The 54,921-nt window shown below is 65.9% G+C and carries 62 protein-coding genes and 5 pseudogenes (1 of these 67 running past the window's edge); 34 read left to right on the top strand and 33 right to left on the bottom strand.

The genetic code is table 11. From position 1 onward, the window contains the following. Positions 1–717 carry the 3' portion of a glucosidase family protein gene (locus KO481_RS03025; protein ID WP_215915354.1) on the top strand. 357 nt of this gene lie to the left of the window's left edge, so the window shows 717 of its 1,074 coding nt (coding positions 358–1,074); the start codon falls outside the window, past its left edge; its stop codon occupies positions 715–717. A gap of 59 nt (positions 718–776) precedes the next feature. On the opposite strand, the gene KO481_RS43830 is transcribed toward KO481_RS03025, so the two are convergent. Both KO481_RS43830 and KO481_RS03015 read right to left on the bottom strand, forming a co-directional pair. Next, complete coding sequence (locus KO481_RS43830) at positions 777–1,856, bottom strand: hypothetical protein (protein WP_215915353.1); 1,080 nt, start codon at positions 1,854–1,856, stop codon at positions 777–779. Positions 1,857–2,993: 1,137 nt separating this feature from the next. Further along, positions 2,994–4,076 (bottom strand): alpha/beta fold hydrolase, encoded by a 1,083-nt coding sequence (locus KO481_RS03015; RefSeq protein WP_215915352.1) that lies wholly within the window; start codon positions 4,074–4,076, stop codon positions 2,994–2,996. A 105-nt stretch (positions 4,077–4,181) separates the two neighbouring features. Here KO481_RS03015 and KO481_RS03010 point away from each other — a divergent pair, with 105 nt between their 5' ends. Continuing rightward, complete coding sequence (locus KO481_RS03010; protein WP_215915351.1) at positions 4,182–4,931, top strand: TetR/AcrR family transcriptional regulator; 750 nt, start codon at positions 4,182–4,184, stop codon at positions 4,929–4,931. 256 nt (positions 4,932–5,187) lie between these two features. On the opposite strand, the gene KO481_RS03005 is transcribed toward KO481_RS03010, so the two are convergent. Both KO481_RS03005 and KO481_RS03000 read right to left on the bottom strand, forming a co-directional pair. Then, entirely contained in the window at positions 5,188–6,603 is a 1,416-nt protein-coding gene (locus KO481_RS03005) for an MFS transporter (RefSeq protein WP_215915350.1), read from the bottom strand. Next, positions 6,600–7,172: a TetR/AcrR family transcriptional regulator gene (locus KO481_RS03000; RefSeq protein WP_215915349.1), complete on the bottom strand. Its 573-nt coding sequence runs from the start codon at positions 7,170–7,172 to the stop codon at positions 6,600–6,602. The genes KO481_RS03005 and KO481_RS03000 overlap by 4 nt, the downstream gene beginning before the upstream one ends. 333 nt (positions 7,173–7,505) lie before the next feature. Here KO481_RS03000 and KO481_RS02995 point away from each other — a divergent pair. Further along, positions 7,506–7,691 (top strand): annotated as a pseudogene (locus tag KO481_RS02995) (transposase); the annotation flags it as partial. A 303-nt stretch (positions 7,692–7,994) separates the two neighbouring features. Here KO481_RS02995 and KO481_RS02990 read toward each other — a convergent pair. Both KO481_RS02990 and cyp51 read right to left on the bottom strand, forming a co-directional pair. Further along, positions 7,995–8,582: an HD domain-containing protein gene (locus KO481_RS02990; RefSeq protein ID WP_215915348.1), complete on the bottom strand. Its 588-nt coding sequence runs from the start codon at positions 8,580–8,582 to the stop codon at positions 7,995–7,997. Positions 8,583–8,715: 133 nt separating this feature from the next. Beyond that, positions 8,716–10,068: a lanosterol 14-alpha demethylase gene (cyp51, locus tag KO481_RS02985; protein ID WP_215915347.1), complete on the bottom strand. Its 1,353-nt coding sequence runs from the start codon at positions 10,066–10,068 to the stop codon at positions 8,716–8,718. A gap of 231 nt (positions 10,069–10,299) precedes the next feature. Between cyp51 and KO481_RS02980 the strand changes: the two genes are divergently transcribed. Further along, positions 10,300–10,785 carry a DUF6194 family protein gene (locus KO481_RS02980; protein ID WP_215915346.1) on the top strand — a complete coding sequence of 162 codons (486 nt, stop codon included), beginning with the start codon at positions 10,300–10,302 and terminating at the stop codon, positions 10,783–10,785. 131 nt (positions 10,786–10,916) lie between these two features. Here KO481_RS02980 and KO481_RS02975 read toward each other — a convergent pair whose 3' ends face one another. Then, on the bottom strand, positions 10,917–11,081 hold the full coding sequence (locus tag KO481_RS02975; RefSeq protein WP_215915345.1) for an LLM class flavin-dependent oxidoreductase: 165 nt from the start codon (positions 11,079–11,081) through the stop codon (positions 10,917–10,919). Between the two features lie 5 nt (positions 11,082–11,086). Then, positions 11,087–11,437 (bottom strand): VOC family protein, encoded by a 351-nt coding sequence (locus KO481_RS02970; protein WP_215915344.1) that lies wholly within the window; start codon positions 11,435–11,437, stop codon positions 11,087–11,089. A 58-nt stretch (positions 11,438–11,495) separates the two neighbouring features. On the opposite strand from KO481_RS02970, the gene KO481_RS02965 reads away from it, so the two are divergent. Both KO481_RS02965 and KO481_RS02960 read left to right on the top strand, forming a co-directional pair. After that, entirely contained in the window at positions 11,496–12,095 is a 600-nt protein-coding gene (locus tag KO481_RS02965; protein ID WP_215915343.1) for a TetR/AcrR family transcriptional regulator, read from the top strand. A gap of 86 nt (positions 12,096–12,181) precedes the next feature. Next, entirely contained in the window at positions 12,182–12,589 is a 408-nt protein-coding gene (locus tag KO481_RS02960; RefSeq protein ID WP_215915342.1) for a hypothetical protein, read from the top strand. On the opposite strand, the gene KO481_RS02955 is transcribed toward KO481_RS02960, so the two are convergent. Then, positions 12,544–13,113 carry a TetR/AcrR family transcriptional regulator gene (locus KO481_RS02955; RefSeq protein WP_215915341.1) on the bottom strand — a complete coding sequence of 190 codons (570 nt, stop codon included), beginning with the start codon at positions 13,111–13,113 and terminating at the stop codon, positions 12,544–12,546. The two genes, KO481_RS02960 and KO481_RS02955, sit on opposite strands and share 46 nt — an antisense overlap. A gap of 49 nt (positions 13,114–13,162) precedes the next feature. Between KO481_RS02955 and KO481_RS02950 the strand changes: the two genes are divergently transcribed. Beyond that, entirely contained in the window at positions 13,163–13,684 is a 522-nt protein-coding gene (locus tag KO481_RS02950; RefSeq protein ID WP_215915340.1) for an SRPBCC family protein, read from the top strand. Positions 13,685–13,794: 110 nt separating this feature from the next. Continuing rightward, entirely contained in the window at positions 13,795–14,661 is an 867-nt protein-coding gene (locus tag KO481_RS02945; protein WP_215915339.1) for an alpha/beta fold hydrolase, read from the top strand. Between the two features lie 7 nt (positions 14,662–14,668). Here KO481_RS02945 and KO481_RS02940 read toward each other — a convergent pair whose 3' ends face one another. The 7 genes from KO481_RS02940 to KO481_RS02910 all read right to left on the bottom strand — a co-directional run bounded on the left by KO481_RS02940 (position 14,669) and on the right by KO481_RS02910 (position 22,534). Further along, entirely contained in the window at positions 14,669–14,914 is a 246-nt protein-coding gene (locus KO481_RS02940; protein ID WP_245400241.1) for a hypothetical protein, read from the bottom strand. A 95-nt stretch (positions 14,915–15,009) separates the two neighbouring features. After that, positions 15,010–15,843 (bottom strand): DUF6537 domain-containing protein, encoded by an 834-nt coding sequence (locus KO481_RS02935; protein ID WP_215915338.1) that lies wholly within the window; start codon positions 15,841–15,843, stop codon positions 15,010–15,012. 92 nt (positions 15,844–15,935) lie between these two features. Further along, complete coding sequence (locus KO481_RS02930) at positions 15,936–16,634, bottom strand: DUF8020 domain-containing protein (protein WP_245400239.1); 699 nt, start codon at positions 16,632–16,634, stop codon at positions 15,936–15,938. A 104-nt stretch (positions 16,635–16,738) separates the two neighbouring features. After that, on the bottom strand, positions 16,739–17,320 hold the full coding sequence (locus KO481_RS02925; RefSeq protein ID WP_245400238.1) for a cysteine hydrolase family protein: 582 nt from the start codon (positions 17,318–17,320) through the stop codon (positions 16,739–16,741). Then, positions 17,317–18,666, bottom strand: a complete 1,350-nt coding sequence (locus KO481_RS02920; RefSeq protein WP_215915337.1) for an MFS transporter — start codon at positions 18,664–18,666, stop codon at positions 17,317–17,319. Before KO481_RS02920 ends, KO481_RS02925 begins: the two co-directional genes overlap by 4 nt. Further along, a complete protein-coding gene (locus KO481_RS02915) occupies positions 18,663–20,426 on the bottom strand; it encodes a hydantoinase B/oxoprolinase family protein (RefSeq protein WP_215915336.1) in 1,764 nt (587 codons plus the stop codon). The genes KO481_RS02920 and KO481_RS02915 overlap by 4 nt, the downstream gene beginning before the upstream one ends. Further along, the gene (locus tag KO481_RS02910) at positions 20,423–22,534 is read right to left on the bottom strand and encodes a hydantoinase/oxoprolinase family protein (RefSeq protein WP_215915335.1); all 2,112 of its coding nucleotides are present in this window, start codon (positions 22,532–22,534) and stop codon (positions 20,423–20,425) included. Before KO481_RS02910 ends, KO481_RS02915 begins: the two co-directional genes overlap by 4 nt. A gap of 220 nt (positions 22,535–22,754) precedes the next feature. Here KO481_RS02910 and KO481_RS02905 point away from each other — a divergent pair, with 220 nt between their 5' ends. Further along, positions 22,755–23,492 carry a GntR family transcriptional regulator gene (locus KO481_RS02905; protein WP_215915334.1) on the top strand — a complete coding sequence of 246 codons (738 nt, stop codon included), beginning with the start codon at positions 22,755–22,757 and terminating at the stop codon, positions 23,490–23,492. A gap of 2 nt (positions 23,493–23,494) precedes the next feature. Here KO481_RS02905 and KO481_RS02900 read toward each other — a convergent pair whose 3' ends face one another. Together KO481_RS02900 and KO481_RS02895 are read right to left on the bottom strand one after the other, a co-directional pair. Continuing rightward, positions 23,495–24,697, bottom strand: coding sequence for a pyridoxal phosphate-dependent aminotransferase (locus KO481_RS02900; RefSeq protein ID WP_308166268.1), 1,203 nt, complete (start codon positions 24,695–24,697; stop codon positions 23,495–23,497). An 82-nt stretch (positions 24,698–24,779) separates the two neighbouring features. Beyond that, positions 24,780–24,923, bottom strand: coding sequence for a hypothetical protein (locus KO481_RS02895; protein WP_215915333.1), 144 nt, complete (start codon positions 24,921–24,923; stop codon positions 24,780–24,782). Positions 24,924–25,025: 102 nt separating this feature from the next. On the opposite strand from KO481_RS02895, the gene KO481_RS02890 reads away from it, so the two are divergent. The 4 genes and pseudogenes from KO481_RS02890 to KO481_RS02875 form a co-directional block, all read left to right on the top strand. After that, positions 25,026–25,499 (top strand): YbhB/YbcL family Raf kinase inhibitor-like protein, encoded by a 474-nt coding sequence (locus KO481_RS02890; protein ID WP_215915332.1) that lies wholly within the window; start codon positions 25,026–25,028, stop codon positions 25,497–25,499. Positions 25,500–25,549: 50 nt separating this feature from the next. Next, complete coding sequence (locus KO481_RS02885; RefSeq protein WP_215915331.1) at positions 25,550–25,999, top strand: ester cyclase; 450 nt, start codon at positions 25,550–25,552, stop codon at positions 25,997–25,999. A gap of 211 nt (positions 26,000–26,210) precedes the next feature. After that, on the top strand, positions 26,211–26,660 hold the full coding sequence (locus KO481_RS02880; RefSeq protein WP_215915330.1) for a cupin domain-containing protein: 450 nt from the start codon (positions 26,211–26,213) through the stop codon (positions 26,658–26,660). A gap of 37 nt (positions 26,661–26,697) precedes the next feature. Beyond that, positions 26,698–26,850 (top strand): annotated as a pseudogene (locus KO481_RS02875) (ArsR family transcriptional regulator); the annotation flags it as partial. 18 nt (positions 26,851–26,868) lie between these two features. Here the strand turns inward: KO481_RS02875 and KO481_RS02870 are convergent. Beyond that, complete coding sequence (locus KO481_RS02870; protein ID WP_215915900.1) at positions 26,869–27,432, bottom strand: TetR/AcrR family transcriptional regulator; 564 nt, start codon at positions 27,430–27,432, stop codon at positions 26,869–26,871. 125 nt (positions 27,433–27,557) lie between these two features. On the opposite strand from KO481_RS02870, the gene KO481_RS02865 reads away from it, so the two are divergent. Then, the gene (locus KO481_RS02865) at positions 27,558–28,226 is read left to right on the top strand and encodes a class I SAM-dependent methyltransferase (RefSeq protein WP_215915329.1); all 669 of its coding nucleotides are present in this window, start codon (positions 27,558–27,560) and stop codon (positions 28,224–28,226) included. 174 nt (positions 28,227–28,400) lie between these two features. On the opposite strand, the gene KO481_RS02860 is transcribed toward KO481_RS02865, so the two are convergent. Both KO481_RS02860 and KO481_RS02855 read right to left on the bottom strand, forming a co-directional pair. Next, the gene (locus KO481_RS02860; protein WP_215915328.1) at positions 28,401–28,601 is read right to left on the bottom strand and encodes a hypothetical protein; all 201 of its coding nucleotides are present in this window, start codon (positions 28,599–28,601) and stop codon (positions 28,401–28,403) included. Further along, entirely contained in the window at positions 28,598–29,881 is a 1,284-nt protein-coding gene (locus tag KO481_RS02855; protein ID WP_245400237.1) for an NHL repeat-containing protein, read from the bottom strand. Before KO481_RS02855 ends, KO481_RS02860 begins: the two co-directional genes overlap by 4 nt. Positions 29,882–30,170: 289 nt before the next feature. On the opposite strand from KO481_RS02855, the gene KO481_RS02850 reads away from it, so the two are divergent. Beyond that, the gene (locus tag KO481_RS02850; RefSeq protein WP_215915327.1) at positions 30,171–30,611 is read left to right on the top strand and encodes a TetR/AcrR family transcriptional regulator; all 441 of its coding nucleotides are present in this window, start codon (positions 30,171–30,173) and stop codon (positions 30,609–30,611) included. A gap of 33 nt (positions 30,612–30,644) precedes the next feature. Beyond that, the gene (locus KO481_RS02845; RefSeq protein WP_215915326.1) at positions 30,645–30,998 is read left to right on the top strand and encodes a hypothetical protein; all 354 of its coding nucleotides are present in this window, start codon (positions 30,645–30,647) and stop codon (positions 30,996–30,998) included. A gap of 221 nt (positions 30,999–31,219) precedes the next feature. On the opposite strand, the gene KO481_RS02840 is transcribed toward KO481_RS02845, so the two are convergent. From KO481_RS02840 to KO481_RS02830, 3 genes are read right to left on the bottom strand one after another with little or no spacing between them, the layout of a single operon-like run. Beyond that, positions 31,220–31,840, bottom strand: coding sequence for a dihydrofolate reductase family protein (locus KO481_RS02840; protein WP_215915325.1), 621 nt, complete (start codon positions 31,838–31,840; stop codon positions 31,220–31,222). Beyond that, entirely contained in the window at positions 31,840–32,346 is a 507-nt protein-coding gene (locus KO481_RS02835) for an SRPBCC family protein (RefSeq protein ID WP_245400236.1), read from the bottom strand. The genes KO481_RS02840 and KO481_RS02835 overlap by 1 nt, the downstream gene beginning before the upstream one ends. Then, positions 32,347–32,688 (bottom strand): ArsR/SmtB family transcription factor, encoded by a 342-nt coding sequence (locus KO481_RS02830; RefSeq protein WP_215915324.1) that lies wholly within the window; start codon positions 32,686–32,688, stop codon positions 32,347–32,349. A 137-nt stretch (positions 32,689–32,825) separates the two neighbouring features. Between KO481_RS02830 and KO481_RS42725 the strand changes: the two are divergent. Further along, a pseudogene (locus KO481_RS42725) lies at positions 32,826–32,951 on the top strand (class I SAM-dependent methyltransferase); the annotation flags it as partial. A 316-nt stretch (positions 32,952–33,267) separates the two neighbouring features. On the opposite strand, the gene KO481_RS02825 reads toward KO481_RS42725, so the two are convergent. Both KO481_RS02825 and KO481_RS02820 read right to left on the bottom strand, forming a co-directional pair. Further along, positions 33,268–33,666: an SRPBCC family protein gene (locus KO481_RS02825; RefSeq protein ID WP_308166349.1), complete on the bottom strand. Its 399-nt coding sequence runs from the start codon at positions 33,664–33,666 to the stop codon at positions 33,268–33,270. Positions 33,667–33,775: 109 nt separating this feature from the next. Beyond that, entirely contained in the window at positions 33,776–34,657 is an 882-nt protein-coding gene (locus KO481_RS02820) for an aldo/keto reductase family oxidoreductase (RefSeq protein WP_215915323.1), read from the bottom strand. A gap of 130 nt (positions 34,658–34,787) precedes the next feature. Here KO481_RS02820 and KO481_RS02815 point away from each other — a divergent pair, with 130 nt between their 5' ends. Further along, entirely contained in the window at positions 34,788–35,225 is a 438-nt protein-coding gene (locus KO481_RS02815; RefSeq protein WP_215915322.1) for a winged helix-turn-helix transcriptional regulator, read from the top strand. 83 nt (positions 35,226–35,308) lie between these two features. Here the strand turns inward: KO481_RS02815 and KO481_RS02810 are convergent, their stop codons facing one another. Then, positions 35,309–35,842 carry a glutathione peroxidase gene (locus tag KO481_RS02810; protein WP_215915321.1) on the bottom strand — a complete coding sequence of 178 codons (534 nt, stop codon included), beginning with the start codon at positions 35,840–35,842 and terminating at the stop codon, positions 35,309–35,311. A 455-nt stretch (positions 35,843–36,297) separates the two neighbouring features. Between KO481_RS02810 and KO481_RS42720 the strand changes: the two are divergent. From KO481_RS42720 to KO481_RS02800, 4 genes and pseudogenes are all read left to right on the top strand, one after another. Continuing rightward, positions 36,298–36,417: pseudogene (locus KO481_RS42720) on the top strand (oxidoreductase); the annotation flags it as partial. Continuing rightward, positions 36,365–36,496, top strand: a pseudogene (locus KO481_RS44645) (hypothetical protein); the annotation flags it as partial. The pseudogenes KO481_RS42720 and KO481_RS44645, both read left to right, overlap by 53 nt. 9 nt (positions 36,497–36,505) lie before the next feature. Beyond that, positions 36,506–36,718, top strand: coding sequence for a TetR family transcriptional regulator (locus tag KO481_RS42715; protein WP_245400235.1), 213 nt, complete (start codon positions 36,506–36,508; stop codon positions 36,716–36,718). A gap of 419 nt (positions 36,719–37,137) precedes the next feature. Further along, the gene (locus tag KO481_RS02800; protein ID WP_215915319.1) at positions 37,138–37,467 is read left to right on the top strand and encodes a hypothetical protein; all 330 of its coding nucleotides are present in this window, start codon (positions 37,138–37,140) and stop codon (positions 37,465–37,467) included. Between the two features lie 259 nt (positions 37,468–37,726). On the opposite strand, the gene KO481_RS02795 is transcribed toward KO481_RS02800, so the two are convergent. Then, complete coding sequence (locus tag KO481_RS02795; RefSeq protein ID WP_215915318.1) at positions 37,727–38,173, bottom strand: MarR family winged helix-turn-helix transcriptional regulator; 447 nt, start codon at positions 38,171–38,173, stop codon at positions 37,727–37,729. A gap of 83 nt (positions 38,174–38,256) precedes the next feature. Here KO481_RS02795 and KO481_RS02790 point away from each other — a divergent pair, with 83 nt between their 5' ends. Both KO481_RS02790 and KO481_RS02785 read left to right on the top strand, forming a co-directional pair. Next, positions 38,257–38,631, top strand: coding sequence for a cupin domain-containing protein (locus KO481_RS02790; RefSeq protein ID WP_215915317.1), 375 nt, complete (start codon positions 38,257–38,259; stop codon positions 38,629–38,631). A 30-nt stretch (positions 38,632–38,661) separates the two neighbouring features. Next, on the top strand, positions 38,662–39,036 hold the full coding sequence (locus KO481_RS02785) for a cupin domain-containing protein (RefSeq protein ID WP_215915316.1): 375 nt from the start codon (positions 38,662–38,664) through the stop codon (positions 39,034–39,036). A gap of 56 nt (positions 39,037–39,092) precedes the next feature. On the opposite strand, the gene KO481_RS02780 is transcribed toward KO481_RS02785, so the two are convergent. Then, positions 39,093–40,319, bottom strand: a complete 1,227-nt coding sequence (locus tag KO481_RS02780; protein ID WP_215915315.1) for a cytochrome P450 — start codon at positions 40,317–40,319, stop codon at positions 39,093–39,095. A 256-nt stretch (positions 40,320–40,575) separates the two neighbouring features. Here KO481_RS02780 and KO481_RS02775 point away from each other — a divergent pair, with 256 nt between their 5' ends. The 5 genes from KO481_RS02775 to KO481_RS02755 all read left to right on the top strand — a co-directional run bounded on the left by KO481_RS02775 (position 40,576) and on the right by KO481_RS02755 (position 46,439). Continuing rightward, on the top strand, positions 40,576–42,216 hold the full coding sequence (locus tag KO481_RS02775) for a GMC family oxidoreductase (protein ID WP_215915314.1): 1,641 nt from the start codon (positions 40,576–40,578) through the stop codon (positions 42,214–42,216). Positions 42,217–42,346: 130 nt separating this feature from the next. Next, a complete protein-coding gene (locus KO481_RS02770; protein ID WP_215915313.1) occupies positions 42,347–42,925 on the top strand; it encodes a TetR/AcrR family transcriptional regulator in 579 nt (192 codons plus the stop codon). 12 nt (positions 42,926–42,937) lie between these two features. Next, positions 42,938–43,756: an MBL fold metallo-hydrolase gene (locus tag KO481_RS02765; RefSeq protein ID WP_215915312.1), complete on the top strand. Its 819-nt coding sequence runs from the start codon at positions 42,938–42,940 to the stop codon at positions 43,754–43,756. A gap of 567 nt (positions 43,757–44,323) precedes the next feature. Beyond that, positions 44,324–45,484, top strand: a complete 1,161-nt coding sequence (locus tag KO481_RS02760; RefSeq protein ID WP_215915311.1) for a transcription termination factor Rho, short form — start codon at positions 44,324–44,326, stop codon at positions 45,482–45,484. Positions 45,485–45,779: 295 nt separating this feature from the next. Continuing rightward, a complete protein-coding gene (locus KO481_RS02755; RefSeq protein WP_215915310.1) occupies positions 45,780–46,439 on the top strand; it encodes an LUD domain-containing protein in 660 nt (219 codons plus the stop codon). 360 nt (positions 46,440–46,799) lie between these two features. Here KO481_RS02755 and KO481_RS02750 read toward each other — a convergent pair whose 3' ends face one another. Then, positions 46,800–47,540: an SDR family oxidoreductase gene (locus KO481_RS02750; RefSeq protein WP_215915309.1), complete on the bottom strand. Its 741-nt coding sequence runs from the start codon at positions 47,538–47,540 to the stop codon at positions 46,800–46,802. Positions 47,541–47,667: 127 nt separating this feature from the next. On the opposite strand from KO481_RS02750, the gene KO481_RS02745 reads away from it, so the two are divergent. Next, positions 47,668–48,264 carry a TetR/AcrR family transcriptional regulator gene (locus KO481_RS02745; protein ID WP_215915308.1) on the top strand — a complete coding sequence of 199 codons (597 nt, stop codon included), beginning with the start codon at positions 47,668–47,670 and terminating at the stop codon, positions 48,262–48,264. Between the two features lie 161 nt (positions 48,265–48,425). On the opposite strand, the gene KO481_RS02740 is transcribed toward KO481_RS02745, so the two are convergent. Both KO481_RS02740 and KO481_RS02735 read right to left on the bottom strand, forming a co-directional pair. After that, entirely contained in the window at positions 48,426–49,190 is a 765-nt protein-coding gene (locus KO481_RS02740) for an SDR family NAD(P)-dependent oxidoreductase (RefSeq protein WP_215915307.1), read from the bottom strand. Positions 49,191–49,245: 55 nt separating this feature from the next. Beyond that, complete coding sequence (locus tag KO481_RS02735; protein ID WP_215915306.1) at positions 49,246–49,896, bottom strand: DUF4386 domain-containing protein; 651 nt, start codon at positions 49,894–49,896, stop codon at positions 49,246–49,248. Between the two features lie 109 nt (positions 49,897–50,005). On the opposite strand from KO481_RS02735, the gene KO481_RS02730 reads away from it, so the two are divergent. The 4 genes from KO481_RS02730 (at position 50,006) to KO481_RS02715 (ending at position 52,961) form a co-directional block, all read left to right on the top strand. Beyond that, the gene (locus tag KO481_RS02730; RefSeq protein ID WP_215915305.1) at positions 50,006–50,536 is read left to right on the top strand and encodes a MarR family winged helix-turn-helix transcriptional regulator; all 531 of its coding nucleotides are present in this window, start codon (positions 50,006–50,008) and stop codon (positions 50,534–50,536) included. A gap of 409 nt (positions 50,537–50,945) precedes the next feature. Next, a complete protein-coding gene (locus KO481_RS02725; protein WP_215915304.1) occupies positions 50,946–51,509 on the top strand; it encodes a hypothetical protein in 564 nt (187 codons plus the stop codon). Positions 51,510–51,763: 254 nt separating this feature from the next. Continuing rightward, on the top strand, positions 51,764–52,171 hold the full coding sequence (locus KO481_RS02720; protein WP_215915303.1) for a copper resistance CopC family protein: 408 nt from the start codon (positions 51,764–51,766) through the stop codon (positions 52,169–52,171). A gap of 82 nt (positions 52,172–52,253) precedes the next feature. Further along, on the top strand, positions 52,254–52,961 hold the full coding sequence (locus KO481_RS02715; protein ID WP_215915302.1) for a DUF8020 domain-containing protein: 708 nt from the start codon (positions 52,254–52,256) through the stop codon (positions 52,959–52,961). 88 nt (positions 52,962–53,049) lie between these two features. Here KO481_RS02715 and KO481_RS02710 read toward each other — a convergent pair whose 3' ends face one another. Continuing rightward, positions 53,050–54,504: a catalase gene (locus KO481_RS02710; RefSeq protein WP_215915301.1), complete on the bottom strand. Its 1,455-nt coding sequence runs from the start codon at positions 54,502–54,504 to the stop codon at positions 53,050–53,052. Positions 54,505–54,921 lie beyond the last annotated feature (417 nt).

Below are 54,921 nucleotides of genomic sequence, written 5' to 3'. Positions count from 1 at the left end.
GGTGCGCGGCTGTGGCCGACCGTGCGCGCCGCGATCGACTATGTCGTGTCGATGCAGCGCGGCCGCAACGGCGAGATCTTCTGGCTGCGCGACGGAAGTGGCGTGGTCCCCGAGGCCCTGCTGACCGGTTGCGCCAGCATGTTCCACAGCATCCGCTGCGCCCTGGCCCTGGCCGGGCTGCTGGGCATCGCCCAGCCCGAATGGGAGGTCGCCACGCTGCGCCTGGGCCACGCGATCCGGCATCACCCGGAGGCGTTCGCCGAGAAGAACCGCTACTCGATGGACTGGTACTACCCGGTCCTGTGCGGCGCCTACAAGGGCCCCGACGCGATGGTCCGAATCGATTCACGCTGGGACGATTTCGTCGTCGGCGATCTGGGCATCCGCTGCGTCGGCGACCGCCCCTGGGTGACCGGCGCCGAAACCTGCGAACTGGTCCTTGCCCTGGATGCTGCGGGTGACCGGTCCCGCGCCCACCGCCTGCTCGCATCCATGCAGCACCTGCGCGAAGAGGACGGATCCTATTGGACCGGCCTGGTTTTCGCCGACGGCAAGCGCTGGCCCGAGGAGCGCACCACCTGGACGGGCGCGGCGATGATCCTGGCCGCGGACGCCCTCTCCCGCACCACCCCCGGTAACGGCATCTTCCGGGATCTGGCCACCCCGATCGACATCACCACCGGATTCGCCTGCGACTGCGTGGTTTCCCAGAGCTGAGCGCGCTCCTGCGGCTGATCTACGCCCGCCGGCGTGCACACCGGTGTCACCTCTCTGGATTAACTCGGTTGGCCGTAGGCCGGAGTGAGCGTCGGCTTCACTGCACCCACCCAATGCCGGGTCGAGCGGAGGTTGGCGAATACAAGCAGCGCCAATGCCACGATGCTCTGCGGCAGCGCAGCATCGTTTCCCATCCTGGTTGTCCACAGGACCGCACCGAGAATGCTCGGCTCCCAGTCGAATACAGCCGAGGGGAGGAATAATTCCAGAAACTGCTCCAATCCCACAATTAGTCCGACCGCCGCCAACACATTGAGCAACACCCGGCCCGCAGCCTTATGGTTCAACAGCAGAAATCCGCCGAAGAGCAGCAACAGCGCAAGAAATACCTCGAAACCGCCGCCGAGACGAGCACCGTACTCGATAGTGTGAGGCCCCCGGAGATGCGGGTCGCTGAAGTAGCTTGCATAGGTGAAGGATTGGATGGCAATAAACCCGATGGTTCCTGCCAGAGCGAACGCCAAAGCGCCCGTCGTGATCGCGATCCCTCTTCTGGGTGGCGCCTGATAGCCCGGCGGTGGAACCGAAGGTTGTGCATAACCGAACTGCTGGCCACCAGGCGGTAAGTAGCCCGCTGATGGATAGCCTGATGGGGCATCGCCAACCTGAGGATAACTCGTTTGGGGATTCCCTCGTTGCCGCGGCTGCGCCTGGGGACCCTCGGTCTGTGGATAGCCGAACTGTGAACCCGACGGCTGGAGATAGCCGGGCTGCGGAGCATCGTGTTGGGGATACATGGACGGCGGAACGCTCTGCGGCGGATAACCAGGCTGCGGGGCGCCCGGTTGTGGATACTGTTGCTGGTGGCCACCTTGCTGTGGCGCACCGGGATTCGGATAACCAGGCCGCGCTGCTCCGGGGGACGCCGCGTCCGGATGTGCATAGCCGGGCTCTGAATGATCAGCCAACGGCATTGCGGCTCGAGGATCGCCGAAGTATGGAACGTCCGGCTGTGAATGGCCCTGTTGGGGATAACCCTGCTGTGGCGCATCGTGATTCACATGACCAGGCTGCGATGCACCGAACGGCGCCGCCTCGGGATGTGCATACCCGGACGGTGGACTATCAAGCTGCGGCATGACCGGCTGGGGATATCCCGGTTGTGAACCGCTCGGTTGTGGAAACCCCGGCTGCGGCATTCCGGGCTGTGGGCCAACCTGTTGTGGATAGCCTGGCTGTGGATAACCGGGCTGCGGCGCCACTGGATTCGAATACCCGGGCTGCGGGTGGTTGGCACCTTGCATTCCCGGTTGTTCTGGCACTCCGGGCTGATTCGGATAACCCACTACTCCCCCTCCACACACGAACGATCGGCGCCGTTCAGCCGAACGGAACCGCCGCACATGCTACCGCCGGCTGATACAGGCGGCGACCTGTCGGCCGTCGTTGTCCCCGCCCACCACGCCCATATCGCTCGTCGACCACAGACTCGCTCAGCACCTACCGCGCCTTCGAGCACGAACATTCGCCCAACCTCGTCGCGGTCGATGGAGTCGCGCTCGCCGACTACCAGCAGAGGGTTGCCGACCAGGCCGAAGCCTCCGGCTGAACCGAGGCCCGAGTAATGCGGTGGGCCGCCCGCCCAGGCCCGCTGTGGACTTTGCTCCCTGACCGCGCCGGGCACTACCGCCTCCCCATACGGGCGGTAACACTCATCGGCGACAGCGACTACATCGGCTCCGGCACAACCCATCAGGCCGAGGCAGCAGATTCCGACGCCGGCTCGACGCTATGCCGGGATCGAGATGGTGTCCGGAAATGCCTGTACGACAAGGTAGTTCGGTCACAGCGCCGGGGTGCCCCGTGATAGCGGGGGTACCCCGGCGTTCTGTCCGGGGATAGATTGCGGTGTCCGGGGATAGATTGCGGGAGTGGTTGCGGAGTTCGGACATAGTTTTCGGGTTTCGAGGACGTTGGAGGGGCCTGGCGGACGGACTCCGCGGCCGTGTCGAGCCTGAGCGTGGTGGCTGGCGGCGTGTCGTCGCCGCCGGAGGGCGGCGACGATCGGCGGCCACGTCGGTTACGAGTCGTGGCTGGAGCGGGATCGGTTGCAGCTGCTGGATTTCGACCTGGATGTGGTCGGGAGTGCGGCCGACCGCGGTGTTGTTCCGGCCGTCTGATTCGCGGCGGCGTAGCCACAACAGTGCGGAACCCCTGAAGCTGTTGTGGGCTCAGGGGTTCCGCACGGGGTGGGTGTGGTTGTGGGATGTCGGTCGTCAGCGTTGGGTCAGTTGGCCGGTGATGGTGGGGCGGACCTTGGTGAGCATCAGGTCGAGAAACCGGTCGGGGTGGCGGAAGGAGGCGAAGTGGCTGGCGTTCTCGATCAGTGCGAAGTCCTTGACCGGCGCAGTGACGTCGTCGAAGAGCCGCTGGGCCGGTTCGGGTGGGGTGAGCGCGTCGTGGTCGCCTTGGAAGATGAACAGTGGGATACGGAATGCGGTGCCCTCGGTCCATTCGTCGATCGTCACGGCCTCGGGTGCAAAGCGCTCGGAGAAGGTCATGCCTTTGAGGTAGGTGCGCAGTTCGCCGAGCGTGTGCAGCGGTGAGAACCACAGCGAGCGGATCACCACGGTCTTCATGGTGTCGTAGGTGAGCGGATCAGTGGTGACAACGAGCTTGTTGTACTCCGCCAACTGCTCGGCGGACCACGCCGACTTGTCGGCACCCATGGCGGTGACCGTGGCCAGCTCTTTACGTTTTCCGGCCTGCTGCAGCCGGCTCACCAATGCGTTGTATGCCGCATGGTTGCGCCCGCCGGCGTTGATGTTCTGGTCGGTGCCGACGTAACCGCTGTACAGCTCGGGGTGGTTGCGGGCCAGGCGCAGCCCGAGAATTGTGCCGAAGGAGTTGGCGACCAGCAGGACCTTCTCGACGCCGAGCCGGGCCCGTACATGCTCGGTGACCTCGAGGGCGTCGCGGTACCACCGCTCCAGGCTCATCTCGCCCTGCCCGTCCGGGGCGGTGCGGCCGAAAGTCTTGCCGGCGCCGCGCATATCCCACCGCACGATGGTGAAGTGTTTCTCCCAGCCACGGGTGCGTGGGGCGAAGACGAGGTTGGAAGCGCCGGGGCCACCGTGGATTTCGACGATCACCGGATTGCGCAGGTCGTCGCCGCGGATCGAGATCCACTGGTCGATACCGCCGATGCGGATGAAGCCGGACTCGTCGATGCCGTTCGCCGTGGTGATGCGCAGCCGCTTGGCGTTGGCCGCACGCCTGAGCTGCCGGTAGCCGAGCAGCCCGGCAATGGGCGCAGCAGCGGCAGCGACGATGGCGGCGAGGATGATGGTGACGAACACTGTTATCTCCCTAAACTGTTTATGGCCTAAGCAACTGCGTTTAAGGTATATACAATTAGAGGTGGGTGTCAACCCCTCCAGCAGTAACCACCAGAAAGGACTGTCATGGCCAGGACAGCCGCAGCCCGTGAAGGTAAGGAAAAAGCGCGTGACCTGCGGGCGAGCGTGGCGTTGCTGTGGGGGGAGCAGGAGCGGCCCACCCGCGGGCCCAAGCCCAAGCTCTCGCCCCGCGGCATCGCGGGGGCGGCGGTGGCACTCGCCGATGCCGAGGGCCTGGACGCCGTGTCGATGAATAAGGTCGCCGCCGAGTTCGGCGTCTCGGCGATGGCGCTCTACCGCTATGTGCCCGGTAAAACCGAACTCGTTGAGCTGATGGTCGAAGCCGTACTGACCGATTGTCCCGATCTGTCGCTCGCCGGCAGCGGATGGCGGCTCCGGCTCGCGCAGTGGGCCCGCCGGTCATCGGAGGTGTACCAGAACCATCCCTGGTTACTCGCCGCGACCGCGATGCGTCGTCAGGTCATGGGGCCGGCCCAACTCGCTTGGCTGGACGCCGCACTGGCGGTTCTGGAGCCGACCGGCCTGACCGCCGCCCAGCGGCATCAGGTCTTCCTCCTGATCGTCGGTCTGGTGCGCAACCACGCCCAGCAGATGGCCGACTTCGATGAGAGCCACGACCAGGAATGGAACCGCCTGACCGGCGAACTACTCGACCGCCACGCCGACCGGTTCCCCGCCCTGACCAAGGCCATCGCCGAGGGTGCGTTCGCGCCGGCAGCTGCCGACCCGCTCGAATTCGGCCTCGAGCGCATACTCGACAGCGTCCAGATACTCATCGACCACAGCGGAAAGTGACATCGCACCCCCGGGGGCATCCCCGCGTCACCGCGTCAGGACCTCACACCAGCGGAAACCCGATCGTTCCCGTCGTCCATCCACCCCCGCCGTGCGTTCCGGCCGGGCTGAGGTCCCCAATCCGCAAGGTAGGTCCGAACACTCCGGCAGACCGAACCTTCCAGACAAGCTTTCGGGCCGCAGGCCAGCTAGTTGCCCCGTCCGCAAGGTTCAACCGGAACGGACACCCTGCGCTGTGCGGTCCGTTTGTTGCGGATCAGGACGTTGTCGACCCTCGACGTTCAGATCGGCTGGTAGCGATGATGAGTGCGCTGAGGACGAGTGGCGGTAGCGCCCACAATGCGGCGGTGATGTAGCCGTCCCGGGCCGGGAGCATCGCCCCGCTCGGGGTGGTGGCGGCGAGCAGGAACCCGGCGAGTGCACTGCCGACGGCCATCCCGATGCTGCGAGCGATCTGGTTGATGGAGAGCACACTGGCTGTTTCCTGTTGGGGCACACCGACGAGGACGAGCTTGGGCATCACCGCGAAGACCCCGCCGACGGCGAAGCCCAGGAGGGCAATCGCCGCGAGTACCGCCAGAAGCGACCGGTTGTCGGCCGCGAACAGCAGTGCGCTGCCGACGGCGATCGTGATCGAGAGCCCGAATGTCCACCGTTCCGTGATGCGCGCGACGAGTCGCGGCATCGATTTTCCCGCGACGAACCCCAGCAGCGAGAAGGGGATCAGCGCCGCACCCGCGGCGACACCAGGAAGTGCGAATCCGTAGCGGGCGCCGGCGGGGGTCTGCACGTAGCGGGTGAACAGGCTGAACAGCAGGTACAGGCCTGTTCCGGCGACGAGTATCGCCAGGTTGGCGCGCAGGACGGGCGCTTGACCGAGAAGTCGAAGGTCCACCAATGGCGCCGTGGCGCGCAGTTCGATGAATGCCCAGGCGGCCAGCACCGCGGCGGACCCGGCGAGGAGGCCACCGGCCAGCCACGGGGTCGCCCATATCGAGGGTTCGGCGACGACCAGCAGGATCCCGAGGGTGCCGACAGCGAGCAGCAGCGCGCCCGTGACGTCGATCCGGGGCAGGTCACCGGGCGTCTCGAAAGGCAGTGTGCGCCAGGCGATGACGAGCGCCGCGGCGGACACCAGGACTCCCAGTCCGTACGCGGCGCGCAGACCCGCGAGTTGGTCGAGCAGGCTGATCGCCGGGTAGCCGACTCCGATTCCCACCGTCGTCGCGACGGACAGCGCGGCGATCGTCGATGCCGAACGCTCGGATGGCAGGTGTGTGCGGGCGACGCTCATCAGCAGCGCCCCGACCGCAACGGCGAGCCCCTGCAAACCGCGTCCGATCAGCAACGCCGCGAACGGCAGCGGGAGCACCGTGAGAAGCCCACCCGCCGCGACCAGGGCGAGCGTGACCAGGATCGTGACACGGCGGTACGGACCGCTGCCGAGCCGGCCCAGCACCGGTCCCGCGATAGCACCGGTGAACAGGGTCACCGTCAAGGTCCACTGTGCGGCGGCCAGGGACACGTGCATGCCCGTGGCGACCGCGGTGATGAGAGGCGCTCCGACACTGCCGATCACCGCTCCCGCCAACGCCGTGCACACCAGCGCGAGGCTCAGCCGTCCGTCCCGCTGCGCGGAGACGTCGCCGCGGGGATCAATGCGGATGTTCATCGGTTCACCTCGGCGGTGATGTGCGCGAAGAGACCGGACTGGATCCGGGTGCGAACACCCTCGGCCCATGCCTCCTCGACCTGCTCGACGTCCATCGCGGCGCCGGCGTTCAGCAGCATTCCGAAGGCCAGGAACGTCTTCACCGTCACCGGTTCGAGTCCGGTGCCGTCCTCGACCGTCTCCCACATTCGTCCGAAGCACGACCGCACCGTGTCCCGCACGTCCGGGTCTCCACAGGCGGCGAAGCCTTGCAGCTGCAACAACAACCCGGTGCGATCGGCCAGCAGGTCGAAGTACTGGGCTCCCATTGCCGAGAGCGCGTCCAGGTTGGCCTTCCCCGCACCCGCGTCTCGCATGCCGTCGCCGACACGCTCGAATGCCGCCCGGACCAACTCCAGGAACAGGGCCTTCTTCGTCCCGAACATCCGGAAGACGTACGCCTGCGTGATCCCCGCCTCTCGCGCGATCGCCTCCGTCGAGGCCCCATGCAACCCGTGTTCCGCGAACTCCTTCGCCGCGATCGCCAGTACCTGGGCGCGTCGTTCGGTTCCGCTCATCCGTTCAGCCATGGTCGATAAGTTACTAGTTACTAACTACTAAACCAATGTGATCTGGATCCACCCCCAATGCCACCGTTGTCCGACGAGCGGGGTCCCGGTAACAGTCGCCGAAAATCCAACGAAGTTTGGGATGTGCTCTGGTAGAGGGTGATTCGCCGGTTCGGGGTGCGGGGTGAGGTGGTTGGTGCTCGGCTTGGCTGCCGATAGCGTTGGTCGGCGTGCCGGAGGGCTGGATTCGTGGCGAGGCGGGTATTCGGGGACGAGGAGTTGCAGCGTCTGCGGGAGTTCCCGGAGATCAGCCGCGGGTTGCGTCCAATAGCGTGGTGTAGCAGCAGCGATCGCGACGTCGTCGGCATCTTCCCCGACCGCGGCGCGATCATCCGCCTCGTCGGCGCGGTCCTGGCCGAGCAACACGACGACTGGATCGACGGGCGCCGCTACCTGGGCCTGGACGTCCTGGCCCGCTCCCGCGGGCTCACCCCCACCGACGAACAGGAGGACACCGCACCCGCAGAACTCACCGCCTGACCACATTTCGGATCATGCGGTGACCACCCGAGTTACACCACGCCCCGGGATTTGACCGTGCCAACACCGACTACTTGTGTCGGGTATGGCCAGGCTGATTGAACGGCGCCGGGTCACCGCGAGTGGATGGAATCGGCAACGGTGTTGGGCTGCTGGTGGTCTCATGTACGTCGTCGTCCGACACGGGTGTGGACACCCGTACGCCGCCCATACACGCCCACACCTGTGGAATGGCCGCCGTCGTCTCGGGCGTCAACAAGCGAGCCGAGACCGCCGTTCGTGTTTCGAACTGATTACCTCCCGTTAGGCGGCGTCCAGCGGGTTCGAGGCGATGCGGGCCGCCGCGCCGCCCGCGACAAGGGCCGCCGCCGCGCAGTCCGGCTTGCGCACCGCTTGGTCCTCGAACAGAGTGAGGAAGGCCGGTCCGAAGCCCAGCCGGGGGTATTCGGCCACCAGCGCGGTGCGGAATGCAGGGTCGAATTCGGCCACCCGCAGGCCGGAGACGTCCGCGCTGGTGCCGACCTGGAGGAGGTGACTCTCGACGTCCGCAGCCGCGCTGACATCGTCGCGCATGTGCAGAACGATCACCTCCTCGGCACGGGCCCGCCGGGCCGCTGGCCATCCCAGACCCGCGGTCAGCACGCGGGCGACATGACCACCTGCCTCCTCGAACGGGAGGGTGTGGCTGTCGAACGGAGCGGTCAGGCCCAGGTCATGCAACAGCGAGCTGACGTAGAGGAGCTCCTCATCGTATGAGAGCCCGTGCGCGGCGGCATACGCGGCGGCGAAGGCGTAGGAGCGCACGGAGTGGTTGAGCAAGGTCGTGTCCGCGTACTCGGAGGCGATCTCGAAGGCGGCTCGCGCCGATGGTGTGTCAAGTATCCAGCTCATGGACCCTCACCCTAGGCTCGCAACGCCGCGTCGCTGAAGTCCATCTCCGAAGACCTTCCTGGCCAGTTCAGCCGGACCGGCGCGGCGGGCGGTGCCGCGCGCCGTATTGGGGCGTCACCGCCAGAGCCGATGCCTAGCGCCTACGGCGGCGGTAGCGCACGGCGCAGGGCTGCTGCAGCTGCACCACCATCTTGGAGTGGTCGTTGCGGTAGCTGTCCGAGGGCTGCGCCATCTCGAACTCCCAGTCCCGCAACAAGATCGAGAAGATCGCCTGCAGCTGCATCGTCGCGAAGGCCGCGCCGACGCAGCGGTGCCGGCCCGCGCCGAAGGGGATCCAGGTCCAGCGGTTGAGTAGATCCTGCTGGTTCGGATCGATGTAGCGCCCCGGATCGAAGTGGTCCGGATCGGGGAAATCCGTCGCGATGCGGTTCGAGATCGCGGGCGTGGTCGCCACGAGATCGCCTGGCGCGATGCGGTTTCCGCACACCTCGAATTCGTCGCGGGCCACCCGCATCAGGATGATCAGCGGCGGATGCAGCCGCAGCGTCTCCTTCAGCGTCGCCTCGAGACGCGGAATCTGGCGCAGCGCATGAAAACTCACGCTCTGACCGTCGGAATAGAGCTCGTCGAGCTCGGCGACCACGTCCGCCATCTGCTCGGGGTGGCGCAGCAGTTCGATCACCGTCCAGGCCGCGGTGCCCGAGGTGGTGTGGTGCCCCGCGAACATCATCGAGATGAAGATGCCGGTGATCTCGCTGGCCGAGAAGCGTAGCCGCCCGGCCTCGTCGCGGATCGAGACCAGCACGTCGAGCATGTCCCGATCCTGTTTGCCCTCGGGCGGATTCGCGATGCGGCCGTCCATGATCTCCTGCACCAGCTCGACCAGCTGGGTGCGCGCGGCGTCGCGGCGGCGGAAGCTCTCGATGGGCGCGTACGGGTCGACGTAACACAGTGCGTCCGTGCCCTGTTCGAGCTCGTGGTACAGGTGCGCGAAGCGGCCGTCGAGCTCGTCGCGGAACTTCTTGCCGATCAGGCAGGCCGAGGAGGTGTAGATGGTCAGCTCGGCGAAGAATTCCAGCAGGTCGATCTCGCCCTCCTCGCCCCAGCGGGAGAGCATCGAATCAACCTCGCGTGCAATGGTTTCCGCGTGCCCACGCATGTGCTCGCCGCGCAGCGCCTGGTTGTGCAGCATCTCCTTGCGGCGCTCGGGGCTGGCGTCGAACACCACGCCGTCACCGAAGATCGGCTTCATGAACGGATAGGCCGCGGCCTGATCCAGATCGGAATCGCCTGCGCGGAAGAAGAATTCGTTCGCCTCGGCCCCGGTGAGCAGGATGACGTCCTTGTCCGCCAGCCGGAACGAGCCGACATCCCCGCATTCCTCGCGCACCCGCCGCATCAGGGCGATCGGATCGGTGCGGAACTCCTCCAGATGCCCGTGCTCGTGCCCGCCCCCGGACACCTGCCGCGGCTTGACCAGCGTCATCGCACAACCCTTCCGCACTACGGCATCCACCCGTATGGACACCTGTCTGGACGGTACTACGGAGGGAGGATCGTGGCAAGGGCACTCCGACCGGTCACCGCCGGCACCGAAGGGCGGCCGGGTTGGGTGGCGCTGACCAGTCGATCCCAACCAAGGATTGAGGGTTTCATCTCGGGTAGGCGAGAGATGAGCTGCAAGCCTCACTGGGTGACTCAATGACAGTCTGGAACCATGACCATGGATAACATCATCGAATTCGTCGCCGGCCTCGGCGACGTCCTCGTCATGCGCCCACAGCCGGGCGACGGCTCCCCGGAGATCGCCTGGGGCGACATCTTCTTCTACTACACGGCCGACGGCGCCACCCCGAGCTCCGCCCAGCCCTTCGCCACGATCGTGACCAAGAACTACCCCGACGACACCGCCTCGCGCCTGGACCGCCCCGGCGCTTTCCGCGTGAACATCGCCGCGGGCACAACGGAATTCGCCCGCCGCACCGGACGCACTCCGCGGGAGGCAGCCCACGCCGACATCGATCACGCCCGGGACGACACCGTCCTCCCCCATCCGACCTACGCCTCAGCCGGATGGCTCGCGGTGGTCAACCCGGGCGTCGAAACCGAAGCGGCAACCCGCGACCTGCTCCGCATCGCCCACGACCGCGCCCGCCACCGAGCCGCCCGCGGATCCGCAAGCGGTAACTCTCAGTCCGTCTGACGTGTAGCTCCCCCAGAAGCGGAACAGGCAACAACACAGGCCAGGCTGTCGTTTGCCACCGTCATGCCACCGCATCGCCAGTCGTTGGACTACCGGCGAGAGTATGGAAGTAGAACGGGCTATCACACTGTTCAGCCGCCCCGGCAGCAGTCCCCGTATCGTGCCAACGCGATCCACGGATCCGTGTGCAGCGCAGGGGATTCGGACACCCAGACCCGGCGATAGCCGAGTTGCTCGGCCTGCCGGGCATGCTCGGCGATGGCTGCCGAGGGCGGCAACGCACACGACAAGCGCATCGCGTCTACAGCTTCGCCGCCTGCCATAGCGCCAGCGTCGCGCCACCGGGCTCGTCGATGACGACTACCGACCCCGGCGGCAGGTCGGTGCGAGGCTTGACGATTCGCGCCCCCAGCGTGACCGCCTGCTCGGCCGCGGCATCCACGTCGGGCACCGGAACATACGGAATCCATTGCGGGCGGCGCTCATCGCCCGCGGCCAGCGGTGTGAACCCACCCCAGGCAGCGCCGTCGCCACCGAACAGTAGGCCACCGGGGGATTCGGTGATCGGCCACCCGAACATCTCGGTATAGAACCGACGCGAGGCGTCGAGGTCGGTAGTGCGAACATCGTGAAAGACGAAAACTTGGGACATGTGTCCCAACATTAGGTCGGTTGTCCCAACTTGGCAATAGTGCCGGTAGATTGAGGCTGTGAGCAGACCCGTGATCGAAACCAACCGGCGCGGCAAGCGCGAGCAAATCATCGACGCCGCCAAGCGGGTCCTGGCGCGCGAGGGGCTGGCCGCATGCACGGCACGCGCCGTCGCCGAGGCGAGCCCGCTGAGCAAGAGCGCGGTGCACTACTACTTCGACGACATCCACCAGATCGTGGACCTCGCGATGCGTGAGCATGTGACGGCAACAGTCACCGCGCTGCACCGGGCCGCCGCGGCCGAGTCCGATCCGGCCGACAAGGTGTGGGCGGTGGTAAGCGCCTACCTGACGACGTTCACCGAGCAACCCAACGCCGCATACCTCTGGTTCGAGTACTGGATCGATGCCGGCCGCCGACGATCGTCGGATACCGTCGCCATGACCCTGAACGACGTGCACACGCTGCTGTGCGACCTCACCGCCGAACTTCACGTCGACGACCCCGCCTCGACGGCTCACGCCATCCTGTCCTGGCTGCTGGGCACCATCGTGCAGCAGCAGCTGCAACCCAGCACAACGAACGCCCTACGGCAGCAACTGAACTCGATTCTCGGCTGCGGCACCGAGCCGGGTGACCGTCCCCCTCGACCGGCCTGACTTCCGGCCGGGCGTCGCACGACGTAGGGTTCCACGTTCGGGGGTCGAGGCGAGGCCGACACCGCTATCGTGACGGAATGCTCCGCATGCTTCGCCCGGCCGGACAGGCATTGGCCTGGCTGGCCGCTCTCTCGGCACTGGCCGCCGCTCTCTCCTGCGCCGCCGATCTGCACCACGCCGGAAATGACACACTGGTGGTTCAGGCGTGGCGTATGTACGGCCTGTTCCTGTGTGCCGGGCTGTTCGCGGTGCTGGCGCGCCGGCCTGACGGCAACGGCGCGATTTGGGCGCTGACGATCGCGAACAAGCTCGCGCTGACGGTGACCGCGATCTACTTTCTCGGCAAGGGCGGTGTCGCGGAAGCGGGCAAAACCGTTGCGTGGGACGGCGGATTGACCCTCACACTGATTGCCGCGTTCCTCTTGTGCGCTCTCGGCGCCCGCGCGCGTCAGGAGCCGGCCGCGGCCAATACCCGCCACGTCTCGTCGACATAGGAATCCCAGGCGCCGGAGTCCGCGGGCAGGGCGCCGCGCGCTGTCCGCCACAGCTGTCCCATGCCCAGATACGCCGAATAGGCCAGCGTCGCGCGGTTCCGGGCCGCCTCGTCGCCGAAGCCCAGCCGGGTGAACAGCTCGGCCAGGTAGTCGATGCGACGGTTGGTGACTCGGGTCAAGACCGGCTCGACGAGCGGGTCGTTGCAACCCGCCAACACGACCGCAAGGTTCGCCTCTGGATGCGACAGCGCGGTTCCCAGCAGGGTCCGCAGGCCGACGGCCGGGTCCAGCTCGGCTGATACCAGTGCGATCACGACGTCGGTCTCGTCGTGTTCCCAGCGTTCCAGGGCCGCCCGCAGTAACTCGTCCCGATTCGCGAAATGCCAGTAGGCGCTGCCTTTCGTCGCTCCGAGCCGGGCGGCGAGCGGTTCGATGGCGACCGCGCCCACGCCGCCTTCGGCCAATGCGGCCAGCGCGGCCGCGATCCAATCCTCTCGGCCGAGTCGTCGCGTCTTCTCCGTCACGGCTCCATACGGTACCGTATGGATTGCACAATACGGCACCGTATGGAATGTGGGTGAGTCGATGATCTGGAATATCCACCAGCGCGAACTGCCAGTCCCCGCACAAGAGGTGGGAGCCCTGCTCGACACCGTCGCCGAGCCCGGCAATCCACTGTGGCCCGCCGATCACTGGCCCGCCCTGGTGCTGGATCGGCCTCTGCAGGTCGGCGCCGACGGCGGCCACGGCACCAACCGCTACACCTGCACCGCCTACGAACCCGGACGCGCAGTCGAATTCACCTTCGGGCCGAGCATGCCGTTCACCGGCACGCACACCTTCGAGATCATCGATCGCGGCGAACGTGGTTGCGTTGTCAGGCATCTCGTCGTCGCGCGGGCCAGCGAGATACGCGGGTGGATACTGTGGACCTTCGCCATCCGCTGGCTGCACGACGCCGTGCTCGAGGAACTGCTCGACCGCGCGGCAACCACGGTGGGGCATCCGCCGACCGAACCCGCCCGGTGGTCACCCTGGGTGCGCATGCTGCGAACGTCGCTCGACCGAGTCCGCCCGGCAGTTCCGGTCGGCTGATCGGCCGATCGAGGGCGAACAACTCGGCAGAGCGCGGCTTCGGCGCCCGCGGTGGCGCCCGCGCTGTTCGGGACCGATGAGTTTGGGCGGCACACCTCGTCTGCAGAGGTATGACGACTCGAACTCTCGATCACGCAGGCGCTCACATCGTGTACGACGTGCACGGTCCACTTCCCCCGGCCGACGGCCGTCCGCCGCTGATGATGATCGGGCAGCCCATGTGTGCCGACGGATTCGCGGCGTTGGTCGCGCAGTTTCCCGATCGGACCGTAATCACTTACGACCCAAGAGGTTTGGGGCGCAGCACGCGCACCGACGGCCGGGACGACAATGTGCCCGAGGTGCAGGCGGACGATATTCACGCGGTGATCCAGGTGCTGGAGGCCGGGCCGGTCGAGATATTCGCCAGCAGCGGCGGGGCGGTGACGTCGCTTGCCCTCATCGCGGCCCACCCCGAGGACGTGTCCACGCTGGTCGCGCACGAGCCGCCGGCCGCCACCACGCTCCCCGACGCCGCGGCCGCCGAGCGAGCCCTGGCGGACATGCGCGCCGCGTACCAGGCCAAGGGCATGGGCGCGGGCATGGCGGCGTTCATGGCCCTGACGATGTGGCAGGGCGAATTCACCGATGCCTTCTTCGCCCAGCCCCCGGCCGATCCCGCCCAGTTCGGCATGCCGACGGACGATGACGGCTCCCGCAACGATCCGCTGCTGAGTGAGCGTTCGGTCGCCGTCACCGCGTACCGGCCCGATGTCGCCGCCCTGACCGCGGCCCCGACCCGGATCGTGATCGCCGTCGGCGAAGAGTCTGCGGGCACGTTCACCGCACGCACGACCGCGGCCGTCGCGGCGCTACTCGGGCAGGAGCCGACCGTATTCCCGAGCCACCATGGCGGTTTCGTCGGACCGGAGATGGGATATCCGGGGCAGCCCGAGGCGTTCGGCAAGCGGCTCCGCGAGGTGCTGGGGGCCAGCTAGTGCCGCGTCAAGCAACGTTCGGTAGGTAATCCGGGTATCGGATCTTGGAGCCGACAGCGAAGTCGCGGACCGGTCCGGCGTGCTGGTTACGCCAGCGGATGTAGTCACCGATCGCCGCGTCCTGCTCAGCGTGACTGCGATGGTCGGTGCCGAATGGGGCAGCTACACACCGCGATTCGGCCTCTACACCGTGGACGTGCTCATTGAGCGCGAAGTACCGCAACGCGGCGAACTCGCACTCGATGCGGTTCAACCACGACGAATACGTCGGCGTGCCAGGTTGAATCGCCCGAGGTGGCAACTGCGCCGGTGCGGGAGCAGCTTTTTCGGGCTGTGCGGGCACGATATTCACAGCGGGAGGGACGGGGCTTGGTAGCCGAGTTCGTTCAGTCGCCGGCGGTAGCGCTCGATGCTGGCCAGTTTTACAGATTCGTAGCCTCGAATGAGGTCGCTCGTTTGTGCCAACGCTGTGGCGGTGTCGTAGGTGTCGTCCGTGAGCGAGCGTGTCGCGTTGCGGACCATCGTTCGGTAGTGGTCGGCCAAGGCCCGTTCCGTGCGGCGCATCGCGGTATACCCGAATGGGTCGAAGATGGTGCCGCGCAATGGCTTTGCTTTTGCGAGCAGCCTGAGCGCAAAGTGGGAGCGAGGCCCGAAGCCGATTTTTTTCTTGCGTCCGAGTGACCGGAGGACGGGCGGGTGCAGGCGGTAGGTCAGTGTGGTTGCACCGGCGAATTCTGTTGCGACAGCGGCGGTGAACGCCGGATCGGTCAACAGTCGAGCAACTTCGTACTCATCCTTGTACGCGGTGAGCTTGAACATCCCCTCAGCGACTGCGGAGCTGAATTCGGTTCGATCTCCCAGGAGCCGTTCGGCCTTCCATACCTCCTGCACGACGGCCGCGTAGGCTACCGCGGTCTTGCTGTTCTGATATGCGACGAGTTCGGCCGCGCGCCGCTCGATCAGTTCGCGGACCGGTCCGCTGACCTCGAGATCTCTCAACAGCCCGGACGGAACAGCAAGCACGGTGCGGGAGGGCGGAGCCGTGACCGCAGCGACAGCAGCAGCGAAGGTTTCCGGCGTCGTGCATTCGAGCACCACTCTCGCATTGACGACACCGCTGCCATATCGTGTACAACCATTGTTGGACAAGCTGACCCGAACACGGGGTTGGGGACGTTCCACACCACCTCCGCGTGCTCATTAGTGTAGTGGCGAGGCCATGTGTCAGCCGGGATCCGACTCGACCGGATCCCGGCTGGCTGTAGACCTCTGGCCTATTTGGCCGGGGCCGGCATCGGCTCGTTGATCGTGGTGAAGTACTGCACGGCCGCCAAGATGGCGGTGGGTGCGGTGACCAGCAGCTGGCCCGCGAGGGTGCCCAACGCGCTGACGGCGATCATGCCGCCGAGGCAGCCGATCGCGGCGGCGGGCACGAACGCTCCGAACAGTCCGACGATCGTTGCGGCGGCGACGGTCGCACCGGCGATTCCGCCGAGGACACATCCGACGGCGCCTCCGCCGAGCCCGCCCACGAGCGTGCCGATGACGGCACCCACGCTGATCGTGTCCCGCATCCGGCCCCAGGCGGCCTGTTCGCGGTCGTAGGGCGTCTTGAACGGGGACGTGTCCTGAAACGGCAGGGCAACCGGACGGTATGCGGCGTCCGCGAGGGTGAACCGAGGTGTCAGTGTCGCAACCCGGTCGTGGATTTGCGCCACGATCGGGAATTCGAAATCATCGACGCGGAATGACAATTCGGTTCCCGCAACCGGTGTCCCGTCCGCCGCTTTGATTTTGAACACGCCGTTCTCGACCGCCATCGAACCTGAATCGGTGCTGATCGTCGTCGAAGTGTTCGTGGTTCGTGCTGTGTAATTGACGGCCGGCGCTGTAGGCGGAGTGGCAGCGGCGGTTGCGATCGGCGCGGCTAATCCGGTGACCACTAAAGCAGCCGTGAATGCGGTTTTCCTCATTGTAATTTCCTTCTTCTCATCGGGATTCACATCGTTGTGACGCGACGAAGTAACCGGGGCATGAAGCAGTACCCGGGCGGTGAATGGTCTTCTGGGAGTAGGTGTTAGAGGGTGAGCGCGGTGAGCCAGCGGTGGGTGGTCGTCACTTCGACGCCTCGGGCTGGAAACAGCCGGGTGGTGAGGAGTTCGTGTAGCTCGGGGTCCTGGTCTGCGCAGGCATCGGCAAGGACTGTGACCGAGTAGTCCAGATCACTGGCGGCGTAGACGGTCGCCGTGACCACCGCCGAGGTGGCGACCCCGCAGATCACGGTGCGCTCGATGTGGTTGCTGCGCAACACCAGATCCAGGTCGGTGGCCGCGAATGCATTGGTGCGGCGTTTGAGAACAACGACGTCCGAGGGGTCGATGTCGAGGTCTCCATCGATGTGGGTGTCACTGTTGTTCTCGTGAAAGGTCGTGCCCAGTGCATGAAACTGCTGGAACAGCAGGTTGTTTGGGTGCACATCGGCTGCGTTGGACCGCAGACCGGCACGGACGTAGACGATCTTGACCCCGGCTCGGCGCGCTGCCGGGACGGCGGTGGCAAGAACCGGGACGACCGGCCGGGCGAAGGGGAAGTCCCGGGTGATTCCGGTCTGCACATCGCAGACCAGAAGTGCTGTCGTGCAGTGTCGTTCAGTCATCATGCGCCGACCTCGTGCGTTGCCGTCGTCCGGGCAGCGGTCTCGGCCCTGCGACCGACGGTCAACAGGATGGCCAGGCCGCAGGCCATGACGGCCGCAATCATCAGTAGTGCGTAGGTGTAGCTCCCGGTGGCAGTTTTGATTGCGCCGGTGACATAGGGGCCGATGAATCCGCTGAGATTGCTGACCGAGTTGATCAGGCCGATGCCGGCAGCGGCTGCCGCTCCGGTGAGTGTGACCGGTGGGATGCGCCAGAACTGCGCCATCGCAACGTAGATTCCGGAAACGCTGGCGCACACGGCCAGGATGAACAGTGGACCGCTGTGGGTCATGGTGGCGGCAAGTAGTCCGAGTGCGCCGATCGCCATCGGTACCGCGGTGGAGAACACGGCAGTTCGGTGACGCGCGACGGGCGACCAGGCGAGCATGACGACGATCGCGACCGCGGAGGGGATCGCGGCAAGGAGCACGCTGGAGATGCCCGAACCAACGGCCTGCGTGAAGCTGCTGATCATTGCGGGCAGGAAGAACGCCAAGGGATAGAGACCGAAGACGACAGCGAAGAAGGCCATGGCCAGCGCCCACACCCGCCGGCTGGTCAATGCCTCGGTCATCCCGCTCAATGCTCCACGGTCCTGGTGGTTTTCAGCTTCCTCGGCGAGGATCGCGCTGATGTGGTCCCGTTCGAACTCGGTCAGCCACGTGGCGTCCTGTGGGCGATTCGGCAGCAGCAGCAGAACAATGATGCCGATCCCGACGGTCACCAGACCTTCGACCAAAAACAGTGAGCGCCACCCGGCGATTCCCAATACAGCTCGGCCCCATTGAAGCAGGACGGCTGCGATGGGCGCGCCGATGACACCTGAGAGTGGGATTGTCAGAAAGAACGCTGACATCGCCCAGGAGCGTTGCTTGTTCGGGAACCACTGGGTCAGGTAGAGCAGGATACCGGCGGCCAGACCTGCTTCGGCGAATCCGAGGGCGATTCGCGCCAAGTACAACTGTCCGGGTGAATGAACCGCGCCCGTGAGAGCGGTGACCATGCCCCACGTGATGACGATCCTGCTGATCCATAACCGGGCCCCGAATTTGCGCAGCATCATGTTGCTCGGTACTTCCACCAGGACGTATCCGATGAAGAACAGGCCTGCGGCTAGTCCGAGCTGTGCGGAGGACAGGCCGAGGTCGGACGACATCGGTTTGGCGATGTAGCCCAGATTCGCCCGATCGATGTAGCTGATGATGTATGCGACACCGACGAGCGGAAGGATACGAAGTGCTACCTTGCGCCACAAGCGCTTTCGTGCTCTGTCGTCGAGAACCGAGCCCCCCGGGATATCGGTGTTCACGATAATGCTTCTTTCGGGTGGGTTATTGCTCGGACGTGCTGCTCACGGGCGACGCGGGTTTCGGCGCTATTGATCGCGGTGCTCGACGAATCGAGGGCTACTCCGTAATCGCGGAGAGCTCCCGCAACGGTGACTTTGCCGTCGAGGACGTCGTCGAGGACACGTTGTGGATCGCGCTCGAATGGATCGCCATAACCGCCGCCGCCCGCGGTTACCTGTCGGTGGCGTGATCCCGCGGTTACGGTGAGATGCGGTTTTGCGGGCAGCAACTGTTCGGTAGCGGCACCGGGGTCGAGGATGTTCGCAGACGGGGCGCCCTCTTTGCCACCGCCCAGACCGTAGGCACGCGAGGTTCGACGATCTGAACGGATCTGCACTGTGGCTCCGTCGTGCAGGACGGTCATGTCCCGGAAGGTGGACAACCCCCCTCGGTAGGTGCCGGGGCCGCCGGTGTCGGGCAGGTAGCCGTATCCGTCGATTCGCACATGTCCCGACTGTTCGAGCTCCTCGACGGGAGTATTGGCGAGATTGGCTCCCAGTGGGCTGATTCCGTCGTTGCCGTCCCCGGTGGGGGTCGCGCCCCACGATCCGCACAGGATGTCCCACAGCACGGCGGATGTTCCCTGGGATTCGGTCACGCCGACGGCGACGGAGTTCGGGCCGCCATCGCCGGCCGCCGGAACTCGATCGGGGAACGCGGGAGCCAATGCCCCCAGCACCGTGTCGATGATGCGGTATGCGACAAGGCCACGAGCGCCGCGGGCAGCTGGTCGTCGGCCGCTGAGGATCGAACCAGCGGGGATCTCGAAGCTGAACGGCCGATAGAAGCCACTGTTAGCGGGGATGTCCGTGCCGAGTACACCTTGCACGGAGGCGTAGCACGCCGAGCGGGTGAACGAGGCGGTGGCGTTGAGCGCCGACGGCACCTGGTCGGACGAGCCGGCGAAGTCGAAATCGATGGTGCTGCCCGCTATGGTGGCACGGACTCGGAAGGGGATCGGTCCGCTTCCCAGGCCGTCGTCGTCGATCTGGTCGTCGAAGGCGTAAACGCCGTCCGGTGCCTCAGTGAGCGCATGCCGCACGAGAGCTTCTGAATAGTCGAGCAATTCGTCGGTGAGCCGCTCGAAATCGGTGCGCCCGTGCTTGTCTGCCAAAGCGCGCAGGCCGGCGTTTCCGGCGTAGCAGGCGGCGAGTTGGGATTGCAGGTCGCCGCGCAGCATGTCGGGCTCTCGCACATTGCGCAAGATGAGCTCGAAGAACGCGCTGTTGGTGACTCCCGCGTCGGTGAGGCGAGATGGCGGGATCTGGATGCCCTCTCCAAAGATCGAGGTCGATTGCACCGCCATCGAGCCTGCCGCCCACCCACCGACATCGGTGTGGTTGACCACGGTCACCGAGAACCCGAGCAGTTGATCGTCGTGGTAGGTCGGGGCTATGACAAAGATGTCGGGCAGGTGCATTCCGCCCAGATCAGGGTCGTTCAGGATATAGACGTCACCGTCGTGGATCGAATCACCGAAGGCGGACAACACTGCGTCCATCGCCTCCGGGATGGAGCCGAGATGGACCGGGCACGTATTGGCCTGGGCGATGATGCGTCCCTTGCTGTCGCAGACCGCCGCCGAGAAGTCCATGCTCGAAGCCACGATTTGAGAGTGAGCGGTCCGCAGGATAGTGATCGCCATTTCGTCGGCAAGGCCCGAGACCGCATTGCGAAACACCTCGAAGGTAGCGGGGTCCTGAATGATGTTGGAAGTCATGCCTCCACCTCGCTGTTCCACTCGATGATGATGTTGTTGTAGGTGTCCAGCCGAGCGGTGGCTCCCGGCGGGACAAGGGTGGTCGAGTCCATGTCCTCCACTACCAGTGGTCCGGGTCTGGCATCGGTGGTCAGTTGACCTCGCGAGATGACCGGAGTGTCGATGGCGGTACCGAACTGGCATCGCCGCGTGGCCGAGGCTGCCCTGTGCTCAGCGGGCAGTGCCAGCAGTTCGTCGATACCAACCGGATTCGGAACGAATCCGCGCACCCGCACATTGACGATCTCAACGAGATCATCGGTCCCCGCACGTCCGTAGGTCTTGCGATGTTCGGCATGGAACAGCGCATAGGTCTGTGCGAGCAGGGCGGCATCGACTGTTCCGGAAGGCAGTGGAATTCGTAGTGCGAACCGCTGACCGCGGTATCGCATGTCGACGATGCGCTCGATCCGCACCTCCTCCGCAGCACCGAGGTGACCGAGCACCGTCTCGGTGAGCCGCTCGAACTCGGCACCGATAGCAGCAGGATCCAGCATCTCGGTGGGATTGGAACTGACCAACTGATATTCGCTATCGGCTACCAGCAGACCAAGACTGCTGAACAGGCCGGTATGGACAGGCACGATGACGGTGGCGATACCGAGCTCACGCGCCAGTGCCGCGCCGTAGAGCGGACCTGCACCGCCGAAAGCGACGAGTGTCGCCTCGCGCGGATCTCGACCGCGCTCACTGGTGACTGCCTTCACGGCTTTGGTCATGTTCGACACAGCAACCTGATATGCGCCCAAAGCTGCCGACTCGGTGTCGGTGTCGATCACGTCGGCGATGGTGTGCAGGACCTTGTCGGCCAGTTCAGCGTGGATTCGGACCCTGCCGCCGGCGATGACGTCGGGATTGATATAGCCGAGCACGACATTGGCGTCGGTCAGTGTCGGGCGGTTGCCGCCATGGCCGTAGCAGGCCGGCCCAGGCCGGGATCCGGCACTGGTGGGACCTACATGTAGCGCGCCGGCGGCATCGACGCCGATCACGCTGCCACCACCCGCGCCCACTTCGGCGATATCGATGGAGGAAACCCGCACGGCGTATCCCGCGCCCTTGCTCATGCTGCGGGTGATGTTCATTCCTCCACCGACCTCATAGTCGCTGGCAACGAACGGCTGTCCATTCTCGATGAGCGAGGCCTTGGCGGTCGTGCCACCCATGTCGAATGCGACGACGTTGTCGAGTTCGAGAAGCTGTGCCAGTTTCTGTACCGCGATTACACCGGCTGCAGGGCCTGATTCGATGATGTTCACCGGTCGCTCGATCACGGACGGGGCATCCAGCAGTCCACCCGAGGATTGCATGATCGAGAACGGGGCGTCGATGCCGCGTCCCCGGATGCCACGGTCGAGTTCGGTGACGTAATCGGCGACTACCGGGCCGATATAGGAATTCACGATTGCGGTGCTGGTTCGCTCGTACTCTCCGGGCTCGGGAGAGATGTCCACCGACGCGGTGATGTAGGCGTGCGGCAGAAGTTCTCGCAGCCGACGCACCACTGCTCGCTCTTCATCGGGGCGGACGTGAGAATTGATCAGGCAGACCGCGATAGCTTCGATGTCGTCGGTGGCCATTCGGTCGGCCAGGGCAACCAGTTCGCGGTCGTCCACCGGTCGGTCGACCTGCCCGTCCGCGTGGATACGCTGGTCGAGTTCGTACCTGTAGCGGCGGCGTGCCAGCGGGGTCGGCTTCTTCCACGACAAGTCGTACAGCAGCGGACGACGCAGCCGACCCAGCTCGAGTACGTCGCGGAACCCTTTCGTGGTCACCAGCGCGGTGCGCGCGCCATCCATCTCCAGGATCGCGTTGGTCGCCACCGTTGTTGCGTGCAGTAGCGCAGCGACCTGGCCGGCTTCGATGTCGGCCTCGGTGAGCGCGGTGGTCACACCCGTGATGACACCGTTTTCGAAATCCGGTGGTGTCGAGAGCACCTTCATCGGCACGACCCGGGCATCTGGTCCCAGTGCTATCACGTCGGTGAAGGTGCCGCCGATGTCGGCGCCGATGCGCCATAGCCCTGGATGTCCGACCGAGTCCTGCCGGGGTGTATCTGACGGGGTCATCGATCTCCCTGATTCGTTGTTCCGATCCGATGTCGCAGCGGCGCGGGTGCACGGCATGAGTACGGCGTAGCCGATGTGTCACCCGTCGGAGTGTCCTGCGTCACTCGACTATAGGGGGATTAAAAGATATCAACAAGATGCAGTTGATATCTTTTAACTCCCTTCGGGTACGTCGCTGGGAGGGCGGTAGTATCAGTACAAGTCGTCGAACGGGGGCTCAGTGCGGTATCAACCAGCGATCCTGCAGCAGGAAGATGCTGAGGGCACGATGATGGATCGGGCCTACAGGCGACTCAAGCGCGAGATCATCGAGATGCAGCGACCACCCGGCCAGCACTTCACGGAACAGGATGTCGCCGCAGTTCTCGGGCTCAGCAAGACTCCGGTCCGCGAGGCGCTCGCGCGGCTGCATCGTGACGGACTCGTCACGCCTCAACCGCGGGCAGGTTATGTCGTTTCGACGATCACTCTGGGTGATGCGGCCGACCTGTGCGACATGCGGACTCTCCTCCAGAGCGAAGCAGCAGCACTAACGGCCCAACGGGGACTGCCCGACCGGGAACGCGCACGGCTCGAAGAGCTTTGCGTCGACGAAGAATATGGCCAGCTTGCGGGACCTCATTTGGACGAGCGCCTCCGGCAGAACTATGAGTTCGAGGCGATAGTCGCCAACGGCAGCGGCAATCAGCGCCTCGCCGCGAGCATTGTGAGCGTGTTCGATGAGATCGAGCGGATCGTTCGCCTGGCAGTGACGCTGTCGCCCACTATGCCGCCAGGCCGCACCGAGCAGCGAAGAGCGATCCTCGACGCAATCGTTGCCCGCGACCCGGTAGCCGCCCGCGATGCGATGCAACGTCGGACGCAGGCAGCACGCCGAGAGATCATCGATGCCCTGACTCGCAGCCACTCGGTGACCTCGACACCGATATCGCTTCCCGATATCGGCGTCGACGGCTGACATCAAACCCTCGTCAGCGGGTTGGATACCACTGATCCGATACGCCGCCCAAGTTCCTCGACATCCGGCCGCGCGGCGCCATACAACAGTCGAACGTGATCGGCCGGCCCCTTGAATCCTTGGCCGGACAGTGCCGGGATGCCCGCATCCAGCAGCAGTTCTTCCAGATCGCTGCCATGCCTGCCCGTCACCGCGAGATCCGCGAAGACAAAGACCCCTGCTGCCGGTCTTACCGCGGGAACACTCGCCTCTGCCAGGCAGGTCATGAGTATGTCTCGACGCTCTCGCATCGTTGCGAACTCACCGTCCAGCCAGTCCGATGGTCCGGTGAGGGCAGCGACGGCGGCGGCTTGCGGCACGTCGCCGACGTTGATTACATCGCACTCGAGCGCGGTGTGGATCTTGTCTATCAGGTGCTTGCTCGAGTGGACGTAGCCGACGCGCCAGTTCGTGAAGGCATAGTTCTTGCTCAGACTGGTCACCGTGACCAGCCGATCCGATATTCCGCTGAAGGACATCAACGGCACGTAGCCAGGACCGTCGTGGACGTAGCGTTCGTACGACTCATCGGAGAACACGATGAGTCCGTGGCTCTCGGCCAGGGTGACGATGTCGCGAAGACACTCTCGGGTCGGTACGTCACCGGTGGGATTGTTCGGATTACAGAGCAAGATCGCGCGCGTTCGCGCCGAAATCGCCGCCGCGATGGCGTTCACATCGATGCGCCACCCGTCGCGGGCAGTGGTGTGTATGTAGCGCGGAGTGCCACCTGCGAGCCGGACCAGGCCGTCGAAGAAGTAGGTGGGCGCTGGAACGAGCACCTCGTCACCTGGCGCTATCAATGCTCGCAACGCGATACTCATGCCGTGCTGAGCGCCATGAGTGATCAGCAAGCCGGAATCGGGGCGAACCGTGATCCCGATATCCTCGGTCAGCTTCTCGGCTATCACCTGCCTCAACTCCGGCATCCCCCGGCTGATCCGTGGACCGGGATGTTCGGCTGTCCACCGCGCCGCATCCAAAACGTGGGGAGGCATCGGCAGAATCGGGACACCTTGCACCGGCACGAAGGACCGGCCTTCGCGAACCTTGGCGTCGACATGCTCGGACAGCACTAGCGCCGACAATCTCTCCAGCATCGAATCACCTCTAGTATCTTTCATTTGGAGAGTTAAGATACTAACCGTCGGCCGGAGATTCGGCACGCCGTTCCCATCGAGGGACTGGTGGCCGACTACTCGGCACCGCCTCCGCGCGCATGTGGCGCCTCCGCTGCCCAGGTATGGCCTACAGCGGGTTGGGTGGAACACAGGTGAAGGTGACCGAGATCAGCACGAAGGCGCTGACCGACCATTTCAAAGCTGCCGTCGCCAGTTGGGGGTTGACCACGAACGTCGAGCAGTAGGCGCATCGGCGCGAGGATCCTGCCATGCCGATTCCGGGATGTCTGCCCGTAGTAATCCATTGCTGTACTTGGTTGCTGGAGTGTATCTAAGCTTTTACCCGTAGCTCAGTCAATGAGAGGAGGGTGTGATGGCGGAGAGATCGCAGGTCAACGACGCCATTGAACTTAGTAGCAGCGCGTTTGCCGACCGTGCGTTGATTCCCGAGCACTTCGCTCTCGACGGGGGTAACGCGTCACCGCCGCTGACGTGGGAGCGCGTCCCCGCCGGCACTGCGGAGCTGGAGCTGGTCTGCGAGGATCCGGACGCACCGCGGGGCACGTTCGTGCACTGGGTCGTCTCCGGAATCCCGCCCACCACGATCGGCATCGGCGAGAACGGCCTGCCTGTTGGGGCGACGGCGGGCCGGAACGACTTTGGGCGGTCCGGCTGGGCTGGGCCGCGGCCGCCGAAGGGTGACCGCGCACACCGCTATGTCTTCACGCTCTTCGCCGCCGACCAGCCGCTCGGGCTGCCGGCGGGCGCGACCGCGCGCGATCTCCTGGCGGCGTTGCGCGGCCATGAACTGGCCAGCGGCACCCTCGTCGGGCGGTTCGCGCGCTAGAGGATGCCTGCGAGGGTAAGTGAATCGACCACGTAAGGCGGTGCGAACACATGGTGACCCAGCACGACGAACACCGATCCCTGTACCTGTCATATCTCGAGTACTGCAATGAGCACGATTTCGATCGAATGGCGTCATTTTATACATCGACCATCAAAGTCGATGACGCCCCTATGGATCCAGCCGCTGTTACGGCACAATTCTCGCCTCTTATCTCCGCATTTCCTGACTGGCATTGGGAGATGCGACACCTCGTTGTCGACGGCAACTATATCGCGGTGCACTTCACGGTAACCGGTACTCACCAGGGGGCTTTCCAGGGAGTTGAGGCGACCGGCCGTCGGGTGACTATTTCGGAGTTCACTCTTTATCACCTCGAAGACGGCAAGTTCGCCGAGGTCTGGGACTACACCGATATGGACGCGTTAATGAGGCAAATCGGGCAACGCGAGGCACCGCTGACGGCCCCCGCTGGCGAAGCCGGTACCGCAGACAGCTGACTTCGCTCCCGCCACGGCGACCAGACCCACGACTCATGTGTTTCAATTTCGGACAGCGTCGGGTCGGGGCAGAATTGCGGCCGTCGGACGCCGGTGTTTGGTTTGACTCCATCTCCTGGAAGGCAGGCCGATGACCCCCACCACACCCTCGTTCTTCGAGGCGCAACTTCCCGCCCTGTTGAGCAGCGGAAGAGACGCACCGGCGTTTTGGATGCTCGATCTGCTGTGGATTCCGCTGCTGGAGGCCCATCAAACCGGGGGCCTGTTTTCGGTCACCGAGCAGTGGATGCCGAAAGACTCGGGGGCACATACCAAGCACGTGCACAATGTCGACGAGTGGTTTTACGTCCTCGACGGCACCGTCGACTTCGAGCTCGAGGGCGAAACGTCGTCGGGGCAAGATGGCGACTCGCTGTGGATTCCCCGGGGCACCGTGCACAGTTTCAACGTCACGAGCGATGTATGCCGCGTGCTCAACGGCTATACCCCGGCCGGTTTCGAGCAGGTGATCAAGGGGCTCGCGAGACCGGCGCCGAAGCGTGAGCTTCCCCCGAGAACTGCAGAGCCGGCGGCAGCAGACATCGCGGCAGCACAATTCCTGTGCAGCAACTACTGGACCGCACGAGCCGACGACCCCTGGGCGAAATTCTTCGTCAGCTGATCCCGCGCCCGGTGTTCAGTCATTCCGCTGATGCCTACTGGCTCATCGCCCAACAGACCGGAAACCCTCGCGCAAGCACCGGCTGGCCGCGGGACCCGCTCGGGTGGTCGATCTGGTCGACGTGCTGGGCCTGGCCCAGTCGACGGTGTCGAAACATCTTTCCTGCCTGCGTGATTGCGGACTGACGACCTGCGCAATCGGCCGTGATTCAGCTGCGCATGACCTGCAGTGCGGACTTTTCCAGGCGGTCGGCGATTTCCACGTACGAGGAATAGCCCACGCCTGCGCGGACCAGGGCGCCCGCGTACAGCAATTCCAGGGTTTCCACGATGTCGAGATCGGCGTCGGGGCCGAGGGCGTCCATCAGGCGCTTGCGGATTTCGATGCCTATGCGGGTGCGCAGGTGCGCGACATCCGGGTCCGTGCCCAGCAGGGCGCTGGTGACCGCCCCGGCCAGGGCGGGTTCGTCGGCAACGAGCATGGCGATCTGGCGCAGCACCGCGACCACGCGTGCGGTCGGATCGGCGGAGTCGGTGAGCGGGGCCTGCGTGGCGGCCAGCCGACGCCAGAACACCTCGGCGACAAGGTGTTCCTTCGAGGAGAAGTAGGTGTAGGCGGTGGCCGTGCCGACGCCGGCGGCCGCGGCGACCATGCGCACCGTGAGCCCCGCGAACCCCTCGCGGGAGAGCACCTCGAGTGCCGCCCTGGTCAGCCTGTCGACCGTATCCGCCTGCTTCTCGGTGAGACGGCGGCGAGTGGCCTCCATATTCACCGGGGCCGGGTCGATGGAAAGGGGATCGGACACGTGTCTGGATGCTACTATGGGTCCGCTTCGAGAGCAACTCGCACCGCCGCGGCAATCCACGGGCGAGGTGACGGCAGAAAGGTTCCGCGCTGATGACTCGCGCCGATTCGGTGATTTCCACGGATACCACACGATTGTTCGAGATTGCCGAGCAAACAACTGGTTTCATGCCGCCGGAGGAGGGCCGCGCGCTGTACGAGGCCGCGCTGCGCTACGCCGGCGACGGAATAATCACCGAAATCGGCACGTACTGCGGGAAATCCTCGATCTATCTCGGCGCCGCCGCACGGGAAACCGGTGCGGTCGTTTACACGATCGACCACCATCACGGCTCCGAGGAGCATCAGGTGGGCTGGGAATATCACGACACCTCGCTGGTCGATCCGGAGACCGGACGCTTCGACACGGTCACCGAATTCCGCCGCGCGATCGTCCGAGCGGGGTTGCAGGACACGGTGATCGGCGTGCTCGGTTCGTCGGCCACCGTCGCCCGCATGTGGCGCACGCCGATTCGGCTGCTGTTCATCGACGGCGGGCATACCGAGGAGGCCGCCCAGCGCGATTACGACAACTGGGCGCTCTGGGTGGCGGCCGGCGGCGCCCTGGCGATCCACGATGTGTTCCCCGACCCCGCCGACGGTGGGCAGGCTCCGTACAATATCTACCGAAAAGCGTTGGACGGTGGGAAGTTCCGTGAGGTGTCGGTGACCGGGTCGCTGCGCATCCTCGAACGGAGCGCTGGGTGCGGCGGTCGCGCCTGAGCTGATCGCTCAGGCGAAACCCCTTCGTTCACAGGCAAATTCGGCCACCTCAGGCTGCCCACTGTGGCATCGCAGCGGTCGCTGAATTGCAGGGTCTCGAAAGTCGTGGCATCTGCCGATTGATCCACCTGGGCCTTTCCGATGTCTCAGCTGTGGCCCGTGCGGTCTGTCTAATTACAGGAACGTCGAGTACCCGTGAGCGAGCGGCGGCATGGCGTTGGACGCCGACCACGTCTCCTCGACGTAGGCCTGGAAGGTGCGAGCAGGCTCTCCGGTCAGGTGCTCGACGTCGTCGATGGCCTCGGCGACGTCGCCGAACGAGACTGCCTCCGGGCCGGTGATGGTGCACTGTTGATTCGAGCGTGTGCCGGTCACCCGTTGTAGCGAACCACAAGGAATTTGTCGCCCTGCGTCGGATCCGCTGTGGAGCCCGCCACGACGATCTTGCCGTCGTGCTGGACGGCCACCGCGTTGGCACTGTTTGCCTTGACACCCGGGTTGGTGGAGACCTTGCCACCATTGCCGAAACCGGCGTCGAGTTTCCCATCGCTGGTGTAACGAGCCAAGGCGATAGTGTCGCCGGTTGCCGTGCCGGTGCTGGTACCGGCGGCAACCAGTTTGCCGGCGGGGGTGAGCGCCAGGCCGTAGGCAACGGCGGCCTTACCGCCGAAATCCGTCGAGACCTTCCCGTTCTCACCGAAGTCGGTGTCCTGCTGGCCGGAGGAGGTGTAGCGGACGAGCACGAATTTGTCGCCCTGCACCGGATCCCGTGTGGACCCCGCGACCACGATCTTGCCATCGGAATCGATCACGACGGCTTTGGCATGACCGGCCCGGGTGCCCAGATCCGCGGAAATCTTGCCGCCGAGGGCAAAACCGGCGTCGAGCCTACCGTCGGCGAAATAGCGGGCCAGGGCGATATTGTCACCGGTGGCGGTGCCGTGGCTGGTGCCCGCGGCCACAAACCCGCCGCCCGGTTCGATTGCCACGCCATTGGCGATGTCGTCCTTGCCGCCGAAATCCGTCGATACCTTGCCGCCGTCGCCGAAACCGGCGTCGAGCTTGCCGTCGGTCGTGTAACGGACGAGCAGGAAGTTGTCGCCCTGGACCGGATCGCGGGTGGAGCCCGCGACCACGATCTTGCCGTCGGGCTGCAGGACAACGGCGTTGGCGCGATCGGCTCGGGTACCCAGGTCGGTGGAAACCTTGCCGCCGTCGCCGAAACCGGTGTCAAGTTTGCCGTCGCTGGTGTAGCGAGCGAGGGCGATGGTGTCGCCGGTGGTGGTCGCGTGGCTGGTGCCCGCAGCAACGATCTTGCCGTCCGGCCCGATGGCGACGGCGTTGGCGACATCGGCCTTGCCGCCGAAATCCGTCGATACCTTCCCGCCATCGCCGAAACCGGCGTCGAGCTTGCCATCGGCGGTGTAACGGATGACGGCAAAATTGTCACCCTGCGTCGAATCCCGCGCCGAGCCCGCCGCGACGATCTTGCCGTCCGGCTGCATCACCACCGCCCGGGCATAGTCGGCGCCGGAGCCGAGATCGGCGGACACCTTGCCACCGGAACCGAACCCGAAATCGAGCGTACCTGCCGCCCCGGACGTCTGGTGCGAGCACGATGCGACCGCTAGCGCGGTGATCACACCGAAACCCAAGCGGCGCAGTGTATTCCCGGTCGATCTCGATCGTGTTGCACACAATATCCCAGCCACCTTTCGCTTCGAACGATGAGGACGGCAGAGCGATAGTTCGGCAACTGATCTTCCCTCTCGACCGAACCTTCAATCAACTCGGGGTGGGTCACTCGTGGTGGCCACCGAGCCGTCTGCACAGGTGCCTCCATGTCAGGTAGCGCGGCGGCCCCGGCTCGATCCTCAGACCTCGGCAAGAATTTAGGAACGATTGTTCTTGACTGATCATTCCTTAACTACCTACACTTCCCGTATGGCACGTCCACGAGGGTTCGACGAGACAGCGGTAATACGTTCGGCAGCAAAGCTTTTCGCCGGCCTCGCGTATGACGGAGTTTCCATCGACGAGCTGGTGTCCGAGCTCGGTGTACACCGCAACAGTCTGTACAAGACGTTCGGGAGCAAACGCGGCCTGTACCTCACCGCGTTGCGATGGTCACTCGAACACGATGTCGGCCCTCTGATCACCGCCTTCGGAGAGTCTGCCGACCCGACGCCGCAGGCCCAACTCGCGAACGGCTTGGATCTACTACTGCTTGCGGCAGCCGAACAGGCACCGATGGACACCGAGGTGGCCGACGAGGTCAACCGCGCGCTTATCGCGATGGACGAGGCTATCGGCGAGCGTGCCACCGCGACGGTCCTCGGGCTCCGCCTGCGTGCCCGATTCGCTGCGGCCAGAGAATCCGAATAACCAAGCAGTACACAACCATCGAGAGGAACATTCATGGCGCACATCTACGTCGAGGGCAGCGACCTCGTCATCAGGCTGACAGGTCTCGACCGCTTGTTCGCACTCGAGGGCAGCCTGACCGTCCCGCTGGCCAATGTCCGCGGCGCGACGGCCGATCCGGGAATCATCAAAGAGCCCAGAGGCATTCGCGCACCCGGCACCAACATTCCAAGGGTGGTTACCGCGGGCACTTTCCACCGAGACGGCGAGCGGGTCTTCTGGGCCGTCCGCGACCCGAACAAGGCCGTGGTCATCGAACTGGCCGATCACCACTACGCCCGGCTCGTTGTTCAGGTACCGGATCCCCGAGCGGCAGTCGCACTGGTCGAGCACGCCACACCGCGATAGTCCAGTCTGCAGCTTTCCTGCAGCCCAACACGAAAACCCATGCATCCAAGTGTATTTCACCCCGAAATCGGCGTCCTGGATGGTGGAGATCGTTTACCTCAGTAGTGATTTTGGTGACTCGCTGGCGAAGCCTGACGGTGGCTCGCCCTTCCTGACGCTCAGAGCGTCAAGGATCTCACCGGGCTGCTGACCTCGGCGGCGGAGCGCTGAGTTCGGGACAGTTACCGCTCCCGGACTGCGTAGGTCAGGTGGGTCACCCGTTGCGTCGGCTCCGCGCGGACCTGCTCCAGGGCCACACGGCCTGCGTCCACGCCCTCGAACAGGCGGATTCCGGAACCGAACAGCACGGGGGAGAGCGCGATCGTGAACTCGTCGATCAGGCAGGCGTTCACGTACTCCAGGATCGTTGCGCCGCCGCCCGCGATGCGGACGTCTCGGTCGCCAGCGGCCTCGCGGGCCTGGTCGAGCGCGGTCTCGATGCCGTCGTTGACGAAGTGGAAGGTGGTCCCACCCGGCCGCTCCCAGGGGTCACGCTTCTCGTGCGTCACGACGAAGACCGGCGTGTGGAACGGCGCCTCCTCCGGCCACGCTCGCTCGCCGGCGTCGAACATGCGCTTGCCCATCACGCTCGCGCCGGTGCGCTCGAACGTCTCCCGCACGATGTCGTTGTCGAGCCCTTCCTCGCCGCCCTCGCCAAGCTTCAGGCTCTCCCGGAAGTACCGCTGCGGGAATATCCACTGCTGCAGTTCCATCCACTGCTGCCCCATCAGGTCCTCGGGGGACTCGGGCGCGATGAAGCCGTCCAGCGACATCGACACGCTGAAGAACACTTTCCCGGCCATTAGCGGCTCTCCTTCTTGGTGATCTCGGCGACGTAGGCCGCCAGGTTGCTCAGCGTCTGCTCGCCGCCCTCGACCGCGTGGTACTTCTCCACGGCCTGGTCGCGCAGTTCTTTGGTGGGGAAGACCGTGCGCATCTCGATCCGGGTCGCAGCGCCGTCGGGCGCGAACGTCAAGACCGACTCGAAGGCGTTCGGGTCGCCGCGGGTCTCACCGTGCAGCAGCGCGATCCGCTCCGGCGGGGTGATCTCGGTCCAGGAGATCCACTCCTGGTAGTCCGTCCCGTCCGGTCCGTGCATCACGAAGTTCCACTCCCCGCCGACGCGGAACTCGAACGCCGCTGTGGTGGTGGTGAACCCCTCCGGTCCCCACCACCGCGACAGGTGCCGGACTTCGGTGAACGCCTCGAACACCAGCTCCCGTGGGGCACTGATGACCCGGGAGATCACTATCTCGCGGTCGGTCGTCGCGGACTGCGCCGGTGCTCCTCGTCCCGTCGCGCTCATCATCTATTCCTCCTGCCTTGCCTGCTCGAGGCCCTGCACGTACTCGTCCAGCCGGTCGAAGCTCTCGTTCCAGAACCGCTCGAACCCGCCGGTCCACTCGTGAACCGGTCGCAGCCCGCGCGCGTCAAGGCCGTACAGGCGTTGCTTACCTGCCTTGCGGTCCCGCACCAATCCGACATCCCGGAGCACCCGCAGGTGTTTGGACGCCCCCGGCTGGGTTATCCCCAGCTCCTGGGCCAGCTCGGTCACCGGCCGCTCACCCGCCCGCAACAGCGCCAGGATCTCCCGGCGCTGCGGCTCGGCGATCGCGTTGAAGACGTCCGACGTCGTCGCTGCTCGTGCCATGAGGTTCGATCATATTCCCATATCGGTATGCGTCAAGCCGGACGAATCAGTCGGGTCTTGTCAGATGACGATCGTGACCCTTGTCGGCGGCTGCGGAAACACGTATCCCGGAGACGGCACGCGCGACGTCGGCGGCCGACGAGGGTCGGGCTCCGTACCATATTTACCGAAAGGCGTTGGACGGCGGGAAGTTCCGTGAGGTCTCGGTCACCGGGTCGCTGCGCATCCTCGAGCGAAGCGCTGGCTGTGGCGGTCGCGCCTGAGCCGATCGCTCAGGCGAAATCTCATAGATCGCTAGCAAATTCGGCACAATCGACGGCCCGTAGGATCACCGCGGCTCGCGGCGGACATGGATCCTGGCGACGGACAAGCCCAAGTCGCACAAGCTATCTCCGAGGCCACCGAGATCGCCCAGGGGTACCCGAGGCTGCGCCCCCGCATCGAAAAGCCTCTGCCACGACCGAATACAACTCCGCGCCGGACAGCACCTTCGAATACGGCCTGGCCGCACTCCTGGACGGATTCGCCGCACGGCTCACGGCACGCGATACAACCTCGGCCGGGTGACCCGGCCCGGTCTCACCGCGCTTGCGCCTCGATGGTCTCCCGCATAACTTGCAGCCCGCGCACGATCCGCAACCGCGCCTCGGCGGCCGCCGCGTGCGGCAGTACGTCGGTGATCCACACCAGCCGCGCGCCCGCCTCGTCGGAGAAGACCTGGAACGAGGCGTGATGATGGTCGATCGGCAGCGAAAATCCCTCCACCGCCGAATAAGCGAGCCGACGTGCCTCGTCATCAACGGACACGATGTACTCACGGATCACCGCGCCCGTCGGCATGGTCAGATAGCGGACGTCCCCTTCCACCCGCGTATCGGACACATAGCCGGGTAGCAGCCGCTCATGCACTCTTCCCACGTCGCTCACCGCCGCCCATACCTGCGTGGGAGTTGCTGAGATAACCGTAGATTCGGTGATGGTAGCGATGATCGTCTCCTCTGCAGCTCACCGCGACCGTACCAACGGCCCCTGACAGCGGCGTTCGGCACCGCTCGTTCGCCGCTTCCCCACGCTCTTCGTCGGATGGTCAGTGCCCGATGGTGTCCAGCTCGGCTACATCTTCCTCGGAGAGGGAAAGCCCCGCGCCGGTGACGTTTTCGCGCAGATGCGCCCTCGAGGAAGTGCCGGGGATGAGCAGGATGTTCGGGGAGCGCTGCAGCAGCCAGGCCAACGCGACGGACATCGGTGTTGTCCCCAGCCGGCCGGCAACCCTCGAGAGTGTCTCGGATTGCAGTGGCGTGAAACCCCCGAGGGGGAAGAACGGCACGTAGGCGATGTCCTGCGCGGCGAGTCGGTCGATGAGGTCGTCGTCGCGGCGGTGGGCGAGGTTGTACATGTTCTGCACGCACACGACCGGGGCGATGGTCCGGGCCTCGGCGACCTGCTCGCTGGTGACATTGCTGACCCCGAGATGCCGGATGAGACCCTCCTGCTGAAGCCCGGCGAGTGTTTCGAACGCCTCGGCGATCGAGCCGGGCTGGGGGCCCTGGGCATCGCCCATGCGCATGTTGACCAGGTCGAGTACCTCGCTCCCGAGGGACTCCAAGGTCTCGCGCACCTGCTGACGGAGATCCTCGGGTCGGCGGGCGGTGGGCCAGCCGCCCTGTGCATCACGTTCCGCCCCCACCTTGGTCGCGATGAACAACGACTCCGGATAGGGGTGCAGGGCCTCGCGGATCAGCTCGTTCGTCACTCGCGGCCCGTAGGCGACGCTGGTGTCGATGTGGGTGATCCCGAGCTCGGCCGCCTCGCGCAGCACGGCCAGTGCGCCGTCGCGGTCCTCTGGTTGGCCCATGACCCAAGGGCCCGCGAGTTGCATTGCACCGTAACCGAATCGGGTGATGGTCTGATCGCCCGTAACCCACGCGCCGCCGGGAAGTGACGCAGTGGAAGAGGTGGATGTGTTCATCAGGTTCGGGATTCTCTCTGATCGGAGGTGGCGCGTGTCGCCGCCTTGGACCATGATCAGGGAGTTACTTCCCATTGGGAAGTAGGCACTTTATGGTGCGTAACTCACTTATCGGACGGGTGTTATCGACATGGGGATGCCGAAAGCCGCTCGGGAACGAGCGCAGAGCAAGGTGGAGTACAACGCGTTCCTGGCGGCATGTCCCAGTCGCCAGCTGCTCGATCGAATCTCGGACAAATGGGTCGTGCTGGTCCTCTGCGCGCTCGCGGGCGACACTCCGGACCAGCCCGATGCGGCAGCGGCAGGAAAGGTGATGCGCTACTCCGAGATCGCACGGCTACTGGCCGGCGTCAGCCAAAAGATGTTGACCCAGACATTGCGGGCCCTGGAACGGGACGGCGTCATCACCCGCACCGTGACGCCGACCGTCCCCGTCACCGTCACCTATGAACTGACCGACCTAGGCCGTTCCCTTCATGACGTGACCCGCGGCCTCAGGACCTGGGCACAGGGCCACATGGGCGAGATACTCACCCAACGCGAGGCCTACGACGCTCGCGTCTCGTAACAACAGTCGGTCCGGCGGCGGGCGGCTCCCGCTCTCGCGAGGCGCCGCCCAGGCGCCGGAATTACCTTATCCGGCAAACATTTTCAGAGCACCGCTTCGATCGCGGAAATAACCGCCGGATCCTTCGGCTCGGTGCGCGGGCGGAAACGCCCGACAACCTTGCCGTCGCGATCGACGAGGAACTTCTCGAAGTTCCACTGAATGTCCCCCGCCTCGCCCTCGGCGTCGGCGGTCTGGGTCAGCTCGGTGTACAGCGGGCTGCGGGCGTCGCCGTTGACGTCGACCTTCTCCAGCAGCGGGAAATCCACGCCGTAGGTGGTCGAGCAGAACTCGGCGATCTCCTCGGCGGTGCCGGGCTCCTGGCCCATGAACTCGTTGCACGGCACGCCGATCACGCTGAATCCGCGCGGGCCGTAGGTCTGCTGCAGCTCGACCAGGCCGGTGTACTGCGGGGTCAGGCCGCACTTCGAGGCCACGTTGACCACCAGCAGCGCCTTGTCACCGGCCAGATCGGCCAGGGTGGTGGGTTCGTCGGCAAGGGTTTTGACGGGAATCTCTCGAATGGTCACAAGGGGAGATGCTACCTCCGAATCGAGCTTCACCCCGGCGGACAACATGAGATGGCCCGGTCAGCGGGTGGCTGCCGGGATGGCTTTCAACCTTGGCGTCGGTCGGGATCTGCTGGGCATGCGCTGAGCCAGACCGACTCGCCGGGCTCGCGCCCCGGCCGGGCATGAAAAAGGGGCACGCGATCGTCTTGACGTCGTCTGATTAAAGACGGATAATGATGGGTACGCCAGAAACGCTGAATAGAACCATGAGGACGGCGGAGACGTCCAAAGACCTACATGATTCTGTTAGGGCATCTGGAGAGGCCCCCGGCACGTCAGCCCCGAAACCGAAGCCGAAGCGACGACTAAGGCTCACGGATCGAGACGTGAGTACCGGGGACTGTCTTATGTTCGGGGCCCGCACGAACTCGTCGCGCGTGGTGACGAACGCGGCGCTGCGGCCCGCCATCCGGCTCACATCCCAATGAGATGACCAGGACCCTCGAGTCGCGTGTGACGTCGTGAACGACGTCCTGCAACCCCTGGTCGATCTGCCCGGCATCCGAGAAACCGCGGACCGCGCTCGTAATGCCCTGGCCGAGGTGCACCGACATCGGGCGAATTTATCGCGGCGGTCGTGGGCTCGACCAAGGCATCGACACCTCCACCGCGGTCGGTCGCATTTTCTTCCAAATCCTCGGTGCGATAGCCGAATTCGAGCACGCCCTGATGTCCGAACGCACACGCGACGGGCTCGCCGCAGCCCGCGCCCGAGGACGCACCGGCGGCCAGAACCCCAAACTCGGCCCCCGACAGGTCCAACTGGCCCGACAGATGTACGACGAACACGGCAAGCGCCGCTACACCGTCGACCAGATCGCCGCCGAGTTCGGCGTCACCCGCCCCACTATCTACCGGCACCTCAACAAGCCGACCCCATAGCGTCACAACACCGGGGCTGACCAGGAACTACGCGAACTTCGTTGGATTTTCGGCGATTACTACTTCTGCCGCCAATTGCATCGGAGGCGAACTCGCTACGGTCTGCGTATCGACATCGGCATGGGCGGCAATCACGGCCTCTACCAGTGGGATTCAGCTGTTCCGGCAGTGGTGAGGATAGACGTGTCCTGTCTCATTGGAGTTGAGGCAGTAGGAGGGTTCTGATCTGCGGTGCCTCAAGTCGGTGATCGTGGACGCTGGTCGGGAACGACTGGCAGCGGGTGGTGGACACGACAGTCGCGGCCGCAGGAGTTGCCTGCTGTCGCGGTGACATCCGTGGGGCATAGCGTTCTCCAGGCGCGGGAAGGCGTTAAAACTGGGTTCACACCGAGATTTCGCGACAGACAGGGATCCAGAACGTGACCTCGACAAGCAAGCTGGTGGTGATCCTTGTGGCTGCTGCCGTCTCAGTGGCGGCGTTCGCCGGCTCCGCGCAGGGTGGGCTGGAAACTGCGGTGGACAGGCATGAAGGCGTGGCAGAGTGCATCCAGTGGTGGTGGACCGACAGTGGCACGTCGACGACGACGATCCATTGGCACAACCTTTGCCCGAGCAGGCAGAAGCTGATGGTCTCATGGCGGAACAATCGGACGAATCAGAATCCAGATGACGTGATGTATGGGATTCCGGGTGGTAACGAGGGCTCCGACACGTGGGAGGGCATTCCGATCGCCTTCAGACAGTTATGAGGACGCATCCAATCGCCCGCCCATCGTCCATCGGGACACCAGCGGTATGGCTGGTTGGCTGGTTGTAGGGGCTGTGCTCGGGCCAGTTGTTCGGGCCTCGCGGCCGAGGCGGTGATCGTGCCTTCGCTTATAGGGCCCGATTATCAGTCTGGCGCGGCGAGTTGTCCTGTGTGGCAGCTGATTCGGTCTCGGTATGAGGGATCTCGCGTAGCGAACCGGCCGCCTCCAGCAGGCGCCACCGATACGCGCGCGGCGGGCCTCATAGCGGCCGGAAGGTCCGCGCCGCGCCGGAATCAGCTGCCGCGCCGACGATCTCGCTCAACACGGCTCGCACCGTCGCGACCTGGTCTGCACCCGCCCGCGCGGCAAGCCTTCGCTCGTACTCGGCGTGGAATTCCCGCACAGTGTCCAGCATGTCGCGGCCCCGGTCGGACAGGTGCAGCAGTTTGGCGCGCTTGTCCGCCGGATCCGGGCACCGCTCCACGTAGCCGTCCCGTACCATTTCGTCGACGACCTTGGCCGCACCCTGCGCGGTGATCCCGAGACGCTCCCCCAATTGGCTTGCGGTGAGCGCGTCCTCGGCCAATGTGCGCAGTACATAGCCGTAGGAAGCGCCGAGCATGCGATGGCCGTGCTCAGCCAGATGCGTGTGCAGCTCCCGAACGAACGCCTGGTATGCCTGCCCGAGCAGGACGCCGAAATCCATCCTTGACTCCTTCCCGTCAATATGTTCAACTCTAGTTGTACACCATAGTTGAACACATTGGTTGAATACATAGGAGTCACAGCATGCCACTCATCAAATCCGCCGACGCGCCCGTCTTCGAAGCTCCCCTCATGACCGCAGTCGGCCTAGCCGCCCCCAGTCGCGGCTCCACCGAGAACAGCGTCTGGCGCTTCACCATGCACCCAGGCAATCCCGGCCACGAGCACGCGGTCTCGCGGGAGGAGATCTTCATCGCCCTCTCCGGCCGGGCCCGCGCCACCATCGACGGCGAAACCCGAGACTTCTGCGCCGGCGACGCACTGGTGATCCCTGCACACACCGTCTTCCGCGTGTCCGTGCCAGGCGACGAACCGTTCGAGGCGGTGGCGATCCTGCCGGTGGGGGCCTACGCCCAAGCGCCCGGCGGCGACCGAGTCAGCCCGCCCTGGGCTCAATAGTCAACGCACAATCGATCGCACAGGAGAGTCATGCCGCACATCACCGCCGACCGCGCCCCTCGCTTCGAGAACGACCACGCGAACTTCACCGGTCTGGCCGCACCCAGCCGCGGATCCACCGAGAACAGCGCGTGGCGACTCACCATCAAACCGGGCGTCGACGCGCCGGCACACGCCCTGGATCGCGAGGAGATCTTCATCGCGCTGTCTGGCACGATGACCGTCACCATGGGCGGCGAAATCCTCACGGTGGCAGCCGGGGACGCGCTTATCGTGCCCGCGCACGAGCTATTCGCCATGTCCAATCCGAGCGATGAACCGTTCGAGGCCGTCGTGGTGCTGCCCGTCGGCGGGCAGGGGCTTATTCCCGGTCAGCCGCCGGTCGTCGCACCCTGGGCGCGCTGACCCGCATTTGTCGGCCGAGTACTCGGCACCGTCTAGGGGCTCGGGGGTGCCCGCGGTCAATACGCAACGTTCCAGTGCTTGATCCCGTTGATCCAGCCCGACCGCAGCCGCACCGGATCGGCGAGCTGGTGCAGGTCGGGCAGGACGTCGGCGATCGCGTTGAAGATCAGGTCGATCTCCAGCCGGGCCAGATTGGCCCCGACGCAGTAGTGCGCCCCGGTGCCGCCGAATCCGAGGTGCGGATTCGGGTCGCGCAGCACGTCGAACCGGAACGGGTCCTCGAAGGCGTCCTCGTCGAAGTTGGCCGAGCTGTAGAACAGCGCGACCCGCTGCCCGGCCGAGATCGCCTGACCGCCGAGCTCGAGATCCTGCGTGACGGTGCGCTGAAACGCCGTCACCGGCGTCGCCCAGCGCACGATCTCGTCGGGCGCGGTGCGCGGGCGGTCCCGCTTGTACAGCTCCCACTGGTCCGGATGGTCCACGAATGCCTTCATGCCGTGGGTGATGGCATTGCGCGTGGTCTCGTTGCCCGCCACGGTCAGCAGGATCATGAAGTAGCCGAACTCGTCCGAGCCCAGCGCCTCCCCGTCCACATCGGCGGTGACCAGCTGGCTGACGATGTCGTCGCACGGTTCCGCGCGCCGCTGCTCGGCCATGTTCCAGGCGTAGCCCAGAATCTCGGCGGTGGCCGTCATCGGGTCGCCGTATTCCGGATCGTCGTAACTGAGCATCTGATTCGACCAGTTGAACAGCTTGTGCCGGTCGGCCTGCGGCACCCCGAGCAGTTCCGCGATCGCCTGCAGCGGCAGCTCGCAGGCCACCTGCTGCACGAAGTCACCACTCCCGGTTTCCTTGGCCTCCTGCACGATTCGCGCGGCGCGCTCGGTCAGCGCGGCCCGCAGCGCCTCGATCGCGCGCGGGGTGAACCCCTTGGAGATGATGCGCCGGATCTTGGTGTGCTTGGGCGGATCCATGTTGATCAGCAGCGCCTCGCCGGTCAGTTCCATCTGCTCGCGCGTGGTGTCCGGGGGCAGCCGGACGATGGCGCCGTTGGTGTTCGAGGAGTACAGCTCCGGATGCCGCGAGATCTCCCGGACGTCCTCGTGGCGGCTCACCACCCAGTAGCCGCCGTCGTCGAAGGGCAGGTTGTATTCGCGCTCCTGGGCGTTCCACCACACCGGCGCGGTCCGGCGCAGCTCCGCGAACTCCTCCACCGGTTTGCGTTGTTCCCACAGACCGGGATCGGTGAAGTCGAATCCGGCGGGAAGCGATGGCACGGGCACGGTTCCTCCTCACGGTCCGCCGCGTCGCGAACCGGCGTGAAAATGAAACGAGTTCTAGAGAGATTCAAGCACCTCAAAGCATTTCTGAACAGGTGTCTGATCATGATTCTGAAACCATGATCACTTGCACCGCGCCCGACCTGCTGTGACGCCGGCTACATACTCGATCTTCACCAGAATTAGAACTTGTTCTACAGTGGGTCCCGGGCACGTGCTTCGGGCCCTGACGACCACTTCGAGGATGAGGTAACCGATCATGACCGACTCTCCGCGCAGCGCGGACACCGCCGAGGCCGATTACGTCGTCGTGGGCGCGGGCAGTTCCGGCGCCACCATCGCCGGGCGGCTGGCCCAGACCGGTGCCCGCGTCATTCTGCTCGAGGCCGGTCGCAAGGACAACACCCGCCTGGTCACCAGCCCCGGCATGATCACCATGGTGCACACCGTGCCCCAGCTCAAGCACCGCGTCACATGGAGCCAGTACTCCGTCCCGCAAAAGCATGCCAACGAGCGCGAGGTCCCGATGACCCGCGGCAAGGTGCTGGGCGGCTCCAGCTCGGTCAACGGCATGCTCTTCGTGCGCGGCAACCGCGCCAACTTCGACTCCTGGGCCGCCGAGGGCAACAAGGGCTGGAGCTACGAGGACGTGCTGCCCGCCTACAAGCGCTTGGAGAACTGGCAGGACGGCGCGAGCGACTACCGCGGCACCGGCGGCCCGATCGAGGTCACCCGCCAGCAGGACCTGACTCCGATCACGCAGGAGTTCATGACCGCCGCGTCGGAGACCCTGGGCGCGCCGATCATCGAGGACTACAACGGCGAATCGCAGGAAGGCATCTCGATCTTCCAGCAGAGCGTGCGAAAGGGGCTGCGCTACAGCTCTTCTCGCGGCTACCTGACCGATATGCCGAACCCGACCCTGAGCGTGCTCACCAACGTGCACGCCACCCGCGTGGTCATCGAGAACGGCCGCGCCACCGGCGTGGAGATCCAGGAGAAGAACGGCTCGCACCGCATCGTGCGCGCCGCCAAGGAGGTCGTGGTCTCCGCCGGCGTCGTCGGCTCGCCGCAACTGCTGATGCTCTCGGGCATCGGGCCGGCCGGGCACCTGCGCGACCTGGGCATCGCCGTGCACCAGGACCTGCCGGTCGGGCAGAACCTGCACGACCACCTGTTCGTGCCGATGACCTTCGTCTCGAAAAAGGCCATCCACCGCGGCATTCCGACCTACTTCGCCCGCGGCATCATGCGCGAGCTGCGCAACCCGGGCAGCTCCTGGATGGGCCGCACGGTCTTCGAGGCCGCGGGCTTCGTCAAGACCAAGTTCGCCGAGGGCGACTACCCGGACATGCAGATCCACACCCTGCCGTGGAGCTACCCGACCCCGAACCAGGACGAGGACAAGCTGCACCTGGTCGACCGGCGCGCGGCGCTGACCATCATGCCCAGCCTCATCTACCCCAAGAGCCGCGGCGAGGTGCGCCTGGCCTCGGCGGATCCGTTCGCCTCGCCGCTGATCGACCCGGGCTACCTGTCCGATCCGTGGGACACCGAATTCCTGATCGAGGGCATCAAGATGATCCGGGATGTGATGTCGCACAAGAGCATCGCGGGCGACGTCGTGGAGAACTTCTTCCCCGGCAACGAGTGGGCCGACGAGACCGCGCTGCGGCGCGAGCTGCCCAACCGCGTGCACTCGATCTACCACCCGGTCGGCTCCTGCCGCATGGGCGTGGACGAGCGCGCCGTGGTCGATCCGACCCTGAAGGTCAACGGCATCGAGGGCCTGCGGGTGGCCGACGCCTCGATCATGCCGAGCATCACCGGCGGCAACACCAACGCGCCGTGCTACATGATCGGCGAGATGGCGGCCGAATTCATCACCACCGGAGCGTAATTCGTCGTTTCGACAGAGCCCGGGTTCGCAGCATGCGAACCCGGGCTCTTCGCGTGTGCGCCGCTTCGTTCCGGTGCGGACCCGCCATTCCGATCTTTACTCTCTAGACCAGTCGTCATAGTATGGCCGTATGCCACGTCGGACCAACACCCGCGAATGCTTCGTCAAGACAACCGCCGAGCTGCTGCGGCAGCGGGGGTACTACGCGACCGGGATCAATCAGATCCTGGCGGCGAGCGGAGCGCCGAAGGGGTCGTTGTACTTCCACTTCCCAGGAGGCAAGGAGCAACTGGTCGCCGAGGCCGTGACCGTGGCGGGGCAGCAGATGAGCGTCGCGATCAACGCCATCCTTGCCGACGCCGATGACGTTCGTACCGGCTGCGCGCGGCTGATGGCAGCGTTCGAGCAGATTCTGGTCGGCTCGGACTTCCGGGAGGGTTGCCCGGTCGCGACGATCGCACTCGATGTGGCCGCCGACAGCGAGCCCATCGGGTCGGCGTGCTCCGATGCCTACGGCGGGTGGCTCGAGGTGATCGAAAAAACGTTGCGCCGCTGGGGAGTTCCGGGCGACCAGGTCGGCCGGCTCGCGGTGTTCGTGCTGTCCTCGACCGAAGGCGCGCTGCTGTTGGCGCGGGTCCGGCGGGATACCGCCGTGCTCGACGAGGTCGGACAGTACCTGACGGACACGATCGAATCCGCAATTCACTAGCGAAGGAAGACCATGCACGTCCACCATTTCAACTGCGGCACAATGAGACCGCTCGGCGGTCGGCTGATCGACGGCAACGGCCATCCGTTCCGCCCGGCGACGATGATCTGTCACTGCCTGCTCGTCGAGACCGACGCCGGTCTGGTGCTGATCGAGACCGGCTTCGGCGCCAACGGTGCGCAGCGCCCGCGCGAGTGGTTCACGCCGTGGTTCCGTCTCGCGACCCGGCCGGTGCGGGAGCCCGCGGAGTCGGCCGTGTCGCACCTGACCGAACTCGGTTACACCGCCGACGATGTGCGGCACATCGTCTTGACGCACGCCGACCTCGATCATGCGGGTGGACTCGCCGACTTCCCCCGTGCCAAGGTGCATGTGAGCGCGACCGAGCATCGCAGGCTGGGCGGCGCACGATATCGCGACATACAGTTCGCGCACCGTCCGGATTGGGAGTTGTACGAGGACGGCGCAGGCGAGAGCTGGTTCGGCCTGGACGGCGCTCGCCAGCTGCGCGGCCTGCCCGACGACATCCAACTGATCCCGTTGCCCGGCCACACCGTGGGACACAGCGGCGTCGCGGTTCGCCTCGGCTCGGACCGCTGGCTGCTGCACGCGGGCGACTCCCTGTTCTTCCACGGCCAGTTGGATTCGACTCGTCCGCACGCTCCGCTGGGCCTGCGGGTGTTCGAGAGGATCGTTCAGGAGGACGACGCCGCCCGCCGTGACTCGCAACGGAAACTGCGCGCTTTGGTGGCGGCCCATGGTGATCAGGTGACCGTCATCAGCGCACACGAGCAGTCCGCATTGATCGACCGACAGGTCATGGCATCGTGATGGCGGCCGAATTCATCACCACCGGAGCGTAATTCATCGTTTCATCGAGCCCGGGTTCGCGAGCGCGAACCCGGGCTCTTCGCGTTTGCGCCCCGCAGTTCCGGTTCGGACCCGTCATTCCTGTGCGGGACGTCATTCGACGTGCCTTCCGCCCGAATCCACCCCGAGAACCCACCGGATAATGAAAGACGCAGCGCCGGAGGACGATAAGCGCAGCATCTCACAACGACGGGCGCAATGCCCGACGACGATGCGCGCGATAGCCGATGGCAGTCGAAACGATGTCGAGAGAACGGGCGACGGCGGCCGGGAATAGACCGGGATGATTGCGCGTTGACGGTATCGACTGTAGCCTTGGCAACGTCTCCAGCTTGTGGATGCAGGTGAGTAATCCCTCCCACAGTCCGCTGGACACCCCGGCACTCCACTCTCCTCGGTGATCCGAGCGAAGCCGTATTCGAAGTACCGGTACCCGACGTACCGCCCGGGGGTTCACAGCACAGCCACGCGCTGCGCCGACGGCGATCTCGCCGTACCCACCCACACTCTCATTCAGGAGCACATCCCATGCAGGACAACACTATTCATAACAACAGCGGCGATCTGACCACCATCGAGACCGCGACGGAAGTCAGCGGCATCCTCGACATCACCGACAACCACGCCGCGTTGCGCACCGACGGCTACCTGCCCGGACCGCGCGACGCGCACGTGCCGTTGCGCCTGGTCCGCGAGCACGGACTGCGCCGCGGGGATGCGATCACCGGCATCACCGGGCCCAAGCGCGAGGGCATCAAACTGCCCCCGCTGCTGCGGGTCGATCGCGTCAACGGGCTGCCGCCCGCACAGGCCAAGGCCCGCAAACACTTCGGCGATCTCATCCCCATCTATCCACAGGACCGGCTCCGCCTGGAGACCGAGCCGCACGAAATGACCACGCGCGTCACGGATCTGGTGATGCCGATCGGCAAGGGACAGCGCGCGCAGATCGTCGCGCCGCCCAAGGCGGGCAAAACCTCACTGCTGCAATCGATTGCGCACGGCATCGCGAAGAATCACCCCGAATGCCAGCTGATCCTGGTGCTCGTGGGGGAGCGCCCCGAGGAGGTCACCGACCTGTCCCGGGCCGTGCCCGCGGACATCGCCGCGGCCACCTTCGACACTCCCGCGCGCGATCACGTCGCGGTCGCGGAGCTGGCCATCGAACACGCCAAGCGCCTCGTCGAAATGGGCCGCGACGTGGTGGTGCTGCTCGATTCGCTGACCCGGCTGGCCCGCGCCTACAACCTGGCCTCCCCGGGCACCGGGCGCATCCTGTCCGGCGGCGTGGACGCGGGCGCGCTGGCCCCGCCGAAGAAATTCCTCGGCGCCGCGCGCAATATCGAGAACGGCGGCTCGCTGACCATCATCGCCACCACCCTCGTCGAGACGGGTTCGGTCGCCGACACCCTGATCTTCGAGGAGTACAAGGGCACCGGCAACGCCGAACTCAAGCTCGACCGGCACATCGCCGATCGGCGCACCTTCCCCGCCATCGACATCGACCGCTCCAGCACCCGCCGCGACGAGTTGCTGCTCACCCCCGACGAACTCGCCGCCACCGCATCGCTGCGGCGCACCCTCGCCGGCCGCGAGCCGCAGCAGGCCATCGAACTGTTGCTCACCGGTCTGCGCCAGACCGAGACGAACGCCGAATTCCTCGCCCAGATCCGCAACGCCGCCCGCTGACACCCACCAGCGGATTCCGGCCAATTGCGGCCCGAAATAACCGAGTAGCCCGAACCTCGAGCAAGATCGGTCCCGCGTCCAGGTAGCCTGTCTGCAAGATCAGACCAGGCGTCCGTCCGGGCGGACGGACGCCGAGCACCACAACGCACAGCTCGTCTCGCACCCGTTCCGCGGTATCGCAGGGTCGCTGCGACGCCGTTCCGGAAAGGGGGCCGCCTGTCATGCGAACGGCGCTCGCTACCCGCAGCACAGCGCACCATCGGACGCCGGCGGGGATTCCGTCCGGGGGGTGCTGATGTCGCGGGAGGATTTCCTGCGCCGCGTGCGCGACGGCCTCAAGGCACTGCCCGACGACGATCGCACCGTCACGCTCAACGGCCACCGGCGGCACACCACCGAGGAGTCCCCCCGCGATCGCACCGCGATCATCGAACAGTTCGTCGAGCGTCTCGAGCATCACGGCGCCCGGGTGCGGCGGCTGGCCGAAGCGCAGATCCCGGCCGCGGTATACGGGGCGCTCTACGAACATCGCGCGAAATCCGTTGTGGCGCCGGAGGGTTTGCCCGACGAATGGCTCGAGACGTGGTCCGCCAATCCGGATCACCAGATCCTCGACGACCACCCGCAGCTCTCGCCCGAGGAACTGGGCGACGCCGACGCCATCGTGACCTCCTGCGCCGGCGCGGTCGCCGACGCCGGGGCCGTTGTGCTGGACGGCGGGCCGGGCCAGGGCAGGCGCGAGGCGATCCCCAGCTGCCACATCTGCGTGGTGCGCGCGGCGCAGATCGACTCCTCGCTGCCCGAGGTGCTCGACAAGCTCGATTCCCGCCGGCCCATCACCTGGTGCGGCGGCCCGACCGCACCCTCGGACGCCCCGGCCTCGCCCGGCCAGGGCCGCCATCGCCAGCGGCAACTGGTCGTGCTGATCGTCGAATCCGACGAGATTTCCGCGTAAGCACCGCAAGTTCTCCTTAAGCCCGTGGCAAGCCCCGGGCGGCATTCTCATAACCGGTAGGCCACTGCCGGGAGTGGGTGCCGGTCGCGGCTTGTACGAGGGGTCGGGTCGCGACCGAACGCAAATACGGATGTTCCTGCGGTTGGAGGGGGCCGCAGGAGCACCATCCCGTTCCGTTGCCGCCTTGTGATCTTGGTCGGCGGCGTGTCGCCGTATCCTCGAGGGAGAACGATCGGGCGTCGACTGGATCGGGAGGACGATGGAAACCGTGGTGGTCTTCGTGCTCGCCTGCATCTGGTACTGGTCGAGCATGTTCTAGTAGGACCGGGAGCGAAGGGCCGCCGACCTCGGGACGACGGCTCAGCGACCGGTGGCCAGGGTCGCCCCGCCCTGCACATCCAGCACGACACCCGTGATGAATCCGTTGGTCGCCAGCGAAACGATCGCCGCCGCAACGTCTTCCGGGCGGCCGACGCGGCCGGCCGGAGTGGTGGCGACGATCCCCTCGAAGAGCGTGCGCCGCTGATCCTCCGGAATCCGATCCCACCACGGGGTATCGATGACGCCCGGCGAGACCGCATTGATGCGCAGCGGCGCCAGCTCCACCGCCAGCGGGCGGACCATCGCGTCCAGGGCGCCGTTGATCGCGGCCAGGCCCGCGGTACCGGGGAAGGCCGCGCGCGAGGAGCCCGCGGTGATCAGGGTGACCGATCCGTGCGCGGTCAGGTGCGGCAGCGCGGCCTGCAGGATCCGGACCTGCGGCCAGAACTTGGCGGCGAATCCGGCGGCCAGATCGTCCAGGTCGAGTTCGGCGAAGGGACCGCTGCCCGCCGCGCCGCTGACTGCGATCACCAGGTGATCGATGGCGCCCGACTGCGCGAAGAAGGCCTCGATGTCCGCCTTGCTGGCCGCGTCCATGCGGTGGCCGGTGGTGTTGCCGCCGATGCGGACCACCGCCGCGTCCAGCTTGTCCTGGCTGCGGCCGGTGACGACGACCTCCGCCCCGCCCGCGGCGAACAGCGCGGCGGTGGCTTCGCCGATGCCCGAGCTGCCACCCATCACCACGACGCGGTCGACCGGGACATTCGTGGGCTGTGTCATTGCTGGCCTTCTTTCTTCGAGGATACCGTCGTATTCTTGACGAGACTTACAGTCTCGATAACGAGAGTATCGGCTCCGGCATTCCCGTCAAGCCGAAGAACCTCGCCGGACCAGGAAGGGTGGACGTTTGCAATCGCCTGAACCCCCAACGGATTCCGCGCGCCCGCACACCGGCCGGCGCCGCAACGAGGCGGTCCGCTTGGCCATCCTCGATGCGGCGCTGCGCCTGCTGGCCGAATCCGACGGCGCGCCCATCACCATCGATGCCATCGCTCGCGCGGCCGGCGTGGGCAAGCAGACCATGTATCGATGGTGGCCGTCCAAGGGCGCGGTGCTGCTCGATGCGCTGCACGACCGCTCCCGTCAGGACGTTCCCCAGCCGGACACCGGCTCCGTGCACGACGACCTGCTCGCCCTGATCGAGTCGACTTTCGCTGCGGCACAACAGGTTCCCACCGGACCCGCATTGCGAACGCTCGTCCGGGAGTCCGCGGACGACAGCCACCTGGCCGAGCTGATGCGGACCTACACAGCTTCCCGGCGAGCCGTGGTGCGCGATGTGCTGCGCCGCGGGCTGGAGCGGGGCGAGCTGCGCGCCGATACCGATATCGACCTGATCGTCGACCAGTTCTATGGGCTGTTCTGGTACCGCTTCCTGCTCGGGCACGCTCCGCTGGACCGCGACACCGCCGCGAGTCTGACTAAATCACTTCTACACCAGTGATATTCGCGCGAGGCCACCTCGGCCAGTCCCGCACCCACGCCGGGTCCACCGCCAGTGGCGAGGTGGCACCGAACAGGCCCGGGATCCATCCGACTCGGGTTAGCACGGCCGGGGCCCGCACCAATTCCTGTGCGGGCCAAGGGATTGTCTTCGAACCGGCGTCAATTGGTGATGCGCCCACCCGCGACGTCGATGGTCAGGCCGGTGAGATAGGAGGAGGCGTCCGAGGCCAGGAACAGCACGGCCTCGGCGACATCCGTCGTGGTGCCCAGGCGGCGCAGCGGATGCATGTTCGCGACCTGCTGCTGTACCGCCTCCGGCATGTTCGCCTCCACCTTCTCGGTCCGGATCGACGTTGGCGCAAGGGTATTCACGCGCACGCCGCGCGGACCGTATTCGGTGGCCAGGTGCCGGGTCATCATGATCAGGCCGGCGTTGGCGACGCCGTAGGCGAGATTGGCCTGGCTGGGCTGACGGCCCGCGGACGAGGCCATGGTGATGATGCTGCCGCGACCACGTTCGACCATGCCCGGCAGGAATTCCCGGACGGTCAGGAAGGACGAGGTCAGATCGGAGTCGAGCACCTCCCGCCAGCGCGCCTCGGTCAGCTCCGCCGACGGCACCGGAAAGCCCTGGCCCCCGGCGAATGCGCCGAGCACGTCGACCGGACCGAGTTCGCGCTCGACCAGCGCCCGCACCTCGGCGAGCGCGTCGGCGGAGGTGACGTCGGCGGGTGCTGCCACGGCGGTGCCGCCGGCCGCGGTGATGTCGGCGACGACCGCGTTCAGGGCGTCCTTGTCCCGTCCGACGACGCCGACCCGCACCCCCTGGGTGGCGAGCATGCGGGCGGTCTGCGCGCCGATGCCGCGGGAACCGCCGGTGATGACGGCGGTGCGCCCGGCCAGATCGGAGTAGTTGCTGAGCATGGGAGTTACCTTTCGAACAGGGTGAAATCAGCGGCAGTACAGGATGATTGGGTGATCAGCGGCGGCGGTACAGGACGATTGCGGTGATCAGCAGCCACAGCAGGCCGCCGAACCGGACGATGGGGAACAGGAACTGCAGAGCGGGCACGATCAGGCCCAGCGCGGACAGCGCACCGGCGGCGGCGATGACCAGACCGGACCACGCCAACGCGCGCGGCAACAGCCGGCCGAGCAGCGCGGGCACGGCCACGCCCAGCACGAGCAGCCCGACCCCGGCCGCGTAGGCCGCGCCGCCGGAGACGAATCCGAGATCGGCGACGGCCCGCGCGAGGTCCGGGGACGCGGTACCGGTCAGGCGGGCGCCCGCCCAGCTGAACAGGGCGCTGACGACGAGCGCGCCGGAGGCGAGCAGGCCGCCGGCCATGGCGATCGGCGGCACGCCGCGCATCCGCGCCGACACCGCGCGGTAGAGCAGCGTGGCCGTCACCGCGAGGGGTGCGGCGGAGATCAGCAACAGCATGGCGCCCACCTCGAGCAGGGTGCGGTGGGCGGTGTTGTAGGCGAGCACGGCCGAACCTGTGGCATCCGGGTGCGGGACACCGGAGTTCACCGCGACGTAGGCCACCGTGAAGGCGGCGAAGGCGAGGGTGGCGGCCAGGACCGGCAGGGCGGTCCTGGTGGTCCGGGTGGTGATGGGTGCGCTCATAACGGCGGTCCTTCTCGGAGGCGATGCGCTGATCGTGACCCTCAAATAATGATTACAATCTGTAACGATTGTCAAGCGGACATCGTTTTGGATCATCTACTATGTCTGCATGGACACGGACCGAGAGTCGGGCGGACATCGGCCCCCCGGCGGAGTCGGCTTCCTCCTGGCGCAGGTGGGAGCCCATGCGGCGGCGCATTTCGCCGACGGCATCGCGCAACTGAACCTCACCCCGCCCCAGGCCGGGCTGCTCCGGTTGCTGGTCATGCAGCCGGGCCGTAGCCAGCGCGAACTCGCCGACGAACTCGGCATGCCGCCCAGCCGCTTCGTCCCCTTCGCCGACAAGCTCGAGGAGCGCGGCCTGATCGAACGCCGCCGCAACCCCGACGACCGCCGCCTGCACGCCCTGCACCTGACCACTGCGGGGCGAAAACTGCTGGGCAAGTTGAGCGTCGCCGCCCGCGACAACGAGGACGCGCTGTGCCGCGCCCTGTCCCCCGACGAGCGCACCCAGCTCACCGCCCTGCTCGGCCGCATCGCCGCGGACCAGGGTCTGATCCCGGGCGTCCACCCCGGCTACAAATCAGTGAACGCCGACGGCCACGGTCGCCCGGCGCAGAAGCCGTTCGACCCGCGCTGACCACCGGGGGCAACAGCTCTCGCACGAACCGGCCACACCGGCGTCTCGATCCGCGCCGGCCCAGCTCCGGCGGATGGCGCTGCCCGAAACCCCTGCCATGCCCGCACCGATACCCGATCGACGCGGCCCCGGGCGTACTTCTCGGCGGCCTGCAGGTCACCGCGGGCGCCGATGGGCGTAGTCAGGATTTGCCGGCCTTGCTGGGCGACCGTTGTCTTGCTGAAATGACGGCGCCTGGCACCGAACTTCGCCGGCGGGTGCGGGACGAGCCGAAATACTTCCTGTTGGGAAGATTCGGTTAAGGGGCGTTTTGAGCGCGGCCGCGGATTTCGGAATCGCCGGATACGCCGGTTATAGTCGATGCGATCCTTGTCCGAGTTAGGCATGCTTTCCGCGAAGGTAGTCGTCGATGATGTTGCTCACCCGTGCCGGTGACACATCGCGCGATCGTATTCGCGGAAGTCTGGCGGGAATTCTCTGTGGGCTGGTGGCAATCGCCGCGCACGGATTCGAAGGCATGCTGCCGCATTCCTCGGCATTGGTTCTGCTGTTATTGGTCAGCGGTGCGGTCGGAGCCGCTGTCGGCTCACCGTCCGGACGCGGCCGAGCCGCGCTTTTCGGCCTGCTCGCGGCCGGGCAACTGGTGGAACACGCCGCATTGACGGCCACGGCCGGTGCACACGACATGCATTCGACGGTCGAGGGCGCCGGTCGCGGGGGGTTGCTCATGCTGACTGCGCACGGCATCGCAACTCTGGCGTGCGCGCTGCTCATCTTCGCCGTAGAGCGCTTCTACGCTGCGGTTTCACGCGTGGCTCGCACCATGCTTGCCGAGTTCGGGCCACTCCCGCCGGCTGACGACCGACTAGCCCGCATACCTCGCGCTGTCGTCCGGAGACCGAATTCGGCGCTGCTCAGCGCAATTTCTCCACGCGGCCCACCCGCGATGTCGGCCGCGCTCGCGCTCTCCTGATCCGATCGGATCAGCCCTCCTCGCACGCGCATCCGCGGCCTCTCCTGCACCGCTCGAACATCCTTGTTCGTGGCGGAATGATTCGGCGCTCACCCGGCGTGACGATCGCGACCTGACACGGCGATCGATCGCGTCGGCGAAGGCCTGAATAACCGCAGTCGAAACGCTCTCGACAATTGTCGAATTCGCGCTGCACTAAATGTGGATTCGCGCTGCCTGCCGGCTCATTCACCGGCGTGTGGAAAGGAATTGTTTTGTCGACCAGGAAATTCGTTCGGTCCGGGCGTGGGCTTCGCTGGCTGCAGTCGATTGCGACCCTGCTGGCCGCGGTCGTGGCCGGGGTCGTGATGTTGGGCGCGGGTGTTGCGGATGCGCATTCGTACGTCACCCATGCCGAGCCGGCCGATCGGGCCGTGGTGCAGGCGGGCCCGCCGCAGGTGTCCATCACGTTCAACGAGAAGGTGGCCGACCCCGAGTTGGTCGTGACCGGGCCGGACGGCAAGGTCTACTCACACGGTGACGTGCACATGGACGGCCGCACGCTGAGCATCGATCTCGCGCCGCTGGGCCCGGCCGGGATGTACACCACCACATTCACCATCACCTCGAAGGACGGCCACCGCATCGAGGGCACTCGCACCTTCACGCTGGCCCCTCAGTAACAACCCGCTACGCGGCAATCCCCCTCGATCCCAATACTTTTCGTCTCGCGAACCGGTGTTCGCGAGGAAGGAACGACCCCTGATGAAGACCTTGAACGCCGTCGCGTCGACCGCGCTGCTGGCCATCGCCGCGCTCACCGTTGCCGGCGGGACCGCCTACGCCGACGCTCCCGCCGCACCCGCGAACCGCCCAGGTGCGACCGTCAGCACCGATGTGGCGCCGGGCATCCACTACACCGCCAACGTGGTCGACCACTCCGTGGTGCTGCGGACCGACGCGGGCCGGATCAACGTGCGCGGCACCCAGTTCGAGATCCTCGACGCCAACGGCAAGCTGGCCTACGGGATGCCGCTGACCTACCAGCTGGACAAGAAGGACTGGCCGATCGCGGCCCAGGTCGACGCCGGCGGGCGCACCATCACCCTCACCCCGAGCACCGATCCGGCCAAGGCCGTGCCCGCGGCCCCGGTGACGCTGAAGCCGATCTTCTCGCAGGACGACTTCAACGACGCGCTCGGCGTGGCCGCCAACCAGGTTGGCCTGGCCACCGCGATCGGCGGCATGCTCGGCGCGGCGATCGGCCTGGCCGGCGGTTGCGTGGCCGGTGCGGTCGTCGGCACCACGCTGATGCCGCCCGCGTTCCTGATCGGCGCGCCGGGCGGCTGTATCGCCGGCGCGGGCATCGGCGCTGGGCTCGGCACCGCCATCGGCACCATCGCGGTCGGCGGACCGGTCGCGGTCGTCAGCGTGATGCAGATGTACAACTCGCTCACCCACAGCCAGAACTGATCCGGGAGCCACTCCCCACAAGCTCTCCCGAAATGACAAGGCCCGCACCGTATTACGGTGCGGGCCTTGCGCATTATGTCGTGCCGTATCAGCGGGCGGTGCGCACGCCCTCCTCGATGCGCTTGCCGATCTCAGGGTCGATGCGCTTCCAGTAGTCGAACACCTTGCTCAGTACCGGCTCGCGGACGCCGCCGAGGATGTGGCCGACGACGTTGCCCACCAGGCGATCCCGCTCCTCGTCGTTGTACACCTCACGGACCAGCGCGCCCGCCTGGCCGAAGTCGCCGTCCTCGCGGTGCTGGATGTAGCCGGCGCGCACGGCCTCCTGGCCGAAGGTCCACGTGCCCTCGTCACCGGCGCGGGCGGGATCGGCGTGCGGGCCGCCGAACGAATTCGGTGCGTACACGGGCACATCGGGCGCGTTGTAGTCGAATCGCATCGCGCCCTCCTTGGAGTAGGTGTTCACCTCCGCGGCGCGGGCGCGGTTCGGCGGCAGCTGCGCGTAGTTGACCCCGATGCGGTAGCGGTGCGCGTCGGAGTACGCGAAGACGCGGCCCAGCAGCATCTTGTCGGGCGAGAAACCGATGCCGGGAACGAGATTCGAGGGCTCGAACGCGGCCTGCTCGATCTCGACGAAGTAGTTGCGCGGGTTGCGGTTCAGCGTCCAGCGACCGACCTCGATCAGCGGGTAGTCCCGGTGCGACCACACCTTGGTCAGGTCGAACGGGTTGAACCGGTACCCCTCGGCCTCGGCCTCCGGCATGACCTGCACGTGCAGGGTCCAGCTCGGGAACTCGCCCCGCTCGATGGACTCGTACAGATCCCGGCGGTGGTAATCGGCATCGGCGCCGGCCAGCGTGTCGGCCTCGGCCTGGGTCAGGTTCTTGATGCCCTGATCGGTCTTGAAGTGGTACTTCACCCAGAAGCGCTCGCCCTGGGCATTGACCCACTGATAGGTGTGCGAGCCGTAGCCGTTCATGTGCCGATAGGTCGCCGGGATGCCGCGATCGCCCATCAGCCACGCCACCTGGTGCGCGGTCTCCGGGCGCAGCGTCCAGAAGTCCCACTGCATGGTCGCGTCGCGAAGTCCGCTGCCCGGCAGGCGCTTCTGGGACCGGATGAAGTCGGGGAACTTGATCGGATCCTTGATGAAGAAGACCGGGGTGTTGTTGCCGACGATGTCGTAGTTGCCGTCGCGGGTGTAGAACTTCACCGCGAAACCGCGCGGATCGCGCCAGGTGTCCGGGCTGCCCAGCTCACCGGCGACGGTGGAGAACCGCACGAGGGATTCGGTGCGGCGGCCCGGCTGGAACAGATCGGCCTTGGTGAAGCGGCTGACGTCGTTGGTCACCACCAGCTCGCCGTACGCGCCCGCACCCTTGGCGTGCACGATGCGCTCCGGCACCCGCTCCCGGTTGAAGTGGGCGAGCTTCTCGATCAGGTAGTGATCGTGCAGCAGGATCGGGCCTTGAGTGCCCGCGGTCAGCGACTCGTCGTCGCTGGCCACCGGGACGCCGGTGTTGGTGGTGGTCGGTTTCGTCATGCGCGCCTCCTCGCTGGTGAGCACCGTCCGGGAGTGGGCTGCCCGGGCCGGTGTGCTTTGGGCCTAGTCTGTCAGTTTTTTGGAATAAGTCAATAAAACTAGTAGATCCGTTCTGCGTCCGGGCACCCGTAGGTGCACCGCCATTCCAGTGGGGCAGGTCACGCGGGGACAACTGGAGATTCCTACGAACCCGAGGCGAGCGGAGCAGGTGCGGCACCGACCACCGGGCCGATCTCGGGCGCTGCGGCCGACTGCCACCCCTCCGCGCCACGCTGCGCCGTGGCGCCAAGACGTCGCGACCGCCGCCCGCACCGGCCGAATCGCCTTATGCCGCAGCTCACACTGCCGATGGCGGAATAGATCCGGCGTAGCCCGGCGTTGTCACCATTTGCCGATGCCGGGACAGCCCCGGGCCTC

Source organism: Nocardia albiluteola, from assembly GCF_018860155.1.
GTDB lineage: Bacteria > Actinomycetota > Actinomycetes > Mycobacteriales > Mycobacteriaceae > Nocardia > Nocardia albiluteola.
The sequence above is the reverse complement of the archived record's forward strand: the minus strand, read 5'-3'. Positions and strand labels throughout refer to the sequence as shown.

Coding starts and splice junctions, on each gene's coding strand:
- KO481_RS02915 (WP_215915336.1), bottom strand. CDS start 20,426: ATGACTTCCAACATCATTCAGGACCCCGCTACCTTCGAGGTGTTTCGC.
- KO481_RS02810 (WP_215915321.1), bottom strand. CDS start 35,842: ATGTTGTCCGCCGGGGTGAAGCTCGATTCGGAGGTAGCATCTCCCCTT.
- KO481_RS02750 (WP_215915309.1), bottom strand. CDS start 47,540: ATGACACAGCCCACGAATGTCCCGGTCGACCGCGTCGTGGTGATGGGT.
- KO481_RS03010 (WP_215915351.1), top strand. CDS start 4,182: ATGGCCAGGACAGCCGCAGCCCGTGAAGGTAAGGAAAAAGCGCGTGAC.
- KO481_RS02895 (WP_215915333.1), bottom strand. CDS start 24,923: ATGGCAGGATCCTCGCGCCGATGCGCCTACTGCTCGACGTTCGTGGTC.
- KO481_RS02735 (WP_215915306.1), bottom strand. CDS start 49,896: ATGAGCGCACCCATCACCACCCGGACCACCAGGACCGCCCTGCCGGTC.
- KO481_RS02880 (WP_215915330.1), top strand. CDS start 26,211: ATGCTCGATCTGCTGTGGATTCCGCTGCTGGAGGCCCATCAAACCGGG.
- KO481_RS02830 (WP_215915324.1), bottom strand. CDS start 32,688: ATGGCACGAGCAGCGACGACGTCGGACGTCTTCAACGCGATCGCCGAG.
- KO481_RS02890 (WP_215915332.1), top strand. CDS start 25,026: ATGGCGGAGAGATCGCAGGTCAACGACGCCATTGAACTTAGTAGCAGC.
- KO481_RS02760 (WP_215915311.1), top strand. CDS start 44,324: ATGCAGGACAACACTATTCATAACAACAGCGGCGATCTGACCACCATC.
- KO481_RS02770 (WP_215915313.1), top strand. CDS start 42,347: ATGCCACGTCGGACCAACACCCGCGAATGCTTCGTCAAGACAACCGCC.
- KO481_RS02845 (WP_215915326.1), top strand. CDS start 30,645: ATGGCGCACATCTACGTCGAGGGCAGCGACCTCGTCATCAGGCTGACA.
- KO481_RS02925 (WP_245400238.1), bottom strand. CDS start 17,320: ATGATGACTGAACGACACTGCACGACAGCACTTCTGGTCTGCGATGTG.
- KO481_RS02930 (WP_245400239.1), bottom strand. CDS start 16,634: ATGAGGAAAACCGCATTCACGGCTGCTTTAGTGGTCACCGGATTAGCC.
- KO481_RS02725 (WP_215915304.1), top strand. CDS start 50,946: ATGATGTTGCTCACCCGTGCCGGTGACACATCGCGCGATCGTATTCGC.
- KO481_RS02715 (WP_215915302.1), top strand. CDS start 52,254: ATGAAGACCTTGAACGCCGTCGCGTCGACCGCGCTGCTGGCCATCGCC.
- KO481_RS02910 (WP_215915335.1), bottom strand. CDS start 22,534: ATGACCCCGTCAGATACACCCCGGCAGGACTCGGTCGGACATCCAGGG.
- KO481_RS02815 (WP_215915322.1), top strand. CDS start 34,788: ATGGGGATGCCGAAAGCCGCTCGGGAACGAGCGCAGAGCAAGGTGGAG.
- KO481_RS02850 (WP_215915327.1), top strand. CDS start 30,171: ATGGCACGTCCACGAGGGTTCGACGAGACAGCGGTAATACGTTCGGCA.
- KO481_RS02970 (WP_215915344.1), bottom strand. CDS start 11,437: ATGTCCCAAGTTTTCGTCTTTCACGATGTTCGCACTACCGACCTCGAC.
- KO481_RS02960 (WP_215915342.1), top strand. CDS start 12,182: ATGCTTCGCCCGGCCGGACAGGCATTGGCCTGGCTGGCCGCTCTCTCG.
- KO481_RS02990 (WP_215915348.1), bottom strand. CDS start 8,582: ATGAGCTGGATACTTGACACACCATCGGCGCGAGCCGCCTTCGAGATC.
- KO481_RS02980 (WP_215915346.1), top strand. CDS start 10,300: ATGACCATGGATAACATCATCGAATTCGTCGCCGGCCTCGGCGACGTC.
- KO481_RS03005 (WP_215915350.1), bottom strand. CDS start 6,603: ATGAACATCCGCATTGATCCCCGCGGCGACGTCTCCGCGCAGCGGGAC.
- KO481_RS02945 (WP_215915339.1), top strand. CDS start 13,795: ATGACGACTCGAACTCTCGATCACGCAGGCGCTCACATCGTGTACGAC.
- cyp51 (WP_215915347.1), bottom strand. CDS start 10,068: ATGACGCTGGTCAAGCCGCGGCAGGTGTCCGGGGGCGGGCACGAGCAC.
- KO481_RS02710 (WP_215915301.1), bottom strand. CDS start 54,504: ATGACGAAACCGACCACCACCAACACCGGCGTCCCGGTGGCCAGCGAC.
- KO481_RS02775 (WP_215915314.1), top strand. CDS start 40,576: ATGACCGACTCTCCGCGCAGCGCGGACACCGCCGAGGCCGATTACGTC.
- KO481_RS02835 (WP_245400236.1), bottom strand. CDS start 32,346: ATGATGAGCGCGACGGGACGAGGAGCACCGGCGCAGTCCGCGACGACC.
- KO481_RS02865 (WP_215915329.1), top strand. CDS start 27,558: ATGACTCGCGCCGATTCGGTGATTTCCACGGATACCACACGATTGTTC.
- KO481_RS02730 (WP_215915305.1), top strand. CDS start 50,006: ATGGACACGGACCGAGAGTCGGGCGGACATCGGCCCCCCGGCGGAGTC.
- KO481_RS02975 (WP_215915345.1), bottom strand. CDS start 11,081: ATGCGCTTGTCGTGTGCGTTGCCGCCCTCGGCAGCCATCGCCGAGCAT.
- KO481_RS02740 (WP_215915307.1), bottom strand. CDS start 49,190: ATGCTCAGCAACTACTCCGATCTGGCCGGGCGCACCGCCGTCATCACC.
- KO481_RS43830 (WP_215915353.1), bottom strand. CDS start 1,856: ATGCCGCAGCTTGATAGTCCACCGTCCGGGTATGCACATCCCGAGGCG.
- KO481_RS02755 (WP_215915310.1), top strand. CDS start 45,780: ATGTCGCGGGAGGATTTCCTGCGCCGCGTGCGCGACGGCCTCAAGGCA.
- KO481_RS02820 (WP_215915323.1), bottom strand. CDS start 34,657: ATGAACACATCCACCTCTTCCACTGCGTCACTTCCCGGCGGCGCGTGG.
- KO481_RS02790 (WP_215915317.1), top strand. CDS start 38,257: ATGCCACTCATCAAATCCGCCGACGCGCCCGTCTTCGAAGCTCCCCTC.
- KO481_RS02885 (WP_215915331.1), top strand. CDS start 25,550: ATGGTGACCCAGCACGACGAACACCGATCCCTGTACCTGTCATATCTC.
- KO481_RS02785 (WP_215915316.1), top strand. CDS start 38,662: ATGCCGCACATCACCGCCGACCGCGCCCCTCGCTTCGAGAACGACCAC.
- KO481_RS02765 (WP_215915312.1), top strand. CDS start 42,938: ATGCACGTCCACCATTTCAACTGCGGCACAATGAGACCGCTCGGCGGT.
- KO481_RS02840 (WP_215915325.1), bottom strand. CDS start 31,840: ATGGCCGGGAAAGTGTTCTTCAGCGTGTCGATGTCGCTGGACGGCTTC.
- KO481_RS02795 (WP_215915318.1), bottom strand. CDS start 38,173: ATGGATTTCGGCGTCCTGCTCGGGCAGGCATACCAGGCGTTCGTTCGG.
- KO481_RS03000 (WP_215915349.1), bottom strand. CDS start 7,172: ATGGCTGAACGGATGAGCGGAACCGAACGACGCGCCCAGGTACTGGCG.
- KO481_RS42715 (WP_245400235.1), top strand. CDS start 36,506: ATGTCCGAACGCACACGCGACGGGCTCGCCGCAGCCCGCGCCCGAGGA.